Annotated in this window: 55 protein-coding genes and 1 tRNA gene (1 of these 56 cut by a window edge); 30 read left to right on the forward strand and 26 right to left on the reverse strand. The window is 67.1% G+C overall.

The genetic code is table 11. The features are described from left to right. From RM532_RS09565 to RM532_RS09580, 4 genes are all read left to right on the forward strand, one after another. A partial coding sequence (locus tag RM532_RS09565) for an integrase core domain-containing protein (protein WP_311653099.1) occupies positions 1–250 on the forward strand: 250 nt, incomplete at its 5' end. 83 nt (positions 251–333) lie between these two features. Then, positions 334–1,509 carry a DegT/DnrJ/EryC1/StrS family aminotransferase gene (locus tag RM532_RS09570; protein ID WP_349255301.1) on the forward strand — a complete coding sequence of 392 codons (1,176 nt, stop codon included), beginning with the start codon at positions 334–336 and terminating at the stop codon, positions 1,507–1,509. 200 nt (positions 1,510–1,709) lie between these two features. After that, entirely contained in the window at positions 1,710–3,722 is a 2,013-nt protein-coding gene (locus RM532_RS09575; protein WP_423246890.1) for a polysaccharide biosynthesis protein, read from the forward strand. 157 nt (positions 3,723–3,879) lie between these two features. Then, the gene (locus RM532_RS09580; protein ID WP_311653102.1) at positions 3,880–5,130 is read left to right on the forward strand and encodes a Fic family protein; all 1,251 of its coding nucleotides are present in this window, start codon (positions 3,880–3,882) and stop codon (positions 5,128–5,130) included. Positions 5,131–6,035: 905 nt separating this feature from the next. Here the strand turns inward: RM532_RS09580 and RM532_RS09585 are convergent. Together RM532_RS09585 and RM532_RS09590 are read right to left on the reverse strand one after the other, a co-directional pair. Beyond that, positions 6,036–6,111: transfer RNA gene (locus RM532_RS09585), tRNA-Gly, on the reverse strand. A gap of 43 nt (positions 6,112–6,154) precedes the next feature. Continuing rightward, a complete protein-coding gene (locus RM532_RS09590) occupies positions 6,155–7,030 on the reverse strand; it encodes a metallophosphoesterase (RefSeq protein ID WP_311653103.1) in 876 nt (291 codons plus the stop codon). Between the two features lie 90 nt (positions 7,031–7,120). Here RM532_RS09590 and RM532_RS09595 point away from each other — a divergent pair, with 90 nt between their 5' ends. Genes RM532_RS09595 through RM532_RS09605 form a run of 3 tightly spaced genes read left to right on the forward strand, consistent with a single transcriptional unit; the run spans position 7,121 to position 10,121 of the window. Further along, entirely contained in the window at positions 7,121–8,032 is a 912-nt protein-coding gene (locus RM532_RS09595) for a TIGR01777 family oxidoreductase (RefSeq protein WP_349255302.1), read from the forward strand. Beyond that, a complete protein-coding gene (locus RM532_RS09600) occupies positions 8,032–9,453 on the forward strand; it encodes an FAD-binding oxidoreductase (protein ID WP_311653254.1) in 1,422 nt (473 codons plus the stop codon). The genes RM532_RS09595 and RM532_RS09600 overlap by 1 nt, the downstream gene beginning before the upstream one ends. Further along, positions 9,450–10,121, forward strand: a complete 672-nt coding sequence (locus RM532_RS09605; protein ID WP_311653105.1) for a class I SAM-dependent methyltransferase — start codon at positions 9,450–9,452, stop codon at positions 10,119–10,121. The genes RM532_RS09600 and RM532_RS09605 overlap by 4 nt, the downstream gene beginning before the upstream one ends. 5 nt (positions 10,122–10,126) lie before the next feature. Here RM532_RS09605 and RM532_RS09610 read toward each other — a convergent pair whose 3' ends face one another. Next, positions 10,127–11,134 carry an MBL fold metallo-hydrolase gene (locus RM532_RS09610; RefSeq protein ID WP_311653106.1) on the reverse strand — a complete coding sequence of 336 codons (1,008 nt, stop codon included), beginning with the start codon at positions 11,132–11,134 and terminating at the stop codon, positions 10,127–10,129. Positions 11,135–11,219: 85 nt separating this feature from the next. Here RM532_RS09610 and RM532_RS09615 point away from each other — a divergent pair, with 85 nt between their 5' ends. Further along, entirely contained in the window at positions 11,220–12,026 is an 807-nt protein-coding gene (locus RM532_RS09615; RefSeq protein ID WP_349255298.1) for an AraC family transcriptional regulator, read from the forward strand. Here the strand turns inward: RM532_RS09615 and RM532_RS09620 are convergent. Continuing rightward, complete coding sequence (locus RM532_RS09620) at positions 12,023–12,370, reverse strand: TraR/DksA family transcriptional regulator (protein ID WP_311653108.1); 348 nt, start codon at positions 12,368–12,370, stop codon at positions 12,023–12,025. The genes RM532_RS09615 and RM532_RS09620 overlap by 4 nt on opposite strands. Positions 12,371–12,456: 86 nt before the next feature. Between RM532_RS09620 and RM532_RS09625 the strand changes: the two genes are divergently transcribed. Genes RM532_RS09625 through RM532_RS09680 form a run of 12 tightly spaced genes read left to right on the forward strand, consistent with a single transcriptional unit; the run spans position 12,457 to position 24,994 of the window. Continuing rightward, positions 12,457–13,755, forward strand: a complete 1,299-nt coding sequence (locus tag RM532_RS09625) for a tetratricopeptide repeat protein (RefSeq protein ID WP_311653109.1) — start codon at positions 12,457–12,459, stop codon at positions 13,753–13,755. Positions 13,756–13,779: 24 nt separating this feature from the next. After that, positions 13,780–14,544, forward strand: a complete 765-nt coding sequence (locus RM532_RS09630; RefSeq protein ID WP_311653110.1) for a hypothetical protein — start codon at positions 13,780–13,782, stop codon at positions 14,542–14,544. After that, positions 14,541–15,770, forward strand: a complete 1,230-nt coding sequence (locus RM532_RS09635) for a hypothetical protein (protein WP_311653111.1) — start codon at positions 14,541–14,543, stop codon at positions 15,768–15,770. The genes RM532_RS09630 and RM532_RS09635 overlap by 4 nt, the downstream gene beginning before the upstream one ends. Positions 15,771–15,799: 29 nt before the next feature. Further along, positions 15,800–17,329, forward strand: coding sequence for a hypothetical protein (locus RM532_RS09640; protein ID WP_311653112.1), 1,530 nt, complete (start codon positions 15,800–15,802; stop codon positions 17,327–17,329). Continuing rightward, positions 17,326–19,353, forward strand: a complete 2,028-nt coding sequence (locus RM532_RS09645) for a PEGA domain-containing protein (protein ID WP_311653113.1) — start codon at positions 17,326–17,328, stop codon at positions 19,351–19,353. Before RM532_RS09640 ends, RM532_RS09645 begins: the two co-directional genes overlap by 4 nt. A 6-nt stretch (positions 19,354–19,359) precedes the next feature. Beyond that, positions 19,360–19,593 (forward strand): hypothetical protein, encoded by a 234-nt coding sequence (locus RM532_RS09650; RefSeq protein WP_311653114.1) that lies wholly within the window; start codon positions 19,360–19,362, stop codon positions 19,591–19,593. Further along, positions 19,593–20,390, forward strand: a complete 798-nt coding sequence (locus tag RM532_RS09655; protein WP_311653115.1) for a MotA/TolQ/ExbB proton channel family protein — start codon at positions 19,593–19,595, stop codon at positions 20,388–20,390. Before RM532_RS09650 ends, RM532_RS09655 begins: the two co-directional genes overlap by 1 nt. 2 nt (positions 20,391–20,392) lie before the next feature. Then, a complete protein-coding gene (locus RM532_RS09660) occupies positions 20,393–21,655 on the forward strand; it encodes an Hsp70 family protein (protein WP_311653116.1) in 1,263 nt (420 codons plus the stop codon). Then, the gene (locus tag RM532_RS09665) at positions 21,642–22,706 is read left to right on the forward strand and encodes a vWA domain-containing protein (RefSeq protein WP_311653117.1); all 1,065 of its coding nucleotides are present in this window, start codon (positions 21,642–21,644) and stop codon (positions 22,704–22,706) included. Before RM532_RS09660 ends, RM532_RS09665 begins: the two co-directional genes overlap by 14 nt. Then, positions 22,703–23,707, forward strand: coding sequence for a vWA domain-containing protein (locus RM532_RS09670; RefSeq protein WP_311653118.1), 1,005 nt, complete (start codon positions 22,703–22,705; stop codon positions 23,705–23,707). Before RM532_RS09665 ends, RM532_RS09670 begins: the two co-directional genes overlap by 4 nt. Next, a complete protein-coding gene (locus RM532_RS09675) occupies positions 23,673–24,338 on the forward strand; it encodes a hypothetical protein (protein WP_311653119.1) in 666 nt (221 codons plus the stop codon). Before RM532_RS09670 ends, RM532_RS09675 begins: the two co-directional genes overlap by 35 nt. Further along, positions 24,335–24,994, forward strand: a complete 660-nt coding sequence (locus RM532_RS09680) for a hypothetical protein (protein WP_311653120.1) — start codon at positions 24,335–24,337, stop codon at positions 24,992–24,994. The genes RM532_RS09675 and RM532_RS09680 overlap by 4 nt, the downstream gene beginning before the upstream one ends. Positions 24,995–25,045: 51 nt before the next feature. Here RM532_RS09680 and nuoN read toward each other — a convergent pair whose 3' ends face one another. The 14 genes from nuoN to ndhC form a co-directional block, all read right to left on the reverse strand. Then, positions 25,046–26,500, reverse strand: a complete 1,455-nt coding sequence (nuoN, locus tag RM532_RS09685) for an NADH-quinone oxidoreductase subunit NuoN (RefSeq protein WP_311653121.1) — start codon at positions 26,498–26,500, stop codon at positions 25,046–25,048. Positions 26,501–26,510: 10 nt separating this feature from the next. Beyond that, positions 26,511–28,043: an NADH-quinone oxidoreductase subunit M gene (gene nuoM, locus RM532_RS09690; protein WP_311653122.1), complete on the reverse strand. Its 1,533-nt coding sequence runs from the start codon at positions 28,041–28,043 to the stop codon at positions 26,511–26,513. Positions 28,044–28,059: 16 nt separating this feature from the next. Then, complete coding sequence (nuoL, locus tag RM532_RS09695) at positions 28,060–29,913, reverse strand: NADH-quinone oxidoreductase subunit L (RefSeq protein WP_311653123.1); 1,854 nt, start codon at positions 29,911–29,913, stop codon at positions 28,060–28,062. Then, on the reverse strand, positions 29,910–30,215 hold the full coding sequence (gene nuoK / locus RM532_RS09700) for an NADH-quinone oxidoreductase subunit NuoK (protein WP_311653255.1): 306 nt from the start codon (positions 30,213–30,215) through the stop codon (positions 29,910–29,912). The genes nuoL and nuoK overlap by 4 nt, the downstream gene beginning before the upstream one ends. A 35-nt stretch (positions 30,216–30,250) precedes the next feature. Next, complete coding sequence (gene nuoJ, locus RM532_RS09705; RefSeq protein ID WP_311653124.1) at positions 30,251–30,751, reverse strand: NADH-quinone oxidoreductase subunit J; 501 nt, start codon at positions 30,749–30,751, stop codon at positions 30,251–30,253. Between the two features lie 109 nt (positions 30,752–30,860). Further along, positions 30,861–31,376, reverse strand: coding sequence for an NADH-quinone oxidoreductase subunit NuoI (gene nuoI, locus RM532_RS09710; protein WP_311653125.1), 516 nt, complete (start codon positions 31,374–31,376; stop codon positions 30,861–30,863). 136 nt (positions 31,377–31,512) lie between these two features. Then, positions 31,513–32,469 carry an NADH-quinone oxidoreductase subunit NuoH gene (nuoH, locus tag RM532_RS09715; RefSeq protein WP_349255303.1) on the reverse strand — a complete coding sequence of 319 codons (957 nt, stop codon included), beginning with the start codon at positions 32,467–32,469 and terminating at the stop codon, positions 31,513–31,515. Between the two features lie 14 nt (positions 32,470–32,483). Next, positions 32,484–35,156, reverse strand: a complete 2,673-nt coding sequence (gene nuoG / locus RM532_RS09720; RefSeq protein ID WP_311653127.1) for an NADH-quinone oxidoreductase subunit NuoG — start codon at positions 35,154–35,156, stop codon at positions 32,484–32,486. A gap of 45 nt (positions 35,157–35,201) precedes the next feature. After that, positions 35,202–35,612 (reverse strand): GxxExxY protein, encoded by a 411-nt coding sequence (locus tag RM532_RS09725; RefSeq protein WP_311653128.1) that lies wholly within the window; start codon positions 35,610–35,612, stop codon positions 35,202–35,204. Beyond that, positions 35,609–36,889 (reverse strand): NADH-quinone oxidoreductase subunit NuoF, encoded by a 1,281-nt coding sequence (nuoF, locus tag RM532_RS09730; protein ID WP_311653129.1) that lies wholly within the window; start codon positions 36,887–36,889, stop codon positions 35,609–35,611. Before nuoF ends, RM532_RS09725 begins: the two co-directional genes overlap by 4 nt. 120 nt (positions 36,890–37,009) lie before the next feature. Then, complete coding sequence (nuoE, locus tag RM532_RS09735) at positions 37,010–37,477, reverse strand: NADH-quinone oxidoreductase subunit NuoE (protein WP_311653130.1); 468 nt, start codon at positions 37,475–37,477, stop codon at positions 37,010–37,012. A gap of 124 nt (positions 37,478–37,601) precedes the next feature. Beyond that, on the reverse strand, positions 37,602–39,350 hold the full coding sequence (gene nuoC / locus RM532_RS09740) for an NADH-quinone oxidoreductase subunit C/D (protein WP_311653131.1): 1,749 nt from the start codon (positions 39,348–39,350) through the stop codon (positions 37,602–37,604). A gap of 193 nt (positions 39,351–39,543) precedes the next feature. Further along, positions 39,544–40,182, reverse strand: a complete 639-nt coding sequence (locus tag RM532_RS09745) for a NuoB/complex I 20 kDa subunit family protein (protein ID WP_311653132.1) — start codon at positions 40,180–40,182, stop codon at positions 39,544–39,546. A gap of 115 nt (positions 40,183–40,297) precedes the next feature. Further along, positions 40,298–40,714: an NADH-quinone oxidoreductase subunit A gene (gene ndhC / locus RM532_RS09750; RefSeq protein ID WP_311653133.1), complete on the reverse strand. Its 417-nt coding sequence runs from the start codon at positions 40,712–40,714 to the stop codon at positions 40,298–40,300. A gap of 209 nt (positions 40,715–40,923) precedes the next feature. On the opposite strand from ndhC, the gene RM532_RS09755 reads away from it, so the two are divergent. The 3 genes from RM532_RS09755 to RM532_RS09765 all read left to right on the forward strand — a co-directional run bounded on the left by RM532_RS09755 (position 40,924) and on the right by RM532_RS09765 (position 42,836). Next, complete coding sequence (locus tag RM532_RS09755; RefSeq protein ID WP_311653134.1) at positions 40,924–41,535, forward strand: class I SAM-dependent methyltransferase; 612 nt, start codon at positions 40,924–40,926, stop codon at positions 41,533–41,535. A gap of 252 nt (positions 41,536–41,787) precedes the next feature. Next, on the forward strand, positions 41,788–42,327 hold the full coding sequence (locus RM532_RS09760) for a hypothetical protein (protein ID WP_311653135.1): 540 nt from the start codon (positions 41,788–41,790) through the stop codon (positions 42,325–42,327). Between the two features lie 218 nt (positions 42,328–42,545). After that, positions 42,546–42,836 (forward strand): hypothetical protein, encoded by a 291-nt coding sequence (locus tag RM532_RS09765; protein ID WP_311653136.1) that lies wholly within the window; start codon positions 42,546–42,548, stop codon positions 42,834–42,836. Here RM532_RS09765 and RM532_RS09770 read toward each other — a convergent pair. From RM532_RS09770 to RM532_RS09780, 3 genes are all read right to left on the reverse strand, one after another. After that, positions 42,812–43,153 (reverse strand): hypothetical protein, encoded by a 342-nt coding sequence (locus RM532_RS09770; protein ID WP_311653137.1) that lies wholly within the window; start codon positions 43,151–43,153, stop codon positions 42,812–42,814. The two genes, RM532_RS09765 and RM532_RS09770, sit on opposite strands and share 25 nt — an antisense overlap. A gap of 70 nt (positions 43,154–43,223) precedes the next feature. Next, the gene (locus RM532_RS09775) at positions 43,224–43,739 is read right to left on the reverse strand and encodes a response regulator transcription factor (protein ID WP_311653138.1); all 516 of its coding nucleotides are present in this window, start codon (positions 43,737–43,739) and stop codon (positions 43,224–43,226) included. Further along, the gene (locus RM532_RS09780) at positions 43,736–44,989 is read right to left on the reverse strand and encodes a sensor histidine kinase (RefSeq protein ID WP_311653139.1); all 1,254 of its coding nucleotides are present in this window, start codon (positions 44,987–44,989) and stop codon (positions 43,736–43,738) included. The genes RM532_RS09775 and RM532_RS09780 overlap by 4 nt, the downstream gene beginning before the upstream one ends. A 267-nt stretch (positions 44,990–45,256) precedes the next feature. On the opposite strand from RM532_RS09780, the gene RM532_RS09785 reads away from it, so the two are divergent. After that, positions 45,257–46,249 carry a hypothetical protein gene (locus RM532_RS09785; protein ID WP_311653140.1) on the forward strand — a complete coding sequence of 331 codons (993 nt, stop codon included), beginning with the start codon at positions 45,257–45,259 and terminating at the stop codon, positions 46,247–46,249. 522 nt (positions 46,250–46,771) lie between these two features. On the opposite strand, the gene RM532_RS09790 is transcribed toward RM532_RS09785, so the two are convergent. The 3 genes from RM532_RS09790 to RM532_RS09800 are packed head-to-tail and all read right to left on the reverse strand — an operon-like array spanning position 46,772 to position 50,089. Then, entirely contained in the window at positions 46,772–48,130 is a 1,359-nt protein-coding gene (locus RM532_RS09790) for a sigma 54-interacting transcriptional regulator (RefSeq protein WP_311653141.1), read from the reverse strand. A 10-nt stretch (positions 48,131–48,140) separates the two neighbouring features. Further along, a complete protein-coding gene (locus RM532_RS09795; protein WP_311653142.1) occupies positions 48,141–48,641 on the reverse strand; it encodes a hypothetical protein in 501 nt (166 codons plus the stop codon). Continuing rightward, a complete protein-coding gene (locus tag RM532_RS09800; protein WP_311653143.1) occupies positions 48,638–50,089 on the reverse strand; it encodes a HAMP domain-containing sensor histidine kinase in 1,452 nt (483 codons plus the stop codon). The genes RM532_RS09795 and RM532_RS09800 overlap by 4 nt, the downstream gene beginning before the upstream one ends. 54 nt (positions 50,090–50,143) lie before the next feature. On the opposite strand from RM532_RS09800, the gene pmbA reads away from it, so the two are divergent. Further along, positions 50,144–51,502, forward strand: coding sequence for a metalloprotease PmbA (gene pmbA, locus RM532_RS09805; RefSeq protein ID WP_311653144.1), 1,359 nt, complete (start codon positions 50,144–50,146; stop codon positions 51,500–51,502). 12 nt (positions 51,503–51,514) lie between these two features. Here the strand turns inward: pmbA and RM532_RS09810 are convergent, their stop codons facing one another. Both RM532_RS09810 and RM532_RS09815 read right to left on the reverse strand, forming a co-directional pair. Continuing rightward, entirely contained in the window at positions 51,515–52,129 is a 615-nt protein-coding gene (locus RM532_RS09810; protein WP_311653145.1) for an LON peptidase substrate-binding domain-containing protein, read from the reverse strand. Next, positions 52,126–52,935, reverse strand: a complete 810-nt coding sequence (locus tag RM532_RS09815) for a crotonase/enoyl-CoA hydratase family protein (protein WP_311653146.1) — start codon at positions 52,933–52,935, stop codon at positions 52,126–52,128. The genes RM532_RS09810 and RM532_RS09815 overlap by 4 nt, the downstream gene beginning before the upstream one ends. 135 nt (positions 52,936–53,070) lie before the next feature. On the opposite strand from RM532_RS09815, the gene RM532_RS09820 reads away from it, so the two are divergent. The 5 genes in view from RM532_RS09820 to RM532_RS09840 are tightly spaced (at most 41 nt apart) and all read left to right on the forward strand, a layout consistent with a single transcriptional unit that may run on beyond the window. After that, positions 53,071–53,544 (forward strand): PaaI family thioesterase, encoded by a 474-nt coding sequence (locus RM532_RS09820; protein ID WP_311653147.1) that lies wholly within the window; start codon positions 53,071–53,073, stop codon positions 53,542–53,544. Then, positions 53,541–53,978 (forward strand): PaaI family thioesterase, encoded by a 438-nt coding sequence (locus tag RM532_RS09825; protein WP_311653148.1) that lies wholly within the window; start codon positions 53,541–53,543, stop codon positions 53,976–53,978. Before RM532_RS09820 ends, RM532_RS09825 begins: the two co-directional genes overlap by 4 nt. Positions 53,979–54,019: 41 nt before the next feature. Then, positions 54,020–54,910 carry an acyl-CoA thioesterase II gene (tesB, locus tag RM532_RS09830; RefSeq protein WP_311653149.1) on the forward strand — a complete coding sequence of 297 codons (891 nt, stop codon included), beginning with the start codon at positions 54,020–54,022 and terminating at the stop codon, positions 54,908–54,910. Further along, on the forward strand, positions 54,894–56,084 hold the full coding sequence (locus RM532_RS09835; RefSeq protein WP_311653150.1) for an alanine racemase: 1,191 nt from the start codon (positions 54,894–54,896) through the stop codon (positions 56,082–56,084). The genes tesB and RM532_RS09835 overlap by 17 nt, the downstream gene beginning before the upstream one ends. Positions 56,085–56,099: 15 nt before the next feature. Continuing rightward, positions 56,100–56,152 carry the beginning of a D-arabinono-1,4-lactone oxidase gene (locus tag RM532_RS09840; RefSeq protein ID WP_311653151.1) on the forward strand. Its footprint extends 1,246 nt past the window's final position, so 53 of the gene's 1,299 nt are visible here — the first part of the coding sequence; the start codon lies at positions 56,100–56,102; its stop codon lies off the right edge, out of view.

A 56,152-nucleotide genomic window follows, 5' to 3' on the forward strand; every position in this document is an offset into this window, starting at 1 on the left:
CGAGCTGGTGACCTGGATGAAACAGCAGGGTATCCGCCTGGAGTACATCCAGCCCGGCAAGCCGCAGCAGAACGCCTATGTCGAACGCTACAACCGGACCGTGCGCTATGACTGGCTGAGCCAGTACCTTTTCGACTCCATCAGCCAGGTGCAGGACGCCGCCACCCGGTGGCTATGGACCTACAACCACGAACGACCCAATATGGCCCTCGGCGGCATCACCCCAATGCAGAAACTGATGGCCGCTTAGCTCCACTTTTGAGCAGCGCTAAGAATGGGGGGATTACCCCCTTTTGAGTGGCCGTGGCCGCCTTTGTTGCAGGAGATTCTGGAATGAGCCAGCCGGTATTCTCGCCGTGGCCATCGTTTACGCAGGAAGAAGCCGACGCCGTCTCTACCGTGCTGTTGTCCAACCGCGTGAACTACTGGACCGGGCAGCAGGGGCGCGATTTCGAGTGCGCCTTTGCCGGCTTTGCGGGCACCGAGTATGCAGTGGCGCTGGCCAATGGCACGGTAGCGCTGGATGTTGCGCTGAAGGTGCTGGACGTGGGGCCGGGTGATGAAGTCATCGTTACGCCACGGACCTTCCTGGCGTCCGTGTCCTGCGTGGTAACGGCGGGGGCGGTGCCGGTGTTCGCTGACGTGGATCGCGACACGCAGAATCTTACCGCCGACAGTATTGCGGCCAAGCTGAGCCCCCGCACGAAGGCGGTCATCTGCGTGCATCTGGCCGGCATGCCCTGCGATATGGACCCGATCATGACGTTGGCGCGTGAGCATGGGCTGGCCGTTATTGAGGATTGCGCGCAGGCGCATGGGGCGCGATACAAGGGGCGCTCGGTGGGCAGCATCGGCGATGTGGGCTGCTGGTCGTTCTGCCAGGACAAGATCATCACTACGGGCGGCGAGGGTGGCATGGTGACCACCAATGACCGCGGACTATGGTCGCGCATGTGGAGCTACAAGGACCATGGCAAGAGTTGGGACGCCGTTTATCAGCGTGAGCATCCGCCGGGTTTCCGCTGGTTGCATGAAAGCTTCGGCACCAATTGGCGGATGACCGAGATGCAGGCCGCCATCGGTCGGGTTCAGCTCGGGCGGATGCCGGCCTGGCACGCGGCGCGGCTGACGAACGCAAATCGCATCTGGGACTGCGCGCGGGAGTTGCCTGGCCTGCGCGTGCCGGGAATGCCGGACTGGGCCGAACACGGGGCCTATAAGTGCTATGTGTTCGTGGAACCGGAGCAGTTGGCCGAGGGATGGGATCGGGACCGAATCATGGCGGAAGTCAACGCCCTGGGTGTGCCCTGTATGTCCGGCTCATGTTCGGAGGTATACCGCGAAAAGGCCTTCGACGGTACCGGCTGGCGGCCCGCGGAGCGTCTGCCCGTTGCCCGGGAATTGGGGGAAACCAGCCTGATGTTTCTGGTGCATCCCACGTTGACGGCCGAAGCAATGGATGCAACCTTTTCGGCGCTTGTCCGCATTATGGAACGGGCGCGCGGATAACCGCGCATGACTGCTCGCTAATTCGCCATCTTGCCGAGGTCCGGTGCACTGTCAGCCATGACTCATGGCCGTGGCGCAAAGTCAGAGCAGCCTTTTTCAATTATACTGGCCTGGACCATGGGGGGGGGGAGGAAGCTCTGCCGGCTACCCTGGAGACAATCCAGGGTATGGCTGGGTGGGGTTAATGCGCCGTTTTGCCGATGACGACGGGGTGGCATTTAGTGAGAAAGTCGGCAGCCGCTTTGCGAGAACGGCTGGTTGGTTGGTCGCGATGGCAGAAGCGCCTGTTCCTTATGGCTGCGGATGCTGGCGCGGCATCAGCGGCCATGGTGCTGGCGGTGGCGCTCTATGGCGGCCAGGCCTTTGCGGTTGACGTAGTTCTGCCGCTTGCGCTGCTTGCGGCTGCCCTGACGCCCGCGCTGGGGTGGGGGGGGTGCATCTACCGGACCGTCGTGCGGCATATTGCCGCCCAGATTGCGCTGCGCATCGCGTTGGTTTCGGTGGCAACTGCCGGGTCTCTCGCGATACTGGTGGCATTGGCACCATTCATGGCGCTGCCATGGCAAGTCTTCGTTGGTTTTGCCATGACCCTGACGCTTGCATTGGGCGGCATGCGCCTGGCTGCGCGTACCTTCCTGAGTCCCGTCAGTGATCGGCACGCCTCCAATGTTCTGATTTACGGCGCCGGGTCTGCTGGTGTGCAGGCGGCTCAGGGGTTGTCGTCCGATCCGACCTGTCGGGTGGTGGGTTTTGTTGACGACGCCGAGGGCCGCGTGGGAACGCGCTTGGCGGAGTGGGCGGTATATGGCGTGACGGATCTCCCGCGCCTGGTCGAGCGGCTGCGGGTGGAAATCGTGCTTCTTGCGCTGCCCTCGGCGACGCGGCGCCGAAAGCAGGCGATTATTGCGGCGCTGGAACCACTCCCGGTGGCTGTGAAGACGGTGCCTTCGTTGCCGGAAATCCTGTCCGGAACCGCGCCAATCGGTCAGATGCGCGATATGCGTGTCGAGGACTTGCTGGGCCGGGATCCCGTGCCCGCGCAGCCGGCATTGCTGCGTGCATCGATTCAGGGCCGGGTCGTGATGGTGACCGGCGCCGGCGGCTCGATTGGCAGCGAGCTCTGCCGCCAGATTGTGGCGCTACACCCCGCCGGCCTGATCCTGTTCGAGATCAACGAGGCGGCGCTCTTTCACATTGAGCAAGATGTGCGCGGCCTGCAGTCGGAGCACGGGGCGTTCCCGGTGACCTCGGTTCTGGGTGACGTGCTCGACGAATCGCTGGTTGAAGCCTGCCTGCGTCAGCATGGGGTTCACACGCTGTATCACGCGGCCGCGTACAAGCATGTTCCGTTGGTGGAGCACAATGTCCGCGGGGGCATACGCAACAATGTGCTGGGTACGTGGATCGCCGCGAACGCGGCGCTGGAAGCAGGGGTCGAGCGCTTCGTTCTGATTTCCACCGACAAGGCGGTTCGCCCAACCAATGTCATGGGGGCGACCAAGCGTGCCGCGGAGATGATCATCCAGGATTTCGCGCGCCGAACGGCGCCTGAGGGGGCGGGGCGCAGTGGTCCGGGGGCTGTTTTTTCGATGGTGCGTTTCGGCAACGTGCTGGGGTCGTCCGGATCCGTGGTGCCGCATTTTCGTGAACAGATCGAGAACGGCGGCCCCGTGACCGTCACGCATCCGGAGATCACGCGGTATTTCATGACCATTCCGGAGGCGGTTCAGCTCGTGCTGCAGGCCGGCAGCATGGCGCGGGGCGGCGAGGTCTTTCTGCTTGATATGGGAGAGCCGATCAAGATCGTGGATCTGGCCACTCGTATGATTCGACTTGCTGGCTTTCGGGTGAAGTGGGATGCTCAGGTGCCGGGCGATATCGAGATCGTGTACTCCGGGCTGCGCCCGGGCGAGAAGCTGTATGAAGAGCTGCTGATCGGCGAAAAGAAGCGGGATACCGAGCACCCGAAAATCGGATGCGCCGACGAATCCTGTGTGGACTCGGAACAGCTTCATCGCTGGTTGGACGCCGTGCAATCCGGGGTGGAAAGGCTTGATATCTCGGGGCTCAGATATCTGCTGGCTGAGCTGATACCGGAGTACGTGCCGGATGAGGCGGATTGGGATTCGATGAGCAACGGCTGGGAAGTTGAACCGGTCGCTACCGAGGCTACTTTGGCCGAGCTTCGGCCGGCGAATCGCGATGTGCTGTAAGCCGGTTGATCCGGCCGCCCAGGTTGCACGTCGCTGAGGCAGACTCCGCCTCGCTCGCCAAACTCGTAGCCTCCCGGCTGTGGCCAGTGAACCGGCCGTTAAACCGGCCTTTCATACCCGGTTATTTTTCCAAGTTGATGATATTGTTGGCCCTGCCATGAGCGATAAACCGGCCACCAATGCGGACATGAACGCGGCCAATGACCGTGGGGAGTCTGTCTCATTGATGGAGCCGCTGCTCATCGCGGAGGGCTCGCGACACCGGCCCGATCTGGTTGATCAGGTCATGGGGCTGACGGCGCGCTCCTCCAGGCTGCGCCATCGTTTGCCCGGCGGGCTGGTGCGCGCGCTGGCCGGGTTGGTCCGCTCGATGAACTGCTATTACAGCAACCTTATCGAGGGCCACGATACCCACCCGGTAGCGATCGAGCGCGCTCTGAACGATGATTTCAGCGTTGATCCGCGTCAGCGTGATCTTCAGCTCGAGGCCAAGTCGCATATCGCGGCCCAGCAATGGATCGATAACGGTGGTCTGGCGGATCGTGCCGCATGCGTTGAGGGGCTGCGTGAGTTGCACCGGCGATTTTGCGAGCATCTTCCGAAGAGCCTGCTGGTGGTGGAACACCCCCAGACCGGCAAGCCCCTGCCCGTTGTCCCGGGTAATCTGCGGCAACACGATGTGCAGGTAGGCCGTCACGTTCCCATTAGCCCCGGTTCGTTGCCCCGGTTCCTGACGCGTTTCGAACAGGTCTACGGGCAAGTCGGACGTACTGAGGGAGTGTTGGCTGCGGCCTGCGCCCACCATCGGCTGTTGTGGCTCCATCCCTTCTTGGACGGCAACGGGCGGGTGGCCCATCTCATGTCCTACGCGCTACTGCTGGATCGGCTGGAAACTGGTGCGATATGGTCGGTTGCTCGTGGCCTTGCCCGCAACGAGGGCGAATACAAGGCCAGACTGATGGCGTGCGATCTCGAACGGCGCAACGATCTCGACGGCCGCGGCCACCTGAGCGAGGAGGCATTGGCCGAATTCGTTGGATTCTTCCTGAACGTGTGCCTCGATCAGGTGGATTTCATGGAGAGACTGGTTGAGCCTGCCGCGCTTACTGATCGAGTGGTGCGCTGGGCCAGGGATGAAATCGAGCGTGGTCGTTTGGCGCCGCGCTCGGATCGAGTGCTCGAGGCCGCGCTCTATCGCGGCGAGCTTCCCCGTGGCGAGGTCGTGGACATTGCCGGCGTGAGCGAGCGTCAGGCGCGGCGGGTCAGTAGGGGCCTGCTCGATACCGGTATCGTGACTGCAGAAAGCACCCGCGCACCATTAAGGCTCACCTTCCCGGCGCACCTGGCCTCGCGGTTGATGCCGGGGCTATTTCCCGAACCGTCAGAATCAGTCCGCGGAGGAGCCTGACAACCGGCGACCTCAACCTTGGGGCTGGATGCCGGCTTCGGAGGGTATTTGGAGCGGCGAACCGGGTTCGACCGATTTGTCGGGAACAAATCGGGACCGCCGGAGGCGGGCCCGTCAGGGTCAGGCCCATGGATGGACTGAGCACCGATTTGTCCGGAACAAATCGGGACCACCGGAGGTGGGCCCGAAGGGCTGGGTCCATGGATGGACCCAGCAACCGGCGACCTCAACCTTGGGGCTGGATTCCGGCTTCGGAGCGTAATTGGAGCGGCGAACCGGGTTCGACCGATTTGTCGGGAACAAATCGGGACCGCCGAAAGGCGGGCCCGTCAGGGTCAGGTCCATGGATGGACCTGACAACCGGCGACCTCAACCTTGGGGGCTGGATTCCGGCTGCGGAGAGTAATTGGAGCGGCGAACCGGGTTCGACCGATTTGTCGGGAACAAATCGGGACCGCCGCAGGCGGGCCCGTCAGGGTCAGGCCCATGGATGGACTGAGCACCGATTTGTCCGGAACAAATCGGGACCACCGGAGGTGGGCCCGAAGGGCTGGGTCCATGGATGGACCCAGCAACCGGCGACCTCAACCTTGGGGGCTGGATTCCGGCTTCGGAGGGTATTTGGAGCGGCGAACCGGGTTCGACCGATTTGTCGGGAACAAATCGGGACCGCCGCAGGCGGGCCCGTCAGGGTCAGGTCCATGGATGGACCTGACAACCGGCGACCTCAACCTTGGGGCTGGATTCCGGCTGCGGAGAGTAATTGGAGCGGCGAACCGGGTTCGACCGATTTGTCCGGAACAAATCGGGACCACCGGAGGTGGGCCCGAAGGGCTGGGTCCATGGATGGACCCAGCAACCGGCGACCTCAACCTTGGGGTTGAATTCCGGCAGCGGAGAGTAATTGGAGCGGCGAACCGGGTTCGAACCGGCGACCTCAACCTTGGGAGGGTTGCGCTCTACCAACTGAGCTACCGCCGCACTGGCCATAGGATTGGCCAGACTGGCCAACAATGCAAGGGGGTCACCGCAGCGGTGTTTCGGCGACACGGTTGCCCGATTCATCCACGTCGACGAACGCCGCTTCCACTGGCCCGTCGCCAATCTCGAGCGCGACATGCCGGCGCCGCGCGCCGTCCTCCCGAATCCGCGGCACGGCCGCGGCATTCACATACAGAACGTTGTCCTGTCTCGCCCAGGCCTGTCGCTGAGCGCCGGTGGTCTTGTGGGTCAGATGCATATGCCCGGCCGCCACCGCCAGCACCTGCCGGCCGCTGGCGCCCGCATGATCAATCGCCTCACGCAGGTCGGGGTCGCCGAAGTCGCCGTGGGCCGGGGAGAAATCGCAGCCCCAGGGCGAATCCGGCTGGTCGCCGAGCCCGGCCGGCCCGTTGTGCGCCAGCACGATCAGGCGGCGCGGGGCCATGTCCACCAGCGATTTCAGGGTCGCCGCGCTGCCCCGGAAGTCATTGATGCCGTAGCGTTTCCGCAGGAAGGCGCGGTAGTAGAACCGGTCCGGGCCCATGGCATGCGGCCGTGCGACCAGCAGGCCCAGGTCGTCGGCCAGGGTAATCATTTCGTAACCGCATAGCCGCACCGGGCCCAGGCGCCGGCGCAGGCGCCGCATCCGGCCCCGCATGCCAACGGCCCCCAGACGGGCCAGCCATCGCCAGCCCTTGAGTTCGGCCAGCAACTGGGGGGCGGTTACGCCGTCATGATTGCCGGGAATCAGCCAGGCCGGTTTGTCCAGCTCCGCCAGCATGCGGGCGACCGGGCTACTGCCGGTCAGGCGGGGCAGATCCCCCACGAACAGCAGGCCGTCGTAATCCGAGCGGTTGAAGTACGCGGTGTCCCGGTTGTCCCAGAAGCCGTGAATATCGCCGATGACTGCCAGTTTCATGGCCACGTTGTACGGTTGGCGCCCGCCGGGGTCAATGCCCGCCGGATGAGCGGCGGCGACCGGACCGTGGGCGCTGCTATCCTCGGCGTCATGAATGAATCCGACCCGAAAACCGCGCTGGTGACCGGCGGCACCGGCTTTGTGGGCCGCGCCGTGGTGGATGAACTCCTCGCCGATGGCTGGCAGGTGGCGGTGTTGACCCGCGACGGCGCGGCCGCCGGGCAGACGCTGCCCGAGGCGGTGACCTGCCACGAGTCGATGGACGACTGCCCACTAACTGCGGCGGTGATCAACCTGGCCGGCGAAAACCTGGGCGCGAAGCGCTGGAACGCGGCGCGCAAGCAGGCCTTCGTCGACAGCCGGGTCGGGATGACCCGTGCACTGGTTGATGCAATGGCCGGCTGTGAGTATCGGCCCGAGGTACTGGTGAACGGCTCGGCGGTGGGTTTTTACGGCGCCTGCGGCGACGAGGCGATCGACGAGCAGAGTCCGGCCGGGGATGAATACCAGTCACGTCTCTGCCAGGCGTGGGAGGCCGAGGCCCGGCGTGCCTCGGATCTGGGTGTGCGTGTCGCCGTGGTGCGCATCGGTGCAGTGCTGGGTGTCCGCCAGGGTGCGTTGAGCGAACTGGTGCCACCGTTCCGCTTCGGGCTCGGCGGGCCGCAGGGCAGCGGCCGCCAGTGGCTGTCGTGGATTCACCGGCAGGATCTGGCCCGCGCCATCGTCTTTCTGGTCAACAACCCGGATTGCGACGGCGTCTATAACGCCACCGCACCGCATCCGGTTCGCAATCGCGAGTTCGCCCGCGCCCTCGGCCGGGTGCTGCGGCGCCCGGCGCTGTTGCCGCTGCCGGGCCCGGTTCTGCGGCTGATCGCCGGGGAAATGGCCCATCTGGTGTTGACCGGCCAGAAGGTTCTGCCGTCGCGCCTGCTGGCCGCCGGGTTCGAGTTCCGCTATCCCGATCTGGAGCCGGCACTGCGCGAGATTCTGGCGCGCTGGTGATGCTGCCCGAGGGTCTGATCGATGCACTGATCGAGCACCTCGGCGCGGATGCGGTGCTGACCGGCCGGGATGCAATGGCCCCCTATGAGCGCGATTGGCGCGGCCAGTTCCGCTCGCAGGCCGCCGCGGTGCTGCGGCCGCGCACCACCGGGCAGGTGGCCGATGCCGTTTCCCTGTGTACGCAAGCCGGTGTCGCGGTCATTCCCCAGGCCGGCAATACCGGCCTGGTAGGCGGGTCGGTGGCGCGCCCCGACCAGGTGATTGTCAGTCTGGACCGGATGACCGCGGTGCGGTCGCTGGATGCCGACAACGACACCATTACCGTCGAGGCCGGCTGCATCCTCGCCGACGTGCAGCGGGCGGCGGCGGACGCCGGGCGTCTGTTTCCGCTGTCGCTGGCCGCCGAGGGGTCATGCCGCATCGGCGGCAACCTGGCCACCAACGCCGGCGGCGTCAACGTGTTGCGTTACGGCAATGCCCGCGAGCTGACCCTGGGTCTGGAAGTGGTGCTGGCCGACGGCCGCATCTGGGATGGCCTGACCGGCCTGCGCAAGGACAACAGCGGGTTTGATCTCAAGCAGTGGTTCATCGGCAGCGAAGGCACGCTGGGCATCATTACCGCCGCCACCCTCAGGTTGTTTCCGGCCCTGGCCCAGCGCGAGACCGCTTTCATCGCCGTGCCCGATCCCGCCGCGGCGGTGCGGCTGCTGGGCGAGTTCCGACAGGCCTCCGGCGACAACTGCATCGCCTGCGAACTGCTGCCGCGTCTGGCGCTGGAACTGGTCTGTCGGCATATCCCCGGTTGTCGCGATCCGCTGGACCGGCCCGCTCCCTGGTACCTGCTGGTGGAACTGGCCAGCCCGGCCGCCGGCGACTGGCTGGCGGATGCCCTTCAGGCGGTGCTGGCCACCGGCCTGGACGACGGCAGCGTCAGCGATGCCGTGATTGCCGGCAGTCTAGATCAGGCGGCCGCGTTGTGGCGGCTGCGCGAATCCATCCCCGAGGCCCAGACCCGCGAGGGGGGCTCGCTCAAGCACGATATCTCGGTGCCGGTGTCGCGGCTGCCGGCATTCGTTTCCGAGGCCGGTGCGGCAGTGGCAAGGGCAATCCCCGGCGTGCGGGTGTGCGCCTTCGGCCACGTCGGCGACGGCAATCTGCACTTCAATCTGTCGCAACCACCGGGCGACGATGGCGACGCCTTTCTTGCCCGCGCGGACGAGGCCGGCCGCATCATCCACGATGTCGTTGCGGCCATGGATGGCTCGGTGGCGGCCGAGCACGGCATCGGCCGGCTCAAGCCGGCGGCCCTGCAACGCTACCGCTCACCGGTGGCGGTGGACCTGATGCGGGCGATCAAGCAGGCGCTGGACCCGGACAACCGGCTCAACCCCGGGGCCGTGCTCGAATACCGGGAGCCATGAGCGGGCCACCCGGCGAGGCCGACTGGTCGGCCGGCATTACCTGCGGCCTGTGCGACCATCCCGCCACCCGTGGTCTGGCACGGGTGGCCAGCGGCCGATACGGGTGCTGCCCCGGCTGTGGTCTGATCTTCCAGCATCCGGACGAACGGCCCGACGCGCTGACCGAACACCGTCTGTACAGCGCTCATGACAACCGCATCGATGACCCCGGCTATCGCGCGTTTCTGCAAAGGCTGACCAACCGGCTGATTCCGCAGTTGTCGCCCGGCGCCTGCGGCCTGGATTACGGCGCCGGTCCCGGCCCGGCGCTGGCGGCGATGCTGACCGAGGCGGGCTTTCCCACAGCCGTCTACGATCCCTTCTTCGCCCCCGATACGGCCGTGCTGGCGCGCCGCTACGACTTCGTTGTCTGCACCGAGACCGCCGAGCACTTCCACCATCCCGGCGCCGCCTTCGATCAGATTGCCGGGCTGCTGCGACCGGGTGGCCACCTGGGCCTGATGACCCGGCTGTTCGACGCCGGCACCGATTTCGCCGCCTGGCACTACCATCGCGATCCCACCCACGTCAGCTTCTACACCGAGTCCACCCTGGACTGGCTGGCGACCCGCCACGGCTGGCGCTGGCGGCGGTACGGCGCGGACGTGGTGATCCTGCAGCACGCGTAGACGGCTCACGAATCCTGGAACTGGTAGGTCAGGGGAATCCAGCGGTAGCCGTGGCGGCCGCGGCGCTGGACGAAGCCGATCGATGGAAAGCTGGTGTGGTAGCCGACCACCGCCAGGCGTTCGGTGGCCGCCATGTCGTAGATTCGTTTCCGGGTGGCGGCGCCCTGGGTCTTGTCCTGATCGAACAGCGCGTGCCATTCGGGATGGGCCAGCGAGGCGACCTCGTGATGGGCGCAATCACCCCACAGCAACAGACGCTGGCCGCGACTTTCGACGTGAAAGGCCAGGTGACCCGGGGTATGACCATGGGCGGCCACGGCATGGATACCGGGCGCGACTTCGTCGCCCGGTCCAATGCGGGTCATGTCGTCGGCCAGCGGGGCGAGGTGACTGGAAAACAGCCGCGCCGACTGGTGTTCGATGCTCTCCTCGGGCGCGCGCAGACGGTCGTCGGTGGCGGCCCAGAAATCGAACTCCCGCCCGCCCATGATGTAAGCGGCCCGCGGAAACGCCGGTTTGCCCTGATGCATCAGGCCGCCGATGTGGTCCGGGTGGCCGTGGGTCAGGACCACCAGGTCGATCTGTTCCGGTGCGTAGCCGGCCTGTTGCAGGCTGGGCGCCAGCCGGCCGCCGCGTGGCGGGGGCACGAAACCGTGGTCGCCGTTGCCGGTATCGAACAGGATGCGTTGCGTACCGGTGTCCACCAGGGTGGGGGTGAAGCCGGGCTGGAAACGATCACGTGGCAGTAGATGTTCGTGCATCAGTGCCTGCACCTCGGATTCCGGGCGGTCCTCGCCCACCACCGGCCAGGGGCCGTCCAGCATGGCGTCGGCATCGCGCAGGGTGGTTACCTCGAATGCCCCGAGCGAAAAGCGGTGGTAGCCGACCAGCGACGGGCAGGGTGCAGCGGCGCGGGTCCGCATCGACAGCCCCGCTGTTGCAGGCAAGGCCAGTCCGGCTGCGGTTGCGGCCAGCAGCCGCCGGCGGGTGATGTCGGTTGGTTTCCGGGTCATGACGGATGGCTCCTCGACAGGTTGATTCGTGCTGTAATCCACAGGCGGCCGTCGCAGGCGGGGCCGCCGGGAGGAACGCTAGCCGATGACCGGATGCGGCCAATTGTATGAACGTGCTGCGAAAGCCGACGGCCTGGGGCCGTTCTGGCATCTGGACCAGGCGCGCACGCTGTTCGTCGGGCCACTGCAGCACAACGGCCTGCATCAGCACGGCGCGCCGGTCTATCTGGCGGGCCTGTACGAGGCCTTCGAGCTGCGTCTGGAAGGGGCCGACTGGCGCCAGTGCCGGGGCGCGGTCATCCCCGCCGGGTGTCGTCACGAACTCAGGGTTCACGGCCAGCCGATCGCGGTGTTCTACATCGAGCCGGGCGCCGATGGCATCGGCAGTCTGACGACGTTGCTGGGTGATGTTCGTGAGGTCGGCGGCGCCCTGGCCGGACGCCCTCACGGGCGCAATCTACTGCGCGAACTGTGGGAGGACCGCCACGGTCCGCAGTGGACCGGCCAGGCCCTGGATGACCTGCTGACGTTTGCCCGGCCGCGGGCTTGCCGGCAGCCGGACGCCCGCGTCGCCCGGATCATGGCGGATCTGGGCCACCAGTCCGGCACGCCGATGCCGGCGGCGCGACTTGCCGCCAGCGTGGGTCTGTCGGCGTCGCGCCTGCAACATCTGTTCACCCGCGAGGCCGGCGTGCCGCTGCGGCGTTACCGGGCCTGGCAGCGCATGCGGGTGGCAATCGACGCAATCATCGGCGGTGACAACTTCACCACCGCCGCTCACCTGGCAGGATTCAGCGACCAGGCCCATTTCAATCATGATTTCCGCCGCACCTTTGGTGCGCCGCCGTCGGTGAGCCTGGCCCGGCTTCGGCCCGGTATCGGAGACGCTTAACCCTGGCGGGCTTCGGCGCAATCCAGGCAGAAGGGATTGGCGGGATCGGCCTCCAGCCGGGCCTCGGCAATGGGTTCTTCGCAGGCGGCACAGTCGCCGAAGGTGCCGGCTTCGATGCGGGCCAGCGCAGCGGTGATGCGGCGTGCCTGGTTGGCGGCGCGCTGGGCGCCGGCCCTGGCCATGGCCTGGGCCTGCAGGGCATCCATGCGCGACAGCCGCCCGGTTCGGGTCTGGTCGAGTTCTACCGTCTTGCCCATGTCGTCGCGACTTTCGGCGCCGGCCTGCAGGGTTTCCTGCATGGCGAGCAGCATCTGTCGAAAGTGTTCGAGCTGGGCTTTGGTCATCGAATTGATGGTTACTGACGTAATAATGCGAGTGTGTATCCAATCCAGCGTAATCGGGTCCGATGAGGCGGTCCAATATGGGTTCGATGGCGAGCCGACAATGCCGCTGGTTACTGATCGGCGCGGCCTTAGGCACCACCGCGGCAGTGGCGCAGCCGCCCGACGCGCCCCTGAATCCGGTGTTCATGGAGGCCGAGGCATATCCCGGGTTTGCGGCCGCGCTGGCCGAGGGCCGTTCTGACCAGGCGATCGACCGGGCGCGCGGGATGCTGCGCGCCCTGGAAACCGGTTACGGACCGCGGCATCCGGCGCTGGTGCCGGCGCTGGTCAACCTGGGTACCGCGCGACATGGCGCCGGGCAGCCGGTGGCGGCCATGGGTGATTTCCAGCGGGCGGTCGATATTCTGGCCAGCCGGGGGGACAACCGGAATCCGGCCCTGATCCGCCCCCTGCGCGGCCTGGGCCGGGCGGCGCTGAGCGCGGGGGATTATCCGGCCGCGATCCGGGCGTTGTCCCGGGCGGCCTTCATCGGCCGGGTTGTCCACGGCCTGCACGATCCCGCCCAGCTGGCGCCCTATGACGGCCTGATTGCGGCGCAGATGGCGATCGGACGCGAGGAGGAGGCGGCCCGGCTGCAGCGGGCGCGGCTGGCGGTGATCGAACGCAGTGCCGCCGACCGCCCCGGGGAACAGGCCGCGGCGCTGGCCCGCGCGGGGCGCTGGTTTACCGAGGTCGGACGTTACGGGGATGCCCGGGACATGCAGCGTCAGCGTCTGCGTGTGCTGCGCGAGGCCCGTGGGGAGGACGATCCCGCCCTGATTCCGGCTCTAATGGACCTGTCGCGAACGTATCAGCCCACGCTTCAGGAGCCGGCCTTCGCCGGCCTGGACGCACTGCATGAGGCGCTGGGCATTCAGCAGAACCGGGAATCGCGCGATCCCGCGACGCTGGCGGATATCCGCCTGGCGATCGGGGATTTCTACATGCGGTTCGACCGGCCGCGGGAGGCCGTGAATGAGTACGTGAAGGCCAGAAATCTCTATGGCGAGGCTGGTGATGCCGAGGCACTCGATCGCCTGAACCAGCCGGCGGTGGCCTACCTGCCGCCGATCCGGGGCCTGCGGGACAGGCCGGATGCGGGTCTTGGCCCCCGGGTGCTCGTCAAGCTGCTGCTGGATGTGGATGCCCGGGGCAACCCGCGGGATGTCGAGGCGGTATCGATTGATCCGCCGGGTCTGACCGAACTGCAGGAAAATGTGCGGCGGGCCCACGCGCGGGCACGTTTCCGGCCGCGGTTGACCGCGGACGGGGCGGTCGACGCCGAGCGCGTATCGGTGGATCATGAATTCCACTATCTTGCGGCTCCGGGCCGGGACGGAAACTAGGGTGGGGCCGACAGGGTCGAAGCAATGATGATGCAACCCAGGATTCGACAATTCGCGCTTTTGCCCTGGCTGCTGCTGGCAGCGAGTTGCACCAGCACGCCGCCTCCCCCGTCCTCGCCGAGCCAGCCGCCGCCGGAATCGGCCGCTTCGTCTCCACCGCCGGCGTCGGGTGAAACCGGTGCGGCCGGGCAGCAGTCACCGGAGCAGTCGCGCGAGGCTGCCGGCGATGCCGACAGGGCCGATACCAGCCCGCCGCCGGCGGCAGCCGCGATGGATACGACCGAATCCACCCCGCCGAACGAGGCCGGCACGACGGCGCGCGGGCCCGGATTCCCGGCCGGCGGCCAGACCGACGGCGAACGCACGGGAGAACTGGATACGGCTCTGGATCGGTCACTCGGCGAATTCGACGAGCGGTTGCGTCGCGAGCAGGCGGAGCTGGAATCCCTGAATGAACAGGCCCGCGAGGCCCGCGAGCAACGCGAGGCGATGCAGGGCGCGGGCAGCGACGGGTCGGATGGCGAGCGGTCCGGCGACCGCGCGGGCGCGCCCCCGCCGCCCCCAGTGGCCGCCGGGGGCGAGCCGCCTGAGGGCGACACCCGCACCGGTCGTGATCGCGTCGGCGGCAACCAGCCCGATATTGCCACCAACACGCCGGATGACATCGGCAGCGGTGCGGACGATGACGTGGTTGCCCGCCAGTTGCGGGAAGCCGCCGAGAACGAGTCCGACCCCGAGCTGCGCGAGCGGCTGTGGGAGGAATACCGCGCCTACAAGGAAAGCCAATGAGCACCGCGGTGCGAACCCGGCCGAGTCTGTTTGCCCTGCTGGGCCTGGCGCTGCTGGTCAGCGGCTGCGTGAACAAGACGGTGAAGACGGTCAACGCCGCGCCGGCGGCGCATGCGCAGGAGGAGTTGTCCAGCGAGGAGCTGGTCAACGTCAACATCGCGGTATTCGAGCCGGGCATCCCGGAAGACCCGAGCGAGGCCGAGGAGGCCGGCATCTGGCCCGAGGTGCGGGAAGCCGAAAGCCGCTACATGGCCGTGGCCCTGCGCCAGACCCTGGAGAACACCGGCTACTGGGGCGCGGTGCGGGTGGTGCCCGAACGGGTCGAGTATTCCGAACTGCTGGTAACCGGCGAGATCGTCGAATCCAGCGGCTACGAAATGGCGCTGGCCGTGCGCGCGGTGGATGCCAGTGGCCGGGTGTGGCTGGACCAGACCTACAACGCCGAGGCCGCTGAACTCAGCTACAGCCAGGGGGATGAGCCGGCCGACCCGTTCCAGGCGGTATACAACCGCATTGCCGATGACCTGCTGGCCGCGCGCCGGGCGCGCAGCGCGGCGGAACTGCAGACCCTGCGTCATCTGTCCGACATGCGCTTTGCCGAACAGCTGGCTCCCGAGGCCTTTTCGCGCTACGTGGAATCCGGGGACGGCCGGTATCGCCTGAACGGCCTGCCCGCCGAGGGTGACCCGCTGATGGCCCGGGTCGAGCGTATCCGGGAGCGCGACTACGCCCTGATCGATGCCCTGGATCAGCACTACCGCGTGTTTCACGACCAGATCGATCTGGCCTATGCCGACTGGCGCGCCGCCAGTTATCGGGAGACCGAGAATCTCCGGGAACTGGAAAGCCAGTCGCTGACGCGCAAGCTCCTGGGCGCGGCGGCGGTGATTGCCGGCATCGTGGGTGCGGCCAACGCCAACAACAGTGTCGAGGGTGCGGCTTCGCAGGTCGCCATTATCGGGGGTATCGGCGTATTTGCCAGCGGTCTCGAGAAAGGGCGCGAATCGAAGATTCACGCCGAAGCCCTGGAGGAACTGGGCCGGTCGCTGGAAAGCGATGTCGAACCGCGCAACGTCCAGCTGGCCAACCAGACCGTGACGCTCAGCGGTTCCGCGGAAGCCCAGTTCGAGGAATGGCAGCAGTTGATGCGCGACATTTACGCCGCTGAGACCGGCCTGATCCGCGACAGCGGGCAGACGCCGGCCAGTGGCGACGATGATCGCTGAAGCCGCCCCGGTCGTGGTCCGGACGCACGATGGCGGATAACCGCAAGCAATCCGACGAGTTCGAGCGCATCGCCCCGGCCGCCTGGCAGCCGGGACACGAGCCCGCATCGACGCCGGCCGCCGGCCGGGGGGTGCCCGTGGGCGCGGTGGTGCTGGCGGTACTCGTGGTGCTCGCCCTGGCCGGCGGCTGGTGGCTGCTGCCCGGTGTAATCGGAGACGACGAACGGATGACCGAGACGCCCGCGGAATCGCCTGTGACAGGGCGTCCCGCCGAGCCCGAAGCATCCGACGAGGCGGCGGCGACCCCGCCGCCTGACGCCGACGCGCTGCTGGCCCGCCGCCAGTCGGCGCAATCGCTGGGTGAAGAGCTGGCCGCCGCGCGCGAGTCGCTGGCCGGACAGGGGCTGGATCGCTGGGCCCCCGAGGAACAACAGCGCATGGCGGACCTGGCCGGGCAGGGGCAGGAGAGTTTCGAACAACGTGAATATGCGGCGGCCGAGGAGGCGTTCCGTGCCGGCCTGTCGCTTGCGACGGATCTCGACTCGCGGGTCGACACCGAGCTGGCGGCGGCGCTCGAACGGGGTGACGAGGCGCTGGCCGACAATCGCATCGACGAGGCCGCCGCGGCCTTCGATCTGGCGCTGGCCATCGACGGGGACAATGCCGATGCCCGCCGGGGTGCGGATCGCGCCGCCCGCCGCGAGGAGGTTCTGACCGCCATGCGCCAGGGGCGGGCCAGCGAGCAGGCCGGTGAGCTGGACGCGGCGCGGGACGCCTATCGGCAGGCCCGATCGCTGGACGAGGCGTACCAGCCGGCCGGCGAGGCCGTGCAGCGGGTCGAGAACGCTCTGGCGGATCGGCGGTTCCGGTCCCGCATGTCCGCCGGTCTGGCGGCCCTGGATCAGGGCGATTTTGCGGTGGCCCGGTCGGCGTTCGCCAAGGCCGCGCAAATCCGCCCCGACGCGGCCGAGGCGACCGACGGGCTGGCCGAGGCCGAAGCCGGGCTGGAACGGGCGGCCATCGAGCGGCTGCGCCAGCAGGCGCGTGCGGCGGAACAGGCCGAACAGTGGTCGGAGGCGGTGGCGGCCTACGAGGCCATGCTGGCGCGCGACGCCAGCCTCACCGAGCCCCGTGAACGGCTCGCACAGGCCCGGGAGATGGCTCAGTTGAACACACGCCTGAACGCGCATCTGGAACAGCCGGACAGATTGTCCGATGCCGGAGTGCGGGAGGTCGTGAACCAGCTGCTCACCCGCGCCCGAGCCGTTTCCGACCCGGGGCCGCGGCTGCAGGCCCGCATTACGCGGCTGCAGACGGCGCTGGCGCAGGCCAGCCAGCCCGTCACCGTTCGGCTGCAGTCGGACAATCGCACCCGGGTGGCGGTCTATCACGTGGGCGAACTGGGCACCTTCGAAACGCATCAGCTCACCCTCACACCCGGTCGTTACACCGCCGTGGGACGGTGCGAGGGCTATCGCGACGTGCGGCGGGAATTCACTGTCGCCGCCGACCAGGCCCCGGTCGGGCCGATCGAGATTCGCTGCGAGGAACGCCTGTGACCGAGCCGACCCGGGTGCAGGCCGCTGCTTATCGGCCGCCGGACGGTGGCGGTCCCCCGCGATCCCGCCGCCCCCGTCTGTGGCTGCTGGCCACCGGCGCCGGTCTGGCCATCCTGGCACTGGGGGCCTGGTTCGTTTTCACCGCCCTGGCCGTGGCCATCGACGTTCGCCCGGCCCCGGATCGTCTGGCCATCGAGGGCGGCTGGTCGCTACCGGTGGGCGAGCGCCACCTGCTGCGGCCCGGCGAGTATCGCGTGGTGGCGGAAAAGACCGGCTATCGGCAGCTCACCGAAACCTTCACCGTGGCCCGGGGTGGCGACGACAGCTTCCGCTTCGAGATGCGCAAGAAGCCCGGGCGGCTGCAACTGGAAACGGAACCGGCCGAAACCACGGTACTGATCGACGGCAAGGCCGTGGGGCAGACACCGCTGGAACCGATCGAACTGGAACCTGGCGAACACCGGCTCACGTTCCGGGCGCCGCGGCACGAATCCGCCGAACAGACGGTGTCGATCGAGGGCATGGACAAACTGCAGACGCTGAACGTCACCCTCACCCCGGCCTGGGCGCCGGTAACGATCGATTCGGTGCCGGTGGGGGCCATGCTGAGCGTCGACGGCGAAACGCGCGGCCCGACCCCGCAGACGGTGGAGCTGGGCGCCGGCGAGCACGAATTGCAGCTGGCGCAGGCCGGTTACCAGACCTGGACCCGGCGCATCGAGGTGGTGGCGGATGAGCCGCAGTCGCTCGGGCCGATCGAACTGGCCCCGGCGCCCGGCCGCCTGGATGTTTCCAGCCGGCCGGCCGGCGCCAGCGTGACGGTGGCCGGGGAGTTCCGTGGCCGCACCCCGGTCGAGGTCGCCCTGGCACCAGACACCGATGTGTCGGTGCGGGTTGCCCGGGCCGGCCACCAGTCGGTAACCCGCGAATTCCGGCTGGCCGCCGGTCAGCGGGAATCGCTGGCGGTCGATCTCGAACCGATTCTGGGTACGGTCCAGGTCGCGGTTTCCCCCGAGGACGCGGTGGTCCACGTGGATGGCGAAGCCCGCGGTCCCGGCAGCCGGGAACTGCGCCTGACCGCAGTGGCTCACGATATCCGGGTGACCCGGTCGGGCTATGCGCCGTTCGAAACCGAGGTGACCCCCAAACCCGGCGAAACCCAGCGCATCGAGGCGAAGCTGCTGACCGAGGAAGCGGCCGCGCTGGCGAAGTTCCCCGACACGGAACGCACCCCGGCTGGCGGCACCATGCGGCTGATGCCCACGGGGCAGTTCACCATGGGGGCGCCGCGGCGCGAACAGGGGGCCCGCAGCAACGAGGTCCGCCGCGAGGTCAAGCTGACCCGGCCTTTCTACATCGGCGTGCACGAAGTCAGCAACGAACGGTTCCGCCGGTTCCGGTCCGGCCATTCGTCGGGCATCGTTGCACGCAAGACGCTGGACAACGATGACCAGCCGGTGGCGCGGGTTAGCTGGGAGGATGCGGTGGCCTACTGCAACTGGCTCAGCGATCAGGCCGGGTTGCCCAGGGCCTACTCGGGCGGGGAACTGATCACGCCGGTGACCACGGGTTATCGCCTGCCCACGGAAGCCGAATGGGCCTGGGCCGCGCGTTTCGCCGGCGGCCGTTCGCTGAAGTACCCCTGGGGTAACGCCATGCCGCCCACCGGTCGGGCAGGCAATTACGCGGATGCCTCGGCCGCCGATCTGCTGGACGAGCGGCTGCAGGACTATGACGACGGTCATGCGGCGGCAGCGCCGGTAGGCCGGTTTGCCGCCAACGCCCTGGGTCTGTTCGACCTGGGTGGCAATGTGGCCGAATGGATCCACGACCGTTACAGCGCCAACCCCGGCAGCGGCGGGGTGGAGGCCGATCCGCTGGGGCCGTCCAGCGGCAGCGCGCGGGTGGTGCGGGGTTCGAGCTGGCGGCACGGGCGCATCACCCCGTTGCGTCTGTCCTACCGGGAGGCGGGCAGCAGCCCGCGGGATGATCTGGGCTTCCGGGTGGCCCGCTACGCGGAGTAAGCTGGAATGATGCGAACGATACCGATTGCCGTGCTTGCGCTGGCGGTTCTCGCGCTCCCGGCGGGGGCACAGGAACCGGCGCCCGATCAGGCCCGGGACGACGCCGCCGAGACCGAAGCAGCCAACGACGCGGACAATGGCGAGCCCGCCGACCGCAGCCGGTCGGCGTCCCCGCAGGACTTCCGGCCCTCGGAACGCATCGGGGCGGATGAGGCAGTCGCCTTTCCGGCAGATATCTGATGCGCGGGCGGCTGTCGGTTGAGTTCGTCTACCAGCTGTTTGCGCTGCTGCTGGCGGTAATCATCGTGCATGCCGCCTATGTGGGCATGGTACGGCCACAGGCCCGGGCGGCCGAAGCCGAGCGGGCCGCGGTGGTGGCGGACAATCCGGATGCCGCGCCGGATCGCTCGCTGTGGGTGATCGTGCGCGATTACGAGCAGGAGGTCTGTTTCATTCTCATGCTCTGGGCGCTGGCGCTGCTGGCCTACAAGGCGGTGGCGGTTCAGCGCGAGCGGCGACTGCTGCAGCGGGGCCTGATCGCGGTGGGGCCGGGCGAGAGCATCCTGCCCGAGGATGCCCGCGAACACACCCGGGCGATCGAGGCGTTGCCGGCCATGGAGCGGGAGTTTCTCTATCCGCGGGCGCTGCTCACCGCGCTGCATCGGTTCCGCGCCACCCGCAACGTGCAGGATGTGTCCGATGCCATCGGGCAGGTCTGCGAGGCGGAAACCGATCGGCTGGATTCGGAACTGTCGATGGTGCGCTACATCGCCTGGGCGATTCCCTCCATCGGCTTCATCGGCACCGTACGTGGCATCGGCGAGGCGCTGGGCCTGGCCCACAAGGCGGTGGAGGGGGACATCAGCGGCGTCACTGCGGCCCTCGGCCTGGCATTCAACTCCACCTTCGTGGCCCTGGTGCTGTCGATCATCCTGATGTTCTTCCTGCATCAGTTGCAGCTGGTGCAGGAGCGGCTGGTGCTGGATACCCAGACCGCCTGTGACCGGGGACTGATCCAGAACCTGCAGGCGGGCTGACCGTGCATCTGCTCGAGATCAACGATCTCGCCGTCACCCTGTCCGGCCCGTCAGGTCGGCTCGCGGCCAGCCCCGGGGTGGCGGTGGCCGACCGCGACGGTCTGCACTTCGGGGCCGACGCCCGGGCCCGGGCCCGGCGCAACCCCCGCCGCACGTTCGATCGTTTCTGGGAACACCTGGACCAGCAGCCGCTGGCCGAGCCCGCCGGGCCGGCCCGCAGCCACGCCGATCTGGCCTATTACCATCTGCGGGCGGTGATCGAGGCGGCCGGCGAGCCGGTCCAGGCCGTGTGCCTGGCCGTGCCCGCCGAATATGACAAGCCGCGGCTGGCGCTGACCCTGGGCGTGGTCCAGGCATGCGGACTGGAAGTGACCGGGCTGGTGTGTGCGCCGGTGGCGGCCGCCGTCGGCCTCGGTCTGGAGCCGGGCCACTGGCGGCTGCTTGGCTTGCGCCTGCACGATCTGATCGCGGCAGACATCGAGGTCGGCCCGGACACGGTGGCGCTGACCGGCAGCCGCACCCTGTTGCGGCGTGGACTGGTGGATCTGGAAAGCCGCTGGGCCGGGCGCATCGCCGAACGCTTCGTGCGCGACACCCGATTCGACCCCCTGCATGACGCCGATACCGAGCAGCGCCTCCACGACACGCTGGACGAGTGGCTGACGGCACTGGCGGAGGTCACCACCGTGCGTGCCGCCATGCGCGTGGGGGATCGTGAATACCATGTCCCGCTGGACCGGAGGTTCCTGGCCGCGGGAGCCGAGGAGTTCTACCGGGCGGTTGCCGCCGAATTCACCGACGATGCCCGCGTGGTGCTGGATGCCCGGCTGGCCACGTTGCCGGGGTTGCTGGAGCAGCTCCCGAGCGCACCCGTGATCTGCCCTGCAGAGGCCCTGGCGGCCGGGATCGACGCGGCCGGGGATGCCATCCAGGCGGATGATCCGCAGGCCCCGCCCCATGTCACCCGTTTGCCCCGGTCTCGTGGCCGGCCGTTGCCGGCCGGCGGACCGACCAGCCGCCCGGCGCCCACCCATCTGCTGCGTGACGGGATGGCCACGCCGCTCGACCCGGCCGGCCAGGCACTCGGCGCGGCCCGGCTCGAGCCGGGCGATGACGGCTGGCACCTGCGTGGCGACGTCGACGCGGTGCGGATCAACGGCCGGCCGCCGACCGCGGATGCGCCGCTCGCAACCGGTGACTGCCTGCAGGCGGATGGTGCGGAGCTGTGGCTGATCGCGGTGTCGTCCGACCATGGCCCGGAATAAGCGCCCGCCTGCCACCTTCAGCCTGTCGTTCATCGATGCGATGTCCTGTGGTCTGGGCGCGGTCATCCTGCTGTTCATGATCATCAACCACGCCAGCGAAGTGCGCGCGGTCGACGCCAACCGGGATGTCGCCAACGAGGTCAGCGCCCTGGAAGCCGAGGTGATCGAGCGCCAGCAGCGGGTGGCGTCGCTGCAGGCCTCGCTCGACGAAACCCGCAAGCAGAGCCAGGCGGCGCGCGAGCGGGCCGAGCGGCTGGCCGCGGCGGCAGAGGAGCCGACGCCCGAGGACGATGCGGGGTCGGGCGAGCGTATCGCGGCGCTGAAACAGGAACTGCAGTCGCTGGAAAGCCGCGTGGAACAGCTGCGGGAACAGACCGATCCCGGCGACGCCACCCGTGCCCGGGCGGGCGACGGTGACCGCCAGTACCTGACCGGCATGAAGGTTGGTGGCAAGCATGTCCTGATCCTGCTGGACGCCTCCGCGAGCATGCTGGACGACGACATTGTCAACGTGATTCGGCGCCGCAACATGGACGAGTCCGCCCGTCGGGATGCGCCCAAGTGGCGGCGGGCGCGTGCTGCGGTGGACTGGCTGACCACCCAGGTGCCGCCGCAGTCGCGTTTCCAGCTCTATACCTTTGGCGAGCAGACCCGGGCGGCACTGTCGGGCACCGATGGGCAGTGGCTGAGCACCGACGGCGGCGCCCGGCTGACCGCTGCGGTGCGCGCGCTCGACCGGGTGGTTCCCGGCGGCGGCACCAGCCTGCAGAACGCCGCGGCCGCGGCGGCGCAGTTGTCGCCGCGGCCCGACAACATCTATCTGATCACCGACGGTCTGCCGACACAGGGCCGCGAGCCCCGCCGTGGCACCGTGTCCGGTAGCCAGCGGCTGAACCTGTTCCGGGACGCGGTCGCGGCCCTGCCCTCCGGGGTGCCGGTCAACATCCTGTTGCTGCCGATGGAGGGTGACCCGCTGGCGCCCAGCGCCTTCTGGCAGCTGGCCCAGGCCCGGGGCGGTGCCTTCATCACGCCCTCGGTGGACTGGCCATGAGCCGCCGGCGCCGCCGCCGGGAGGGCGAGGCCTTCGGGCTGTCGTTTCTGGATGCCATCTCCTGCGGCTTCGGCGCGATCGTGCTGTTGCTGGTGATCACCAAGACCGCGGAGCCCACCATCCAGCGCGAGCGCGGCCAGGGGCTGGAAGCGCTGGCTGCGGAACTGTCCCAGCGGCTGCCCGATCTGGCGTCGCGGGCGCAGGCCCTGGAAGCCGAGTTGAGCGAGGCCAAGACCTCGCTGGTCGAGACGCAGGACCGGGTGGCCGCGTTGGCCCCGCAGGCGGCCCGGGCTGAGCAGGAGCGGGCATCGCAGGCACTGGATTCACGCGCGTCGGCGGCCATCGAGCAGCAACTGGCCGAGGCCCGGCAATCGCTGACCGAGGAGATGCAGCGCCTGTATTCCCAGGGTATCCGCGCGCCCGACAGCCGGGTCGCCGGCATTCCGGTGGACAGCGAGTACATCATCTTCATCATCGATACCTCCGGCAGCATGCAGAGTTTTGCCTGGCCCGCGGTGCTGGCCAAGCTGCGGGAAACGCTGGCGGTTTACCCGCAGGTGAAGGGACTGCAGGTGATGAACGACATGGGGGACTACATGTTCTCCCAGTACGCCGGGCAATGGATTCCGGACACGCCCGGTCGACGCCGGGTGATCATGGATACGCTGGCCGGCTGGCAGCCGTTTTCCAACAGCAGCCCGGTGGAGGGGATCACCCGTGCGATCCGCACCTTCGCGGCGCCGGACAAGCGCATCAGCATCTATGTGTTCGGCGATGAATTCAGCGGCAACTCCATGCAGTCGGTGCTGGACACCGTGGCGCGACTGAATCCCCGCGACGCGCAGGGCCGGCCGCGTGTGCGTATCCACGCGGTGGGGTTCCCCACCCAGTTCGACCGCCAGGGCCGGGCCGGCGCCACCGGCATCCGTTTTGCCACGCTGATGCGTAAACTCACCGAGGAAAACGGTGGCACGTTCGTGGGACTGCGGGACACTCGATGAGCGGCATCGTCGCCACACCGGCAAGCACATGAACCCCAGGCACGGCGGCCGTTCCGGGATGCTCGCGGCCGGCGTTGCCGCCATGCTTTCCGCCGGCTGCGGCACCACGCCCGTGGCCCCCGAGGCTGCCCTGCCGGCACCGGTGGTGGCCGAACAGCCGGGCCGTGTTGCGCTGGTGATCACCCCCGAGTTCCGCCAGCGACGCTACACCGACGACGACTGGGACATTGCCCTGGGCGAACCGGTCGAATCCACGTTTCGCCGGACCCTGGACGCCCTTTATCGCGAGGTACGGGTCACGCAGACGCGGGACGCGGCCGGGGTCGACCTGCTGGTGATGCCGGTCTGGGAGGACGCGCAGATCAGCGGCCCCGGCGGCAGCCATACCGAGTTTCACGAGGCCTGGCTTCATTTTGACGTGCAGCTGTTCGATGACCAGGGCAAACGCGTCGATCGCTGGCCGATCCGCGCCTATGGCCGCAGCCACGACCGTCTGCTGGGTGACGACAAGGCGGTGACCGAGGCGCTCGATCGGGCCCTTCGTGACACCGCCACCGCGCTGATCCTCAAGCTGCGCGGACAGGCAATACCGGGCGGGGCGAACACGGCGCCCCCGGAGCCACAGCCATGAGCGGCGCCCGCGCGTGGTTGGCCGGCATGGCGATTCTCTGGCTCGCCGGGTGCGTGAACACCTCGATCGAACAGCTGCGCCAGAGTCCGTCGGGTGCGGCGCTGTCCACCGGCGAATCGGTGGTGGTGCTGGGGCGCAGCCAGCAGGGGGAGTACCGCACCGAGGACGGTTTCACCCAGTGCGTGGCGGACCGGGTCGGCGGCGCCGATCTTCCGGTGACGCCGGCGCAGGCGTTCAGCGATCGGCTGTTTCCCTGGTTCGAACCGCGGACTGCCCCGCAGAACGTGGACGACCTGCGGCGGTTGCTCGATGACCCGCTGATTGCCGAGCGTCTGCAGCAGAACCCGGTGCGTTACCTGGTCTGGATCGACGGCACCACCCGCGACACCGACAGCGGCGGCAGCATGGGCTGTGCCGTGGGTCCGGGCGGGGGCGGCTGTCTGGGCTTCGCCTGGTGGGAGAAGAGCGCCGCCTTCGAAGCCTCGGTGTGGGATGTCACCCGGGCCGCCGAGGTAGGGCGGGTAACCGTCGATGCCAGCGGTACGTCGTACATGCCGGCGGTCATCGTGCCGTTGCCGTTGCTGGCACGTACCGAAGCCGCGGCCTGCAGCGGCCTGGGCGATCAGTTACGCGAATTGCTGGCGCCGGATTCCTGACGCCGATATTGCGCCAGGATGATTGGCGCGGTTTCGCCGGTGGAAACCGGTTCAGCCGCTGCCCAGTCCCGCCGCCTGCACCAGCCCGATCAGTGGCTGCGGGAACAGTCCCACGCCCATCACCGCCAGCGCGATCAGCAGCACCATGATGCCGCCGGAGCGCTGGCCCCAGTCGTTGGCGGCATCCCGCCGCCTCTCGCCGGGCTCGAATAGGTACATCACCACCATCACCCGCAGGTAGTAGTAAAGGCCGATGGCGCTGCCCAGCACGATGCCGCCCACCAGCCACCACAGTTCCGACTGCACGCCCAGCGCAATCACGTAGAACTTGCCGATGAAGCCGGCGGTTGAGGGGATACCGGCCAGCGACAGCATCATCACCGTCAACACCGCGGCGAGATAGGGCCGGCGCCAGAACAAGCCGCGGAAGTTGTGAACGGCTCCGGCATCGGTACCGTCGTAGGGGCTGGATACCAGCGTCAGCACCCCGAACGCCCCCAGAGTGGCCAGCACGTAGGTGATCAGGTACATCCCGGCGGCCTCCACCGCCAGGCTGCCGGTGGCCACGATCGCGACCGTGATGTAGCCCATATGGGCGATGGAGGAATAGCCCAGCAGCCGCTTCAGATTGTTCTGCCGCAGGGCGAGCAGGTTGCCCACGATCATCGAGATCAACGCGATCGCCGCGATCATCTGGTGCAGAACGGCGTCTGCCGTGGCCGGGGCCGACTGGAACAGCCGTACCAGCACCGCGAACACCGCCACCTTGCTGACCGTGGCCAGGAAGGCGGCGGCGGGCGCCGGGGCGCCCTCGTAGACGTCCGGCGTCCACAGGTGGAAGGGCACCAGCGACAGCTTGAAGGCGATGGCGATCACCATCATGCCCACGCCGATCACCAGCCAGCTGCGGTGGATCACCCCATCGTCGATGGCGGCGCCCAGCTCGTTGATCTGCAGCGTGCCGGTGGCCGCGTACAGCAGCGCCATGCCGAACAGCAGGAACGCCGACGCCGCGGCCGACAGCACCATGTACTTCAGCCCCGCCTCCAGCGAGCGGTGGTCGCGATAGGTATAGGCGGCCATGCCGTAGAGCGGCACCGACAGCAGTTCCAGCCCGATGAACAGCGCCGCCAGATGCTGGCTGGCCGCCAGGATGATGCCCCCGGCCACCGCCGTGAGCAGCAGCATGTAGAACTCTTCCCGCCGCCCGGGGTAACCGTCCAGATAGGCATGGGCCAGCGTCGAGCAGGCCAGCGCTGCCACCAGGATGACGGCCGTGTAGAGCACCGTGTAGTCGTCGATGACGACCAGGTCGGTGACCGAGACCGGAGTGACACCCACCACCAGCAGCAGGGACACCAGCGCGGCATTCAGGCCCACCACGGTGATGGTGGCGTTAACGAAATGCTGGCGGGTCACGGCAATGCTGATGAGCACGGCCAGCGCCGTGCCGCAGACCAGCAGAACGGGCAGCAGGGCGAACAGGTCGGTACCGGTGAGGGTCATGGCCGGGACCTCAGGGCGTGGCCGGCCGCGGCCGGACGTCGGTGAACCAGTGCTGCACTTCGGTCATGGCGGTCTGCGATATATCCAGGACCGGCTGCGGATAGACGCCGATGCCGATGATCAGCGCCAGCAGCATGAGCAGCGTCAGGTATTCGCGGCCATTGAGGCCGGCCAGTTCCGCTTTTCCCTGGGCGGGGCCCCAGTACACCCGGTGCATGAGTACCAGGGCGTAGACCGCAGCCAGCACCAGCCCGCCGCCGGCCAGCACCACGACCACCGGGGCCACGCCGAAGGTCCCCACCAGAATCAGGAATTCGCCGATGAAATTGGCCGTGCCCGGCAGCCCCAGCGAGGCCAGCACGAACACCAGCGCAAAGCCCGGCAGCGAACCCAGGCGCGGAAACAGCCCGCCCATGCGGCGCATGTCGCGGGTGTGGATGCGTTCGTAGATCTGGCCGCTGAGGATGAACAGCCCCGCCGCGGAAAATGCGTGCGCCACCATCTGGATGATCACCCCCTGCAGGGCCAGCAGGGTGCCGGCGTAGATGCCGATCAGCACGAAGCCCATGTGGGAGATGCTGCTGCAGGCGATCAGCCGCTTGACGTCGTTCTGGGCCATCGCCAGCACCGCGCCGTAGTAGATGCCCACCAGGCCCAGGACCATGGCGACCGGTGCGAAGTGGGCGGAGGCGTCCGGGAACAATGGAATCGCGAAGCGCAGCATCCCGTAGGCGGCGGTCTTGAGCAGGATGCCGGCCAGGTCCACGCTGCCGGCAGTGGGGGCCTGGGCATGGGCGTCGGGCAGCCAGCCATGCAGCGGCACGGTGGGTAGTTTCACCGCGAAGGCGATGAAGAAGCCCAGCATCAGTACATAGCCAAGGGCGCCGCTGATGGGGGTCTCGCGCAGCACGTTGTAGTCGAAGGTGAACTCGCCGGTGTGGTTGTAGTGGACAAACACCAGCCCGAGGATCGACACCAGCATCAGCAGCCCGCTGGCCTGGGTATAGATGAAGAACTTGGTGGCGGCGGTGATGCGGGTGGCGCCACGGGAGCCGCTGTGGCCCCACAGCGCGATCAGGAAGTACATCGGCACCAGCATCATTTCCCAGAAGAAGAAGAACAGGAAAAGATCGATGGCCAGGAATACCCCGACCACGCCGCCGATGATCCACAGCAGGTTGAGGTGGAAGAAGCCGATGCGTCGGTCGATTTCCTGCCAGGAGCAGAGCACCGCCAGCAACCCGAGAAAGCAGGTCAGCATCAGCATGATCAGCGACAGGCCATCCACCGCCAGATGGAAGCTGATGCCGAAACGCTCGATCCAGTCGACACGGAACTCGGTGCCCCAGTCGGGCTGGTCACCGATCACCCCGGCCAGATGATAGTTGCCGGTCAGCCATAGCCAGACGGTCAGCCCCAGCACCGCCAGCATGGTGGCGGTGGCGATCCAGCGCGGCATGTCGGAGCCCGCGTGGGCGCGCTCGAGCAGCCAGCACAGCATGCCGCCAATGAAGGGAATCAGTAGCAACCAGACCAGGATCATGACGCGGGCATTCTCCTCAGGGCACCAGCAACAGCAGCAGGAAGGCGGTCGCCGCGGCGAACAGCACCAGCGCGTACCAGCGCAGCTGGCCGGTCTGGGTGATGGCCAGGCGGGCGTTGAGCTTCAGCGCCAGGGCCGGGATCAGATTCACCGTATCGTTGACCCAGTCCATGCGGTGGAAGCGAACCAGGGCCAGATAGGGCCGCACGAACACCCGGTCGTACAGCGCATCGAAGCCCCAGGCGTGGTGCCAGAATCGCCACAGCCGCGCCCCGTGGCCGCCGGCCACGAGCCGGGCCGCCCGTTGCCGCGAGCCCAGGAACAGCCCGGCGGCGATGCCCACACCGACAATGGCCACGACGCTGGACAGGATCTCGATTGTGAGTTTCAGGGCGTGGCTGTGGTCCCCGCCATGCCCGGTGCCGAAAAGATCGGCCACCGGCGGATGAATCCAGGCGCCCAGGAAGGTGGACAGCAGCGCCAGCACGATCAGCGGCAGGTGATGGGACATGCCGTGGCCGGGGTGGGCCTCGGTCTGTAGCGGTCCGTGGAAGACGATGAAGATCATCCGGAAGGTATAGATCGAGGTGAGCAGGGCACCGGTCAGCCCCGCCAGCCACAGCACCGGATAGCCGTTGGCAAACGCCAGCCAGAGAATCTCGTCCTTGGAATAGAAGCCGGCCGTGACCAGCGGCAGGGCGGCCAGCGCGGCGCCGCCGATCAGGAACAGCGCGTAGTCGAACTTCAGCGTGCGGGCGAGGCCGCCCATGCGGAAGATGTTCTGTTCGTGATGACAGGCGATGATCACCGAGCCCGAGGCCAGGAATAGCAGCGCCTTGAAAAAGGCATGGGTCATCAGGTGAAAGATGGCCGCCTCCCAGGCCCCGGCACCCAGCGCCAGGAACATGTAGCCGATCTGGCTCATGGTGGAGTAGGCCAGCACCCGCTTGATGTCGGTCTGGGCCAGGGCCGCGAACCCGGCCATCAGCAGGGTGAGTGCGCCCACGATGCCGACCGCGTAGAGCGCCGTCGGCGCCAGTTCGAACAGCCCGTGCATCCGGGCGATCAGGTAGACGCCCGCAGTCACCATGGTGGCGGCATGGATCAGCGCGGAGACCGGGGTGGGGCCGGCCATGGCATCGGCCAGCCAGGTCTGCAGCGGCAGCTGGGCGGACTTGCCCACGGCGCCACCCAGCAGCAGAAAGGCCGCCAGCGTGGCCATGGCATCGCCCTCGGCCCAGACTTCCGGCGCCTGCGCCAGCAGGGTCGGAATGTGCAGCGTGCCGAATGCGGCGAACAGCACGAACAGGCCCAGAACCAGAAAGACGTCGCCCACCCGGGTGACGATGAAGGCCTTGAACGCCGCCCAGGCATTGGCCGGCTCCTTGTAATAGAACCCGATCAGCAGATAGCTGCACAGGCCGACCCCTTCCCAGCCCAGGAACAGCAGCAGCAGGTTGTCGGCCAGTACCAGCACCAGCATGCTGAACACGAACAGGTTCATGTACGCGAAGAAGCGCGTCATGCCCGGCCCGCCCTCGAGATCGTGACGCATGTACCAGCCGGCGAACACGTGGATCAGAAACCCCACTCCCACGATCACGCCGATCATGGTGGCCGTGAGCCCGTCCAGGTGAAGGGTGATGCCGGGTGCCAGATCGCCCACCGTGAACCAGGTCCACAGCGGCTGGCTGACGGTACCGCCGTCGCCGTTGGCAAATCCCAGCAGCGTCTGCCCGGTCGCTGCCAGGGCCAGTGCCATCGAGCCGACCCCGATGGTTACCGCCGCGCGGTCACCCAGACGGTAGCCGAACGACAGCAGCACCGCGCCGAGCAGAGGGAACAGCGGGATCAGTGCCAGACTGGTCATCCCTTCATCCCCGCCACTGCGTCGATGTCCAGGGTGCGATAGGTGCGCCGCATCTGCAGCAGCAGGCCCAGGCCGATGCTGACCTCGGCGGCCGCCAGCGTCAGCACGAAGATGTACATGATCTGGCCGTCAGGCTGCTGCCAGGCCTGGCCGGCCACCACGAAGGCCAGGCCGGCGGCATTCATCATGATCTCCAGGCTGATCAGGATGAACAGCAGGTTGCGCCGGACCACGAGGCCGACCAGGCCCAGGGCGAACAGGATGCCCGCCAGTGCCATGCCGTGTTCCACCGGCAATGCCATGTCCATCGTGTTATCCCCTCTCCCTCACGATGCGGTCAGCGACCATCGACTTCCCGTCCCACATGAGCGGCAATCACCAGCGCGGCGAGCAGCAGGAACGCCGCCAGTTCCACCAGCAGCAGATAGGGACCGAACATCGCGGCGCCGATCGCCTTGGGCGCCAGCTCCGTACCGCTGACCGCACCAACCGAGGCGCCGCCCCACAGCAGTCTGGTCATCACCGCCAGCAGCACCGCCGCGGCAATGCCGGGCCCCACCCAGAGACCCGGCGCCAGCCACTGCCTCTCCTGGTCGATGCTGGCCTGGTCGACGTTGAGCATCATCACCACGAACACGAACAGCACCACGATCGCCCCGGCGTAGACGATGACCTCCAGCGCCGCCGCGAAGGGCGCACCCAGGGTAAAGAACACCACCGCAATCGACAGCAGCGACGCGATCAGATACAGCAGCGCGTGTACCGGGTTGCTGTGAGTGACCACTCGAAGCGTGGTCAGCACGGCAATCGTGGCGGCGATGTAAAAGGTCAGTTCCACTGTTTCAGGTCCATTGTCTTGAACCGCAAAGGGCGCGAAGGTCGCAAAGTTCCTGCTTGTACCTTTTTTACCCTTTGCGTCCCTTGGCGCTCTTTGCGGTTAATGTTCCTCACGGCATCAGCGATTTCACGTCAATCGGCTTTTCCTCGTTCTGCGCTTCGCCCTTGTCCTTGCCGCCCACCGCCATGCCGGCGACGCGATAGAAGTTGTACCCGGGCTGCTTGCCCACGCCGGAGATCAGCAAGTCATCCTTTTCGTAGACCATCTGCTGGCGGTCGAACTCGCCCATCTCGAAATCGGGCGTGAGCTGGATGGCATAGGTGGGGCAGGCCTCTTCGCAGAACCCGCAGTAGATGCAGCGCGAGAAGTTGATCCGGAAGGTATCCGGTTTCCAGCGGCCGGTGTCGTCCTCGGTCTTGGTCAGGGCGATGCAGTCCACCGGGCAGGCCACCGCGCAGAGGTTGCAGGCCACGCAGCGTTCCTCGCCGTCCGGGTCGCGCGTCAGCACGATGCGACCGCGGTAGCGTGGCGGCAGGTAGGGCCGCTCCTCGGGGTACTGCACCGTGTCGCGCTTGCGGAAACTGTGTAGGAAGACCATCCAGATTGTGCGCAGGTGGCTCAGCATGGCTTCGCTCCGCGAAGCAGTTTCGTGTTTCGTGTTTCAAGTTCCGAGTGAGCAGCGATAGCTGCAAGGCCTGACGTGTCGACCTTGAAATCCGAAACTCGAAACTTGAAACGGGAGGTTTCCATATGCAGGTCGCTCATGACGCCCCCAGTGCCAGAACCATGGCGCCGGTCACCGCCACATTCAGCAATGCCAGGGGCAGCATTACCTTCCAGCCGAAGCTCATCAACTGGTCATAGCGTGGCCGCGGCAGCGAGGCTCGCAGCAGGATGAAGAACACCACCACCGCGCTGGTCTTCAACGCGAACCAGACCAGTGGTGGCAGCCAGGGGCCCAGCCAGCCGCCGAGAAACAGCACGACGGTCATGGCCGATACCAGGATTACGCCGACGTATTCGCCCACGAAGAACATGCCGAACTTCATGCCCGAATATTCGGTATGGAAGCCGGCGGTCAGCTCGTGCTCGGCCTCGGGCAGATCGAACGGCATGCGGTGGGTTTCGGCCACCCCGGCGATGAAGAAGATCACGAAGCCCAGGAACTGCGGCACCACGTACCACAATCCGGCCTGGGCCTCGACGATGGTGCGCAGGTTGAAGCTGCCGGCCTGCATCACCACGCCCAGCAGCGCCAGCCCCATGAACACCTCGTAGGACACCATCTGGGCTGCAGTACGCATACCGCCGAGCAGGGCATACTTGTTGTTCGAAGCCCAGGCCGCGAATACCACGGCGTAAACCCCCAGCGAGGTCATGGCCAGGAAGAACAGCAGCCCGATGTTCATGTCGATGATGCCGATACCCGGCGCGAACGGCACCACTGCAAAGGCCATCAGCCCGGTGAACATGGCCAGTGCCGGGGCCAGGACGAAAACGAACTTGTCGGCGAACGGCGGGATCCAGTCCTCCTTGAAGAAGATCTTGATCATGTCCGCCACGACCTGCAGCACCCCGAACGGGCCGACGCGGTTGGGACCATAGCGGTCCTGCCAGAGACCCAGCAGGCGGCGCTCGATCCAGGTCAGGAAGGCAGCCGATCCGACCAGCACGCCGAGAATGGCGCCGATCTGCGCGCCGGTGCCGATCACGGCGATGGCGGTGTCGTCGATCACGGGGTCACCACCGCGGGCAGTGTCAGCCCGGTCAACCCCGGCAGTCCCACCGGCAGACCGATGCTGCGATCGGCGAGGCTGTCCAGGACACGGACCGGCAGGCTCAGGTGCTCACCGCTGACGGTCAGGGTCAGGGTGTCGCCGTCGGCCAGGTGCAGTTCCCGCGCCGCCGCGGCGTTGAGGGCGGCATAGGGCGTCGGGATGCGCCCGGCCATCGCCGGGGCCAGGGCGGACTGCGGCTCGCCGCCGAACAGATGATGCACCGGTACGGCTAGCCAGTCGTCGGCGGCCGGTGCGCCGTCCTCGAGCGGACCCGGTTCACCCGCGCCGTCCAGCGGCAGGCGTACGCCCGGATCGCCGCCACCCAGCGCACCACCGACCTCGTCCTGGAACTTGGTGATGGCCTGCTGGTTGGAATCCCAGCCCGGTGCCCAGGCGAAGGGCAGCAGCGCCCCGGGCCGGCGGCCGGGCCAGCCCTCCATGCTGAAGGCCAGCGGTGAATCCGGATCCCGTGGTGGTGTGGGCTCATGCACGCTGACATTGGCATGCAGGGCGGTGCGGCCCGAATAGCGATGCGTGGCGCGGGGCAGCCGCATGCCGGCGATGCGGAAATCCGCGCCGGGCGCGGCGTCGGCCACGCCGGCCAGATGTGGCCGGGCGGTGGTCATATGGGTGATCACGTCGTCGAGACCGTCCCAGTCCATAGGCCGATCCAGCCGGCGCAGCAGGGCGGCGCACCAGCGCCAGCTCTCGCGCACCGGTTCCTCGGCGGCGTAGACCTGAAAGAAGCGTTGGGCACGTCCTTCATTGTTGATCAGCGTGCCGTCGGACTCGGCGAAACTGCCGGCCGGCAGGGCCGCGTGGGCACGGGTGAGAGTGGCGTGCAGACTGTGATCGATCACGATGACGTGGGTGGCAGCCTCCAGGGCGGCATCCACCCGGGCCGCCGGGGCACGCTGATAGAGGTCGTTTTCCACCACCATCACCGTGTCCGCGCTGCCGTCCACCAGGCGGTCCAGCGCATGCTCGACGCTGATACCGTCGAGCAGGTCCACCCCCAGGCTGTTGCACTCGGGCAGGGTCAGGAACAGATGGCCCTTGTCGCCCAGCGCGCCGGCTACCGCGCCGGCGGCGTTCAGGATGCCGGCGTCGCCGGCACCGGTGCCGGCGACGACCAGCGGCCGTTCGGCGCCGGCCAGGGCGTTCGCGATGGTGGCGGCCTGTTGCTGCAGGGCCGGATCAAGCCCGTCGGGCGCCGGCTGGCTGGCGTCCAGGGCATGGGCCACGGCCCGGCCCAGCGCCGCGACGTCCGCCGGCCGGGCGCGGCAGGTCGCGGCAGCCACGTCATCCAGCGCGGTTGCGGCCGGGCTGGCGATGAACAGGGGGTGGCGGCGATCGCCGGCGATGTCGCGCACCGCGCGGTCATGCCAGCGGGGGATGCCGTGGGCCTCCGCATGATCCCGGGCCGCCCCGCGTACCGACTGGCGCAGCGACAGGGCCAGCCGCGCGGCGGTGTTAGTGACGTCCTCGCCGAGAATCAGCACGGCATCACATTGCTCGGTTTGCCGCAGGCTGGGGCGTTCTCCCGGGTGTTGCGCCAGCAACTGGCGTGCGCGGTGAACCAGCGCCTGCTCGCCGGCAGCCATGCCGGTGCTGAAATGAGCCGCCCCCACCAGTTCCCGCAGGGCGTGATTGGTTTCCAGTGATGCCCGGGGGGAGCCGATGCCGACAACGCCCCTGGCGGCACGCAACTGTTCGGCAATGGTCTGCAGCGCGGCGTCGGTCTCGGCGGGTTGCAGGCCGTTGCCCGGGCTGCGCAGTTGCGCCTGCCGCGGTCGGTCGTCGCGATTGACGAAACCGGCGCCGAAACGGCCGCGGTCACACAGGAAGTAGCCGTTGATCTCGCCGTGGTAGCGGTTCTGGATGCGCTTGAGCACGCCGTCCCGGGCGCCGGGCGAGGTATTGCAGCCCAGCGAACAGTGCTGGCAGATGCCGGGGGCTGCCTGCATGTCCCACTTGCGGGTATAGCTTGCCCCCAGGGTCTTGTCGGTGAACACACCGGTGGGGCACACCTCCACCAGATTGCCGGAGAAGGGGTTCTCCAGCGCGCCGTCCTCGTGGCGGCCGAAATAGACGTTGTCGTGGGCGGCGAAGGCCTCCAGATCGTCGCCCCCGGCGTAGTCGCGGTAGTAGCGTACGCAGCGATAACAGGCGATGCAGCGGTTCATCTCGTGGTTGATGAACGGGCCCAGGTCCTGATTGCGGTGGGTGCGCTTGGTGCCGCGATAGCGCCGGCGGGTGTGCCCGGTCATCAGGGTCATGTCCTGCAGGTGGCATTCGCCGCCTTCCTCGCACACCGGGCAGTCGTGCGGGTGGTTGATCATCAGCCATTCGATGATGCGGGCACGGAAATTGACCGCATCGGCATCATTGAGGGCAATGCGGGTACCGTCGGCGGCCGGCGTCATGCAGGCCATGACGATGTTGCCCTGTTCGTCGTCGGCGTCGCGGAACTGCTTGACCGCACACTGGCGGCAGGCACCCACCGAATCGAGACAGGGATGCCAGCAGAAATAGGGCAGGTCGTAACCCAGCGACAGCGCGGCGTCGAGCAGATTCTTGCGCCCGTCGACGTCGTGTGGCCTTCCATCAATCGTGAGTCTTGCCATATCCGTCAGCCTGCCAACCGCAAAGAGCGCAAAGGACGCAAAGGGTTAAAGGTCTCTCGCCACGCGTTTGATGCCGTTGCGCATGCTGGTCACATTGAAGTTCAGCAAGAGCGCCAGTCGGCAATCGCTCAGGCGCAAGTAGGTCAATACCTGTGCCTCATGGATGGGTGCGAACTTGTCGACTGATTTCAGTTCGGTCACGAGACAATCGTCGACAAGCATATCCAGTCGAAACCCACAGTCGAGCTGGATTTTCTTGTAAGCCACGGGCATCGCGACCTGCCGCTGGAACGGGACGCCGCGTGTGTGGAGCTCATGCGCAAGTGCCTGTTCGTAGGCCGATTCCAGCAAGCCGGGCCCGAGTTCCCGGTGCACTTCGATGGCTGCACCAATAACTTCGTGGGAGCGCGCATTAACATCCTTCGCGCTCTTTGCGTCCTTTGCGGTTAGTGTCATGCGCCCTCCACCTCCACCGGCACCAACGCGTCCAGCTCATCGCGGAAGTACTTCAACGCACTTTCCAGTGGCCCCATCGCGCCTGGGGCATGGGCGCAGAAGGTCATGCCCGGCCCCAGCAGCTTGGTGTGCATGACCAGGTTCTGGATATCGCCCGGTTGACCGCGGCCCTGTTCCAGGTCGAGCAGCAGTTTTTCCACCCAGGGCAGACCGTCGCGGCAGGGGGTGCACCAGCCGCAGGATTCCTGGGCATAGAAATGCTCGAGATTGCGCAGTACGCCGACGATCGGCGTGTCCTCGTCCACCACGATCATGGTGCCCGTACCCAGACGGCTGCCGGCGGCGCCGACGCCCTCGTAGTCCATGGGCACGTCCCGGTGCTCGTCGGTGAGGAACAGGGTGGAGCCGCCCCCAGGCAGCAGGCCCTTGAGCCGTTTGCCGCCGCGTACGCCGCCGAAGTGTTCGTCGAGCAGCTCGCCCATGGGCACGCCCATTGGCAGCTCGACCAGGCCCGGTCTTTCGACATGCCCTGATGCGCCGAAAAGCTTGGTACCGCCATCCTTGTGCCGGCCCAGCCCCTGATACCAGTCGGCACCGTTGGCCACGATGTGTGGCACGTTGCAAAGGGTCTCCACGTTATTGACCGTGGTGGGGCGCCCGAACAGGCCGCTGGCGGCGGGGAAGGGCGGCTTGGAGCGGGGGATGGCCCGCTTGCCTTCCAGGGCCGAGAGAAGCGCGCTTTCCTCGCCGCAGATGTAGCGGCCGGCGCTCATGTGCAGATGGATATGCAGGGAGAAATCGGTATCCAGTATGTGCTCGCCCAGCAGGCCGGCATCGGCGGCTTCGTCGATGGCCCGCTGTAGCCGGCGCTGTGATTCCACATACTCGCCGCGGATGAAGACATAGCAGAGGTCTGCGCCAATCGCATAACTGCCGATAATCAGCGCCTCGATGAACTGGTGCGGATCGCCCTCCATGAGCAGCCGGTCCTTGAAGGTGCCCGGTTCCATCTCGTCCGCATTGGCCACCAGGTACATATGCGGCGGCCGTTCCGGATCGCCTCGTTCAAAGCGCGGCATGAAGCCCCACTTCATGCCGGTGGCAAAACCCGCACCGCCGCGCCCGCGCAGCCCGGACTGCTTCACGAGATCGGTGACCGATTGCGGGGTCATCTCCTGCAGGGCCTTGCGCAACGCCTGATAGCCGCCGGCGGCTTCGTATTCAGCCAGGGTGGGTGGCGTGCGATCCGGACGGATGTTGCGAGTCAGGACCTTCATGGCTTCGCCCCGGCGGATGGTTTCGTGAGTCGTGTGTCGTGTGTCGTGCAGGTAATCCCCGGCGCGCGGCTTGCCGAACCCAAAATGAAACACGACACCGGAAACTTGAAAACGTAACCGCTACTCATAACGCGCCAGCACCTCATCGATCCGTTCCGATGTCAGCCTGCCGTGGTAGTCCTCACCCACCCGCATCGACGGGGCGTTGTCGCAGTCGCCCAGGCAGCAGATGGGCAGCAGGGTGAAACGCTCGTCCGGGGTGGTCTCCCCGTAGTCGATACCCAGCGATTCGGTCAGATGCGCCTTGACCCCGTCATAGCCGCACAGGTAGCAGGACACCGAGTCGCAGACCATGATCACGTGCCGGCCCACCGGGCGGCGGAATATCAGGTTGTAGAAGGTGGCGACCGACTCCATCGCCGCCACGGAAACCCCGACCACCTCGGCGGCGGCGGCCAGCGCCTCGTCCGATACCCAGCCGCGGTGTTGCTGCACCACTTTCAATGCCTCGATGGAGGCGGCCTGGGGGTTCTCGTACAGCCCCATCTCGTGCCGGATCTCGGCAATTTCCTCGTCACTCAGCGTCATGTCGCCATCCTGCGAAAACCGCGGAGGTCGCAAAGCACGCAAAGCGTTTCTCGCTGTAGCGCAATCGCTGTATCCATCCCTTCGCGCACTTTGCGTCCTTTGCGGTTCGGGTAGTTGATGTTCCTCATCGATCCACATCCGCCATCACGAAATCGATCGACGCGATGATCGCGATCAGGTCCGGCACCATGTGGCCGCGGCTCAGGAACGGGATCATCTGCAGGTGGGCGAAGCTGGGCGTGCGGATGCGCGTGCGGTAGCTCATGGTCCCGCCATCGGAGGTGATGTAGTAGCTGTTGAGCCCCTTGGTGCCCTCGACCATGCCCTCGCATTCCCCCGGTGGAACCACCGGACCCCAGCTTACGGTCAGGAAATGGGCGATGAGCGTCTCGATGTCCTGCATCGTGCGCTCCTTGGGCGGCGGGGTGGTCATGCGGTGATCAGACTTGTACTCACCGCCGGGCATGTTGGCCAGGCACTGGCGCACGATGCGCACGCTCTGGCGCATTTCCTCCAGTCGCACCATGGCGCGGTCGTAGCAGTCGCCGCGCGTACCCACTGGCACGTCGAACTCGAATTCGTCATAGCCGGCGTAGGGGCGCTCCTTGCGCAGGTCCCATCGATATCCGGTGGCCCGAAGCATGGGGCCGGTGGCGCCCCAGTCGATGGCCTCCTCGGGCGTCATCGCGCCGATGCCGCGGGTGCGCCGGATGGTCAGGTCGTTGCGCATGGCCATGCGCTCGTACTCATCCAGCCGTTCGGGGAACCAGTCAAGGAATTCGCGCACCTTGCGGTCCCAGCCCTCGGGCAGGTCCATGGCCATGCCGCCGATGCGGAAGTAGGCCGGATGCATGCGAAAGCCGCAGATGGCCTCGATGATGTCGTAGACCTTCTGCCGGTCGGTGAACATGTAGAAGATCGGGCTCATGCCCCCGATGTCCTGGATGAACGTACCCAGGAACAGCAGGTGGGACATGATGCGGAACAGTTCGCAGAGCATCACGCGGGACACCCGTGCCCGCGGCGGCACCTCGATGCCCAGCATCTGCTCCATCGCCATCACGTAGGGCAGTTCGTTCATCACCCCGCCCAGGTAGTCCACCCGGTCGGTGTAGGGGATATAGGTGTGCCAGGACTGGCGCTCGCCCATCTTCTCGGCGCCGCGATGGTGATAGCCGATGTCGGGCACCGCGCCCAGGATTTCCTCGCCATCGAGCTGGACTACCACCCGGAACACACCATGCACGCTGGGGTGGTTGGGGCCCAGGTTCAGGAACATGAACTCGCTGTCGGCGGACTCGCGCGCCATGCCCCATTCCTCGGGCTTGAAATGCAGCGCGTCTTCCTCGACCTGCATGCGTTCCGGCGGCAGGGAGAACGGGTCGACCTCGGTGGCGCGGGCGTAGTGATCCTTGCGCAGCGGGTGCCCTTCCCAGGTGGGCGGCATCAGGATCCGCCGCAGGTTGGGGTGGCCCTCGAAGGTCACCCCGAACATGTCCCAGGCCTCGCGCTCGTACCAGTTGGCGTTGGACCACAGGTCGGCAATGCTCGGCACACTCGGAGGCTCGCCGGTGAGCGCCACCTTGAGACGAATCTCGCGCACCGGCTCCAGCGCCAGCAGGTGGTAGACCACGGTGAAATTGCTCGCCGGCAGACCGTCGCGATGCTCGCGCGCCCGCTCGTCGATCACGGTGATGTCGTAGAGCATGAGATAGGCGACGCTGGCCTCGCGCTTGAGATAAGCCAGCACGTCGCGCAACAGGTCCGCCCCGGTCCACAGTGTAGGGAGGCCGTCCGCGGTGGCCTGGGTCAGGAACGCTGATTCGCCGAAACGCGTGATCAGCTCGGCGCGGATGTCGGTGGGGGTCAGCATCGCGCGGGCTCCGCGTGATGCGGTTTCGTGTTTAGTGTTTCGTGTTTCGTGTCGGGACTATCGAGCCATATGCCCATGGCCGTCAGTCGGGACGATTGCCTGGCGAGGGCCTTAATACAATGCGGAGACGGCGTGCGCGCCGGAACGCCCCGCCTTTCAACACGAAACCTGAAACACGAAACCTCAAACACCATCACACCCCGTCCGGCGTGCGCAGATCGGATTCGGCCATGCGGCCGCTGCGCTTGCGTTCGCGGTTGGACAGTTTCGGCGCCTTGGTCACGCCCTGCGGGCCGATTGCCCAGGACAGCGGCCGGGTTTCCGAGCCGATCGACTCCTGCAATAACATCAGGCCCTCAAGAAAGGCCTCGGGCCGCGGCGGGCAGCCCGACACGTAGACATCCACCGGCAGGAACTTGTCCACCCCCTGGACCACGGAGTAGATGTCGTACATGCCCCCGGAATTGGCGCAGGAGCCCATGGAGATCACCCAGCGTGGCTCCATCATCTGCTCGTAGAGGCGCTGGATTACTGGCGCCATCTTCATGAAAACGGTGCCGGAAATGACGATGACGTCCGCCTGGCGGGGGGTGGCACGAATCACTTCGGACCCGAACCGGGCCAGATCGTGGGGTGTGGTGAAGGCGCTGGCCATCTCGACGTAGCAGCAGGACAGGCCGAAATTGAACGGCCAGACGGAGTTCTTGCGCCCCCAGGCGACCAGGTCATCCAGTTTCGCCAGCACGACGTTCTTGCGCACGGCATCATCGAAGCCACCGTCGCCCGCCGGCTGCTCGGCGGGTTGGTGGGGCCTGGTCCACGACCAGCGCATCTGGTTAACCTCCTTGCCGCAGATCGAATCGGTTGCGGCTGCACCGTTCTGGCTGTTGCGGTCGAGCCTGGCGGACCCCCACGTCCGTCGCCCGACCACCGTTATAAACCCTTACTTAAGGCGTCAACCGCCCCGTTGCCCGCTTGCGGTCGGGCCGCGCGCCCCAGTCGAGCGCGCCCAGCCGCCACTCGTAGACGAGAGCGACGGTCAGTATGAACAGGAACACCATGGCACCAGCGTAGCCGGGCCAGCCCACCTCGGTGGCGGCAATGCCCCAGGCGAACAGGAACACCACTTCGAGATCGAACAGCACGAAGAAGATGGCTACCAGGTAGAACTTGGCGGAGTAGCGCATGCGAGCGTTGCCCACCGGCTTCACGCCGGATTCGTATGGCTCGCCGGTCACGCGGTCCTGATGGCGGCCGCCCAGCACATGCGACAGGCCCAGCATCAGGCCGATCATTCCCAGCACCGCTACCGTATAGGCAAGCAATGGCCAGATTGCGCTGGCGCTCTCGGTCAACGGACTCATCGCGTTACACCGCCCTTATACCCGCTGGGGTATTGGATTGATAATCGGCGCTACACGGCAAACCATGACGGAAATAATCACGCTTGACTAGAGGTGCATCGTGTCGGCGGCCATCCAGTAGAGTGTCGTTGCGCGAATCGGTATCATTGCCGGCTGGACAGGCGCCCGGGTCAGGCGCTCGTACTCCCCACGAAATGAGGATTGTCGGCATGGAACAGCAGGCCGTAACCACCGCGTACAAGCGGCTCGCCAGCACCTATGACCGGTTCTTCGGGCCCGTTTTCGAGCAGGGTCGCCAGCGGGCGCTGCGGAAGATGGGCTGCCAGGCAGGCCAGCATATTCTTGAAGTCGGCGTGGGCACCGGGCTGTCCCTGCCGCAGTATCCGGATGGCGTCCGGGTCACCGGCATCGACGTGTCCGAGCCGATGCTCGAGCGTGCCCGTCGCCGGCTGAACGGCCATGCCGACCGCATCGACCTCGCGGTCATGGATGCGCAGGATCTCGAGTACGAAGATGACAGCTTCGACAAGGTCGTGGCCATGTACGTGGCCTCGGTCGTGCCCGACCCGGACGCGATGATCCGCGAGATGAAACGGGTGTGCCGCCCGGGCGGTGAACTCTACATCGTCAATCACTTCAGCCGTGATCGGGGCATGATGGCGAAGCTGGAGCGTGTCGCTGCGCCCCTGTCCGAACTTGTAGGGTTCCGCCCGCTGTTCCCGCTGCAGGACTTCCTGTCCATGGCACAGCTCGAGGAGGTGGAGATCGAACCCGTCAACGCCTTCGGATACTGGTCGCTGATTCGCGCGGTCAACCGCTAGCCCGATACCGCGCCGACATGGGCATTGCCGGGGAATTGTGACGCGCGCTGGGCGTTGTGCCCGGATTCCCGCTGACCCGAGTGCCGTGCGCTCTTAAGATCTGGCTTTTCCGACTTCCTGTGGAAAAATGACGCCTCCGCCGAAGGGGGTTGACACCCTGCGACACCCGGCCTATGATGCAGCGCAGCATTGTTGCAATGCAACAATGCTGCATTCCACTATCGCAAAACGGCAACCGGAGGAAGGGACACCATGGCGATTCAGGACATGATCAAGGACGTTGCGGCGCGCGTCGATCGCGCGCGCAAACCGTATCAGGATGCGCTCAACACCTATGTGGACGTGCAGAAGAAGGCGTTCAAGGTGGTTACTGGCGGCGCCCGTACGCTAGCCCGCACCGAGATTCAGGCAGCGAAGGACGTTTTCTCCGCCGCCCGGTCGAGCTTCGAAAAGGCCCGTACCGACGGCGTGCGCCAGGTGGCGAATCAGCCCCAGGCCTACCTGCCGGAAGGTCGTGACCGTCTGGTCAGCGCCTACAAGGACACACTCGACCTGATCGTGAAGACCAGCAACGAGCTCACCGACGTGATGGCCGATGGCTACAAGAAGGTGCTCAAGTCGCTCAACGGCAAGCCCGCGGCCAAGAAGAAGGCGCCGGCCAAGAAGCCGGCCCGCAAGACGGCTGCCAAGCGTGCCAGCAGCACCGGCACCAAGACGTCGACCGCGCGCAAGACCACCACAAGCAAGGCCAAGTCCACCGGCAACGGTTCGGCGGCGACTTCCGCCTCCTAGGATCTGTCGGCCAATGATGGCCCCGGCCCGGCAGGTCCTTTCGGATCTGACCGGGCCTTTTTTGGTTATGTACCGAGAAAAGCAGCTGAAAAGACAGGCCGGCTAATGCCGGTCCTGCTGATTTTGACCCTGCAGCAGCAGGCACCCTGTAGGGTGGACTTTAGTACGCTGTTGCTGCCTATCTCTGAGCGTTATTTTCAGCACGGAGGCTGATTGTAATGAAGACATTGTCACGCTATGTACGCGCCGGGGCGGGCGCGGTTCTGGCAGCCCTGCAGCAACTGGTCACGGCCGAACAGGTTCACGTGCAGGTGCAGTGGCAGCGTCTTCAGGCCCGCGCCAATGTGGCGCTGCAGGCCGGTGACGTCGGAACCCTGCTGCGGGATCAGCGGCGGCTGCGAACCCCCTCTGTCGATGGAGTGAAGGCGGTCTCCGTCTGGCGCAGCGCATTGGTCGCGGCCCGGCAGCACTGGCAATCCCGGGTTCAGTCCTTGCCGCTGGAGGACTGACCGCCGGACTTGCGCCGCGAACCGGTACGGCGTGTGCCTGACCCGCTGGCCTTGCTCTGGCTCTTTCCGGTCTCCGCGTCGCCCTCTTCCTCGGTATACAGGCGGCTGGCGGCCATGCCCAGGATTCGCTGCAGCGTCTTGTTGCCCCAGTCGGTGGTTTCCCGCAGCAGTTCCGCCGGATCAAAATTGTCGGCGCCACGCGACACGCGCGTGCGCACGTAATCAATCATGTCTTCCTGCAGGCCGGCCACATCCGGCAGGCCCAGGAAGTGCCGCAGCTCGGCGGGCGTGACGTCGATTTCGATATTTATCTTCATGGATTCATCCGGCCGCTGAAATCTTCACGGGCATTAAAGCACGGCGGGCGGCGGTGGCAAACGGCAGGCGTCAGCGCGGCTTGTTGGGCCGCTTGGCCAGCTTGCGCTGGAGGGTACGGCGGTGCAGGCCCAGCGCCCGGGCGGTGGCGGAGATGTTGCCGCCATGGGCATCGAGCACCCGTTCGATGTGATCGCGCTCCAGCCGCTGCAGCGAGGGTGGCTCGATGTGCGTGGGTGCCGCGTCGTCGGACAGGGCGGCGAGAATCTCGGCGGCGGTGGCGGGCTTGGGCAGATAGTTGGCGGCGCCCAGCTTGATGGCGGCCACGGCTGTCTGAACGGTGGCAAAGCCGGTCAGCACCAGGATTCGCAGGTCGGGGCGGCAGGCCAGCAGGGGTTCGATCAGGGCCAGGCCCGAGTCCTCGCCGAGGTGCAGATCGAGAATCGCGGCGTCGGGTGCGAATTCCTGGGCCAGGGCGATGGCGTCGCCCGGAATGCTCGCCACTCGTGCATTCAGTCCCCGTCGTGACAGGCTTCGGGCGAGTGTGGCCGCGAACACGGCATCATCTTCGATAACTAGCACCTTCATGCCGGTCGCAACCGGCTTAGCGGCAGGCACACCTCGGTGCGCAGTCCCCGCGGCTGACGGTTGGACTGGCGGACTTCACCGCCCAGATACTCGATACTCGAATGGGTCAGCACCAGCCCCAGGCCGTGGCCGTCCGCGTGCGAGGTGAACACCTGGCGACCGGCCCGGTGCAGGTCGGCTGCGCTCAGGCCCGGTCCCTGATCCTCGATGATCACGATCAGCTGATTGTTCGCCACCGTGGCCCGGATGTGCACCGGCGAGCCCGGAGCCGATCGGGCGGCGTTGTCCAGCATGTTGGCCAGGGCCGGTTGCAGCACCGGCGACTCTTGAATGGACAGTTGGCTCGACAGTCCGGAAAAATCCGCCTCGATGGGGGTATCCGGATGTGCCATGCGCCACTGCTCCAGCAGCGCTGCCAGAACGGTACGGATTGGTCGCATCGACGGTACGGGGTCGGCATTGGCGGCGAGCAATGTGCGAAGCCGTTGCCGGCACTGGTCGATCTGATCGGCCAGGGTGTCGAGATCGGCGTGGACGTTCGGAGACAGTGCCGGTTCGTTGCGCAACTCATCCACCAGCAGCGTCATGGTGCTCAGCGGGGTGTTCAGCTGGTGTGCTGTGCTGGCGGCCAATGTGCCGGTGGCCACGATCTGTTCGTCCCGTAGCGCTTTCTCCCGCGCCTCGCCGAGATCCTGCTCGCGCTGGCGCAGCAGTCCGGCCAGCCGGACCAGCGCGATGGTGGTAAGCGTGGCGGCGATCATGAAGTTCAGCCACATGCCGGCCACATGCAGGAAGAAGAAGTCGCCGCCGCCGTGGTGGCCTGCCGGCATGGTCGCGTACACCGCAAACAGACCGGAGTAGGCCGCCGCGCACACGGCCCATACCACCCAGGCGCTGGCCATCGGCATGGCCGCGGCGGCAATGGCCACCGGCACCAGATAGAGGGAAACGAACGGATTGGCCGGGCCGCCGGACAGGGCCAGCAACAGCGTCAGCGCGAGAATGTCCGCCCCAAGATGAATGAAGACCGTGGTCTGGGTGACGGCCTGTCGATTGGCGCCGAGCCCGGTCAATACGTTGAACCCGACCAGCGCGACGGGTATTGCCAGCATTGGCGTGAGTGGCAGTGCAACGTCCGGCAGGGCACTCGCCAGCAGTGTGCCAGCCGCCTGCAGCGCCGCCGCCAGCCAGCGCAGGCGGCGAAGCAGGCCAATAACCTGGGGTGGCGTGAGGACGACTTGGTCGGTCATGCGGGTCTCGCGTGGGGCTGTCATGTTACCCGGATGCGCGGGCTGGGAAGTCTCGGATTGCGCCTGCCGGTACCGCGAATGGTCGCGTTGCACCGGCGTTTACGAGCTGCCCTAAAGTTTGTGTAGCCGCAGCCGTTACAAGGCCTGTAGGATAAATACCACAACTTCTGTGCGATGATTGCGTTTGGGTAGGGGTGGTGCTAGCTTACGTGTCCCAAAATTAACCGCCGTTTCCGTATTTTTCAGAATCCCTGCGAGGAGAGACAAATGATGAAGAAGCAACTGTTTGCCGGCGCCGCGGCGCTGGCGTTTGCTGGTGGTGCAACCGCCGCTGACCCAGTCGGTAACTTCCTGGCCGGCCTCGACGGTGCCGCCGTTAATCTCGACGCCACACTCGACGCACTGGTGGTGGGAAATTCCAGCGGTACCGCCGACAGCCTCACCGCCTTGGTCACAGAGTTCAGTGTGACGGTATCCAAGGACACCGCGGGTGAAGATCTGGCCGTCATGGGTGCCGATCTGGGCAATCAGCTCAACGACACCGGCCAGCAGTTCCTGTATCCGCTGCTCGATCAACTGACCATGCCCGGTGCCGAGCCGCTGGCGCCGTTCGCGCAGTTCTATCTGGCTTCGGGCGTCCTGGCCCAAGGGATTCCCTTCGTGACCCCGGCTGGTGACGTCACCTTCTTTAACCCCGGTGGGGCTTCCTCGCTGGAAGGTTTCGGACTGCCCGTGAGCACGCTCGCCGACCTTATCGGCCCGGGTGGCCAGCTATCGACTTTGCTCGGTGAGATCCTGGCCGGCGGTGCGCCGGGTGGTGGGGCTTTCGCCTTGCCGCTTCCGGGTCTGGGTGACGGTCCCGAAGGCGGTCTCCCCGGTGCGGACAGCCTGCTCGGGCTCCTGTCGGTTGGCAGTGACGGGTTAGGCCCGGAGGGGTTGCTGGCCCTGCTTCCGATTCCCGGTAGCGATGGTGCCGAAGGCGGCCTGCCCGGTCTGGATGCGCTGCTGGTACTCCTTCCGATCGGGGGTGGGGACGACTCGCCGTTGGGCGCGCTCCCGCTCGGTCCGGATGCACTGCTAGCCCTGCTGCCGATTCCCGGTGGTGATGGTGCCGAAGGCGGTCTGCCCGGTCTGGATGCGCTGCTGGTGCTGATCCCGATGGGCGGCGACGGCTCGCCGCTGGGTGCACTTCCGCTGGGTCCGGATGCGCTGCTCGGGCTGCTGAGCAGCTTTAGCCTGCCGGGTCTGAATGGTGCCTGAACCGCTTTCAGCCTGACCGGTTGAAGCGCATCGAGCCCCCGCCCCGGCGGGGGCTTTTTCATGGGCGGTCGGTTGATAAGAGCAGTTCGTCGGGTTACTGCGGTTGGCCGTGCCCGGAATGACACGGTTCTCTTGGTCGAGGCTGCACTACGATTCCGGCCGAGCGCCAGAACCGCAAACTGCTTGCTGCGCGGAAAGCGCAAGCAGGTCTTCAATAAATCGCCGGATCGAGCCGGTGCCACGCCGAGGTACGAGGGGGGACCGGGAGACGCCGACCCGATCCGGCGGACTCATCGACGGGTTTACCGCCGATGCGAGAGATAGAGCACTAGTCGTGCCAGGTCAAAAAATTGAAATAAAAACAGAAATATAGGGAGTTCTCGGCAATCTTTTCGTTGGCGAGGTAGCCGGATGACGCCCTCGCGCCCCGAAAACTGTTGCCTGCCGGCGACGGCGATCCTGGTCGTTATTTCAAGCTACTGATAAAAAAGAAAAAGAAGTGTCGTCGAGCGGCGACATACCTCACTTGAACGCGGCGGGATCGATGCCGTGGCGCGACAGCAGTTTGTAGAACTCGGTCCGATTGCGTCGTGCCAGCCGGGCGCTGCGGGAGACGTTGCCGCCGGTGATCTGCAACAGCCGGATCAGGTAGTGACGGGTGAAGCTCTCCCGCGCCTGTTTCAGCGGCGGCATAACCTCGCCGGGCACTGTCCCACCGTCGCGGACCAGCGCCTGTCGCACCTGGTCGGCGCCGATCACCCGGGCACGTGTGAGGGCGACGTTGTGTTCCACCATGTTGCGCAGCTGGCGGATGTTGCCCGGCCAGTCGGCGGCCGTTAACAGTTCCATGGCGTCGGGCGCGTACACCTTGGGCGGCCGCCCCTTGTCTTCGGTCAGCTGCTTGAGGAAATGATCCACCAGCAGTGGAATGTCCTCGCGGCGCTGCGCCAGCGGCGGCAGCGTCAGCGTCACGACGTTCAGCCGGTAGTAGAGATCCTCGCGGAAGTCGCCCGCGGCGATTGCCTCGCGCAGGTTGCGGTGGGTGGCCGAGATCACCCGGATATCCACTGCCACCGACTGGCTGCCGCCCACCGGCCGCACCTCGCCTTCCTGCAGGGCCCGCAGCAGTTTCACTTGCAGCGAGGGCGGCATGTCGCCGATCTCGTCCAGCAGCAGGCTGCCCCCGTGGGCGTCGCGGATCAGCCCGGGCTTGGCCGTCTTGGCATCGGTGAACGCTCCTTTCTCGTGGCCGAACAGTTCGGATTCCAGCAGGGCCTCCGGCATCGCCCCGCAATTGATCGCGACGAAGGGCTTATCCGCACGCGGGCTGGCACCGTGGATTGCGCGGGCCAGCAGTTCCTTGCCGGTACCCGAGGCGCCGTTGATCAGCACGGCGGCATCGCTTTCCGCCACCATGCGGGCTTCACCCAGCAGTGAATGCATCTCGGCGGAACGGGTAATCACCTGGGTCGCCCAGTCGTCGCCCTGATCGTGGTTCGTGCGGCCGGCACCGAGCGCGTGCTGAATGCGTTCGGACAGCGCCGCCCGGTCAACCGGCTTGGTAAGGAAATCCAGCGCCCCCTGCTGGGTGGCGGTGACTGCCTCCGGAATGGTGCCGTGGGCCGTGAGCACGATCACCGGCAGGCCCGGCCGTTCGCGGCCGATCTCGCCGAGTAGGGCCATGCCGTCCATGCCCGCCATTCGCAGGTCGGTAATCACCAGGTCCGCGGCAAAGCCGGTAAGGCGTGACAGCGCTTCCCGGGCCGATTCGGCAGTGACGACCTCATGGCCATCGCTTTCCAGCCGCAGGGACAGCAGCCGGCGCAGGCCGGGGTCGTCATCGACCAGCAGGATGCGTCCGGTGGCGGCGGCCCGGGTCATCGAGGGTCTCTCAAGGCGCTTCACCCAGGTTGCGTTCGATATTGGTAATGGCATCGAGTTTGTCGCGGGCCTCATTCAGAGCCCGGGCCAGTTCGTCTCGCTCACCCCGGGCCTCGCGCTGTGCCTGTTCCAGTGACGCGATGTGTCGCAGGGTGGCGGCCCGCACCGACAGGAAGCCGCGCACGGACGGTGTCCAGTCCGCCTCCGGATCGTTGAGCGCCTGTTCGATATGGTCGGCGGCCGCGGCTGCATCGGCGTCGGGGTGGCCCCACTGTCCCTCGGCCAGCCCCAGGCGCGCCGTCGCCATCGGATCCGGCTGGTCCTGCCATTGCTTTCGGGCTTCCGCCAGGGCGGTCTGGCGTCGGTCGGCGTCAGCGGCGGCCAGCTGTTCGGCGTAAGCCACCAGGTCCGGCGGCGGCGGTTCGTTGGTCCGGGGCTGCTGCAGCGCGGCGCAGCCGATCAGCGATGTGCCGACGATGACGGCAAGTAGCGGCCGGATTGTGCGCATCACGCCACACTCCCGCGCGGCAGACGGATGCGCATACAGGCCCCGCGATCGGCCTGGTCGACAATCTCGATCTCGCCGCCGTGCGCGCGCACTGCTTCGCGTACCACCGACAGTCCGATACCGGTGCCGCGCACGTGGCGGCCGGGGTCGGGGTGCGCCTGATAGAAAGGGGTGAACACCTGCTCGCGCTCCTCTGCCGGAATGCCTGGTCCGTCATCCGTAACTTCGATGATCATGCCCCGCCGTGTCCGTCGGCCGCCGATGTCGATGCGGCCGCCTTCGGGCGAGAACTTGATTGCGTTGGTCAGAAGGTTATCGAAAATCAGCCGCCAGCGGTCACGATCAGCGTTCAGCGTCAGACCGGGCTCGGGCAGTGTCATGGTCAGCCGGTGACTGTCCAGCGTCAGCCGATGCCGGTCGAGTACCTGTTCCACCAATTCCCGCAGACCGAATTCGGTGGCGTCGATCTGGGCATGCTGTTCGCGCCAGGCGGCGAAATCCAGCAGGTTGTCTATCAGCGAGGTCAGTTCCAGGCTGTTGCGCAGCAGGATGGCGACTACCTCCCGCTGCGGCGGCGCCAAGCCGCCGAGACTGTCGTCGTCGAGTAGTGAAACACCCTCGCGAATACTGGCCAGTGGTGTTTTCAGCTCATGTGACATGTGGCGGAGGAAGCGATTCTTCTCCCCCTCGAGCTCACCCAGGCGCTGGCGCATGCGGTCGAGCTGGTAGCCCAGTGCATCCAGTTCGGCCGACGGGGCGCTGATTGCCACCGGCTGGTCGAACCGACCGCTGCCCAGTCGCTGGATGGCGGCACGAATCTGGCGGATCGGGCGGGATATGACCACGGTGAACAGAATCACCAGCGCCACCGTCGCCGGTACCAGCGCCACCGTGCACAGCAGCAGGAACAGGCCTACCTCGCCGGCGGTGGATTCGATCCGGGCCACTTCCCGATCGATGAAGACGTTGCCCTGATCGGTGATGGCCTGGGCCAGGTCGCGCATGGTCTGGAAGCGCGACATCTCGGAATCGAGGGCGTCACCGTCGATCTGGCTGTCGAGCAGGGCGCGGCGGACCAGCTCGGCTTCATGTCGCAGATCGGTCAGGTTCCAGCCGGGCATCGTCTCCAGCTGTAGCCGGCCGAGGTCGTCCAGTGCGGCCGAGAAGGCGTCGTGGTGATCGTTGAAACGCTCCACCAGCACCGGATCCCCGAGCACAGCGAACTGCCGCGCGCTGCGCTCCATGGCGGTGATCCGTTCCTGCGCCTGGCGGCTGAGGCGGGTGACGGCCACCCCCTGGCGGACCAGGCGCTCGCTCTGGCCGGCCAGGCGGTCTACGTAGACCGCGCCCACCCCCAGCGCCAGCAGCAGGGGCAGGGCCACGATGCCGAACCCGGCCACCAGCAGGCCAGGCACGGAACGGGGGCGAAAGGGGCTGGATCGGCGCGGCATAAGGCGTCAGCATAACGGTTTATCCCGATCCATCCCGAGACCCAGGAGAGTTGCTTGAGCCACACCCCGCAAGCGGTGGCCGAACCGGCCCTGCCCGACACGGCCGATCTGGCCCGGCAACTGGAGCAGGCGCTGGATGCCCTGCGCGCGGCCGGCGCCGACAGCGCTGAGGCCCGCCTGGCCGTGGGCCGGGCGCTGAGCGTGGAAGTGCGCCAGGGTGATCTGGAATCGGTGGAATTCCAGGCCGACCGCGATCTGGCGGTCACCGCCTATCGCGGTCGCCGCAGCGCCACCGCGACCACCACCGACCTCAGCGACGAAGGCATCCGCTCGGTGACCGCCAGAGCGGCGGCGATGGCGGTGCATACGGGTGAGGATCCCTGGGCCGGTCTGGCCGATCCGGACACGCTGGCCCGCGAGTTCCCTGATCTCGATCTGGTACATCCCTGGGAGCCGGAGGTGGCCGACGCGCGGGACTTGGCCCTGGCCTGCGAGGCTGCCGCGCTGGCGGCGGATCCGCGCATCCACCAGTCCGACGGGGCGGCGGTGGAAACCAGCGATACCGTGTCGGCCTACGCCAACACGCACGGTTTCTTCGGCGCCGAGCGGGCTACCCGCCACGGCTGGGGCTGCACCGTCATCGCCCGCGCCGACGGGCAGATGCAGCGCGATGCCTGGAGCAGCAGTGCCCGCTGCCGCAATGACCTTGAGCCGGTAGCCGACGTCGGCCGGCTTGCCGGGGGGCGAGCCGCGGCGCGCCTGGGCGCCACCACGCCGAGCACCTGCCGGGCGCCGGTGTTGCTGCCGCCGGAACTGGCCCGATCGCTGTTCGGTCACCTGGTAGGTGCAATCAGCGGCGGCACCCTGTACCGGGACGCTTCGTTCGCCAAGGATCGGCTGGGTGACACCCTGTTTCCCGACTGGCTGTCAGTGATCCAGCGGCCGCATCTGCGCCGGGCGATGGCCAGCGCCGCCTTCGACGCCGAGGGCGTGGCGACCACAGAGCGGCCGATCGTCGACCGCGGCGTGCTTGCGGATTATCTATTGGGCAGCTACGCCGCGCGGCGGCTGGAACGCCGCACCACCGGGAATGCCGGTGGTGCGTTCAATCTCTGCATCGAGGGCGGCAGCGGCGACCGGGACGCGCTGCTGCGCACCATGGATACCGGTCTGCTGGTCACCCAGCTGATGGGACAGGGCGTCAACCTGATGACCGGCGACTACTCCCGCGGCGCGGCCGGTTTCTGGGTGGAACAGGGCCGGCTGGTGCATCCGGTGCAGAACGTCACCATCGCCGGCAATCTGCTGGACATGTTCGCGGGGATTGTCGCGGCCGGTGACGATCCCGACTGTCGCGGCGCGATCCGCGCCCCCAGTCTGCTGATCGGGGAACTGACCATTGCCGGCCAGTGAGGCCGGATGGATTCAGTCGGCCGAGCCGGCTTCATCCAGCCGCACCAGCGGCTGGATGTGTTTGAGGCGGTCGACCGGGTCTGGCGTCGACAGCAGGGCGTGCTTGGTGGCCGCGTCGAAGGGCAGCAACTCGGTCAGCCGCGACGACAGCCAGCCGGCGGAGTCGTATTCGCGCGGGCGGCTGGCGTAGGGCTCGCCGAGCCGGTCGTACAGGGCCTCGGCCACCCGCTTGAGACCGGCGAATTCCAGCGGGCAGGGCACGTCGCGACGCTCCTGCAGAAACCGCACGGTGCCCCACCAAAGGCCGTTGTCGGCCTGCCGGCGGTCGAGCACCTCGAAGCGGCGATCGCCTTCCACGGTGATGCCCAGGTAGCCGTCCTCGAGCCGGTCGAAATCCACGATCTCGACCAGCGTGCCCACCGAGCGCGGTGCGGTGGACTGGTTGCCCTCCGAGCCCGGCTCCAGCGCGCAGACCCCGAAGCCGGTCTTGCCCTTCATGCACAGGCTGACCATGTCCACGTAGCGGGGCTCGAAGATGCGCAACGGCATCACGCCGCCCGGGAATACCACGCTGGACAGGGGAAACAGCGGGAAATCGGGAAAGTCGTGCGGATCAATATCGCTCATGGAACAGAGGTTTCCGGCGGATCGGTGAATTCGGGCGTGCGCTTCTCCATTGCGGCGCGCACTGCCTCCTGCTGATTACGACTGGACAGCATGGTGCGTTGCAGGTCGGCTTCCAGCGACATGGCGCGCGTACGGTCGATCTGCCAGGCCTGCTCGAACAGGGTCTTGGCCCCGCGCACCGCGTCCGGCGACTGGCCGGCGATCTCTCCGGCCAGCGTGTGGGCGGCGGCCAGCGGGTCGGCGTCGGTGCGGGTCACCAGGCCCAGCCCGGCGGCTTCGCTGCCGTTGACGATGCGGCCGGTGAAGGTCAGCTCCTTGGCGCGGTCAATGCCGATCTGGTTGGCCAGGGTGAGGGTGGCGCCCATATCCGGTATCAGACCCCACTTGACCTCCATGATCGACAGCCGGGCATCGGGTGCGGCAATACGGATGTCCGCGCCCGCCGCAATCTGCAGGCCGCCGCCGAATGCCACGCCCTGAATTGCGCCGATCACCGGGACCGGGATCTTGCGCCAGATCAGCGCCGCCATCTGGGCGCGGTTGGCGCCGTTATCCTCGATGCCGAACAGGGCCTGCTGGATGTCGATACCGGCGGCGATGAAGCTGGGATAGTCGATGCCCGAACAGAAGCTCTTGCCTTCGCCGCGCAGGATCACCGCCCGCAGGTCCCGGCGTTCCACCAGCGCCTTGCCGGCAGCTAGCACGCTCTCGAACATGTCCATGTCCAGGGCATTGTGTCGGTCGGGACGGTTCAGGCAGACCTCGGCAATGCCGTTTTCCACGTGGGTGATCACGCGGTCGCTCATGTCGTTTCTCCGATGTAACAGGGATTGCGGCCCACCGTGGGCGGCTCGCAGCCTGATAGGGTGCCATATCCGGCCGGCCAGCCGTCCCCGGTGGCGACTGGACAGAGCCGCGGCGCGCGGCTAACGTCTGCGCCGGTGAACGATACCGACCCCCGACTGCAGCAGCGCCAGCGTATTGCGGATGGCTTCATGCGCGCGATTCCCCACAACACCGCCCTGGGGATGTCGGTGGTGGATACCGGGCCCGGCACTGCCCGGACCAGGCTGGACTACCGGCCCGAGTTTCTCGGCGACGTCGCCGCCGGTCTCTGGCACACCGGCCCGGCGATCTCGCTGGCCGATGCCACCGCCGGCCTCGCGGTGTTCCTGGGATTGCCGGAACCCGGCTCGATCGCCACGCTGGACCTGCGCATGGATTACCTGCGCCCGGCCCTGGCCGATCAGCCGCTGTTTGCCGACGGCGTGTGCGACCACATCACCCGGCGGATCGTGTTCGCCGGCGTGCGGATGCATCAGGGGAACCCGGCGCGTCCCACCGCCCGCTGCACCGCCACGTTCATGCGTACCGGTCGGGCGTCGGCGGTCGCCGCCGAGGCCGCGGAGGAATGAATACGCCGCCGCCGAATGCCGCCATCATGCCGGACGACCCGCGGGCGCTGGTGGCTGCGGTGCCTTACGCCGCCTACCTGGACCTGCGCATCGAGCAGGATGCCGACGGCGCCCGCATCTTCCGGTTGCCGTACCGCGAGGACCTGATCGGCAACGCCCGGCTGCCGGCCCTGCACGGCGGCGCAATCGCCGGTTTCGTGGAGAGCGCGGCCCTGTTCGAGGTGCTGATCTCGCAGGCCCAGCAACGCGTGCCGCGCGTGGTCGACATGACCGTGGATTATCTGCGTTCCGGCCGGGCCCGGGATACCTTCGCCGTCGGTCGGGTGGTACGCCAGGGCAGCCGCATCGCCCAGGTGCAGGTGGATGTCTGGCAGGACCAGCGCGAGCGGCTAATCGCATTCGCGCGGGCGGACTTTCTGCTCCAGGAAGACTAGCGCTTACAATTGGCGGCATCTGTCATCCATCCGCCGATTCCATGAGCGACACTCCCAGCCGCGTTCTCCAGGACCTGGTCGACCTGCTCGATCTGGAGAACATCGAAGTCAATCTCTTCCGCGGCGAATCCCGCGACCTGGGCGGCAAGAGCGTGTTCGGCGGGCAGGTGCTGGGCCAGGCGCTGGTGGCCGCCACCCGGACGGTGGATGAGGGCGTCGCCCACTCGCTGCACGCCTATTTCCTGCGCCCCGGCGCCATGGACGCGCCGATTGTCTACGAGGTGGACCGGGTGCGCGACGGCCGCAGTTTCGCTGCCCGACGCGTGCAGGCAATCCAGCACGGCCGGCCGATCTGTTCCGTGATTGCCTCGTTCCAGCAGCCGGAGGAGGGGGCCTCGCATCAGGCCGCCATGCCCGAGGTGCCGTCGCCGGAATCCCTGGCGCCCCAGTCCGAACTGCGCCGCAAGTGGATGGACGACGCGGGCCCGCTGCCCGAGCGGCTGCAGTGGGCCCTGACGCGCCCGCTGGCGCTGGAATTCCGGCCGGTCAATCCCTGGAACGGGCTGGATCCGGACGCGCGCGAACCGCAGCAGCAGATCTGGTTCAAGGCCGCCGGGCCGCTGCCGGCGGAACCGGTGCTGCATCGCTGCATGCTGGCCTATGCCTCTGACTACAATCTGCTGACCACCGCGCTGCTGCCGCACCGCATGTCGTTTCTGCAGCCGGACATGGTGGTGGCCAGCATCGACCACGCGCTGTGGTTCCACCGCACGCCGCGGGTGGACGACTGGCTGCTCTACGACATGGACAGCCCGGCTGCCAGCGGGGCACGCGGGCTGACTTTCGGGCGCATATTCAGTCGCGACGGCGATCTGGTGGCCTCCGTGGCGCAGGAAAATCTGATGCGCCGTATCGATGGCAAGCGCGAGTGAGCCCGATGATCTTCGCCGGGCGCTGACCGGACAGCGCCTGCCGGCCGCCTTTGTCGATCTTGACGCGTTTGACGCCAATGCGGCCGCCCTGCTGACCCGCGCCGGCAACCGCCCGATCCGGGTGGCCAGCAAGTCCGTGCGCTGCGAGTTGCTGCTGCGGCGCGTTCTGGACAGCCATCCCCGCTACCGGGGCCTGATGTGCTTCACCGCCGCGGAAGCCGCCTGGCTGGCCGGGCGGGGCTTCGACGATCTGCTGGTGGCCTATCCGACCACCGATGATGTCGCCATCGCCGCAGTCTGCGACCACCTCGCGGCGGGCAGGCGGCTCTGCCTGACGGTCGACGATGCCGCACATCTGGATCGTCTGGCAGCGATCGCGGCCCGCGTCGGGGTGGTGTTGCCGGTCTCGGTGGAATTCGACTGCTCGCTGCGGCTGCCCGGACTGAATTTCGGCGTTTGGCGCTCGCCGCTCCGTCAGCCGGCGGATCTGCTGGCGCTGGCACAGGCCGTCGCCGATCACCCGCATCTGCATCTGGCCGGCCTGATGGGTTACGAGGCGCAGCTGGCCGGGGTGCCGGATGCGGCTGCCGGGAGCCGGGCGAGAAATGTGGTTGTCCGCCGGCTCAAGCAGCTGTCGCGCCGGGTCATTGCACGGCGGCGCGGCGCCCTGCTGGCGGCCCTCGCGCGTGAAGACCTGCTGCCGGCGATGGTCAACGCCGGCGGCACCGGCTGCCTCGAGGCATCGTCCACGGCGGACGGGGTGACGGAAGTCACGGCCGGTTCCGGGTTGTTCAATCCGTGGTTGTTTGACGGCTACCGGGGGTTTCGTCATTGCCCGGCAGCCGGCTTCGCGCTTCCGGTGGTCCGTCATCCGGCACCGGGGGTCGCCACCTGCCTGGGCGGTGGCTATCCCGCCTCCGGCGGCGAACGGCCGGCGCCGCAGCCCTGGTGGCCGGCCGGCGGCCGATTGTCGCCGCTGGAAGGCGGCGGCGAGGTGCAGACGCCGGTGTTCTTCGCGCCGGATGCGGTGCCGGCCATCGGCGAACCGGTGCTGTTCCGACACGCCAAGGCCGGTGAGCTGTGCGAGCGTTTCGATCGCCTGCTGCTGATTCAGGGCGGCAGGGTGGTGGACGAGGTGCCGACCTATCGCGGGGCCGGGCAGTGTTTCCTGTGACGATGGCCGACTGACGTGTCGCGATGGCGCAATTGGTCCGGCGTCATTGTCTGCACCCCGCGCCGGCT

It is taken from the genome of Spectribacter hydrogenoxidans, assembly GCF_031846275.1.
GTDB lineage: Bacteria > Pseudomonadota > Gammaproteobacteria > Nevskiales > Salinisphaeraceae > Spectribacter > Spectribacter hydrogenoxidans.

Excerpts from the sequence above, each read along its gene's own strand:
- RM532_RS09570 (WP_349255301.1), top strand. The coding sequence starts at position 334 with ATGAGCCAGCCGGTATTCTCGCCGTGGCCATCGTTTACGCAGGAAGAA.
- RM532_RS09575 (WP_423246890.1), top strand. The coding sequence starts at position 1,710 with ATGACGACGGGGTGGCATTTAGTGAGAAAGTCGGCAGCCGCTTTGCGA.
- RM532_RS09580 (WP_311653102.1), top strand. The coding sequence starts at position 3,880 with ATGAGCGATAAACCGGCCACCAATGCGGACATGAACGCGGCCAATGAC.
- RM532_RS09590 (WP_311653103.1), bottom strand. The coding sequence starts at position 7,030 with ATGAAACTGGCAGTCATCGGCGATATTCACGGCTTCTGGGACAACCGG.
- RM532_RS09595 (WP_349255302.1), top strand. The coding sequence starts at position 7,121 with ATGAATGAATCCGACCCGAAAACCGCGCTGGTGACCGGCGGCACCGGC.
- RM532_RS09600 (WP_311653254.1), top strand. The coding sequence starts at position 8,032 with ATGCTGCCCGAGGGTCTGATCGATGCACTGATCGAGCACCTCGGCGCG.
- RM532_RS09605 (WP_311653105.1), top strand. The coding sequence starts at position 9,450 with ATGAGCGGGCCACCCGGCGAGGCCGACTGGTCGGCCGGCATTACCTGC.
- RM532_RS09610 (WP_311653106.1), bottom strand. The coding sequence starts at position 11,134 with ATGACCCGGAAACCAACCGACATCACCCGCCGGCGGCTGCTGGCCGCA.
- RM532_RS09615 (WP_349255298.1), top strand. The coding sequence starts at position 11,220 with ATGACCGGATGCGGCCAATTGTATGAACGTGCTGCGAAAGCCGACGGC.
- RM532_RS09620 (WP_311653108.1), bottom strand. The coding sequence starts at position 12,370 with ATGACCAAAGCCCAGCTCGAACACTTTCGACAGATGCTGCTCGCCATG.
- RM532_RS09625 (WP_311653109.1), top strand. The coding sequence starts at position 12,457 with ATGGCGAGCCGACAATGCCGCTGGTTACTGATCGGCGCGGCCTTAGGC.
- RM532_RS09630 (WP_311653110.1), top strand. The coding sequence starts at position 13,780 with ATGATGATGCAACCCAGGATTCGACAATTCGCGCTTTTGCCCTGGCTG.
- RM532_RS09635 (WP_311653111.1), top strand. The coding sequence starts at position 14,541 with ATGAGCACCGCGGTGCGAACCCGGCCGAGTCTGTTTGCCCTGCTGGGC.
- RM532_RS09640 (WP_311653112.1), top strand. The coding sequence starts at position 15,800 with ATGGCGGATAACCGCAAGCAATCCGACGAGTTCGAGCGCATCGCCCCG.
- RM532_RS09650 (WP_311653114.1), top strand. The coding sequence starts at position 19,360 with ATGATGCGAACGATACCGATTGCCGTGCTTGCGCTGGCGGTTCTCGCG.
- RM532_RS09655 (WP_311653115.1), top strand. The coding sequence starts at position 19,593 with ATGCGCGGGCGGCTGTCGGTTGAGTTCGTCTACCAGCTGTTTGCGCTG.
- RM532_RS09665 (WP_311653117.1), top strand. The coding sequence starts at position 21,642 with ATGGCCCGGAATAAGCGCCCGCCTGCCACCTTCAGCCTGTCGTTCATC.
- RM532_RS09670 (WP_311653118.1), top strand. The coding sequence starts at position 22,703 with ATGAGCCGCCGGCGCCGCCGCCGGGAGGGCGAGGCCTTCGGGCTGTCG.
- RM532_RS09680 (WP_311653120.1), top strand. The coding sequence starts at position 24,335 with ATGAGCGGCGCCCGCGCGTGGTTGGCCGGCATGGCGATTCTCTGGCTC.
- nuoN (WP_311653121.1), bottom strand. The coding sequence starts at position 26,500 with ATGACCCTCACCGGTACCGACCTGTTCGCCCTGCTGCCCGTTCTGCTG.
- nuoM (WP_311653122.1), bottom strand. The coding sequence starts at position 28,043 with ATGATCCTGGTCTGGTTGCTACTGATTCCCTTCATTGGCGGCATGCTG.
- nuoL (WP_311653123.1), bottom strand. The coding sequence starts at position 29,913 with ATGACCAGTCTGGCACTGATCCCGCTGTTCCCTCTGCTCGGCGCGGTG.
- nuoK (WP_311653255.1), bottom strand. The coding sequence starts at position 30,215 with ATGGCATTGCCGGTGGAACACGGCATGGCACTGGCGGGCATCCTGTTC.
- nuoI (WP_311653125.1), bottom strand. The coding sequence starts at position 31,376 with ATGCTGAGCCACCTGCGCACAATCTGGATGGTCTTCCTACACAGTTTC.
- nuoG (WP_311653127.1), bottom strand. The coding sequence starts at position 35,156 with ATGGCAAGACTCACGATTGATGGAAGGCCACACGACGTCGACGGGCGC.
- RM532_RS09725 (WP_311653128.1), bottom strand. The coding sequence starts at position 35,612 with ATGACACTAACCGCAAAGGACGCAAAGAGCGCGAAGGATGTTAATGCG.
- nuoF (WP_311653129.1), bottom strand. The coding sequence starts at position 36,889 with ATGAAGGTCCTGACTCGCAACATCCGTCCGGATCGCACGCCACCCACC.
- nuoE (WP_311653130.1), bottom strand. The coding sequence starts at position 37,477 with ATGACGCTGAGTGACGAGGAAATTGCCGAGATCCGGCACGAGATGGGG.
- nuoC (WP_311653131.1), bottom strand. The coding sequence starts at position 39,350 with ATGCTGACCCCCACCGACATCCGCGCCGAGCTGATCACGCGTTTCGGC.
- RM532_RS09745 (WP_311653132.1), bottom strand. The coding sequence starts at position 40,182 with ATGCGCTGGTCGTGGACCAGGCCCCACCAACCCGCCGAGCAGCCGGCG.
- ndhC (WP_311653133.1), bottom strand. The coding sequence starts at position 40,714 with ATGAGTCCGTTGACCGAGAGCGCCAGCGCAATCTGGCCATTGCTTGCC.
- RM532_RS09755 (WP_311653134.1), top strand. The coding sequence starts at position 40,924 with ATGGAACAGCAGGCCGTAACCACCGCGTACAAGCGGCTCGCCAGCACC.
- RM532_RS09760 (WP_311653135.1), top strand. The coding sequence starts at position 41,788 with ATGGCGATTCAGGACATGATCAAGGACGTTGCGGCGCGCGTCGATCGC.
- RM532_RS09765 (WP_311653136.1), top strand. The coding sequence starts at position 42,546 with ATGAAGACATTGTCACGCTATGTACGCGCCGGGGCGGGCGCGGTTCTG.
- RM532_RS09770 (WP_311653137.1), bottom strand. The coding sequence starts at position 43,153 with ATGAAGATAAATATCGAAATCGACGTCACGCCCGCCGAGCTGCGGCAC.
- RM532_RS09775 (WP_311653138.1), bottom strand. The coding sequence starts at position 43,739 with ATGAAGGTGCTAGTTATCGAAGATGATGCCGTGTTCGCGGCCACACTC.
- RM532_RS09780 (WP_311653139.1), bottom strand. The coding sequence starts at position 44,989 with ATGACCGACCAAGTCGTCCTCACGCCACCCCAGGTTATTGGCCTGCTT.
- RM532_RS09785 (WP_311653140.1), top strand. The coding sequence starts at position 45,257 with ATGATGAAGAAGCAACTGTTTGCCGGCGCCGCGGCGCTGGCGTTTGCT.
- RM532_RS09790 (WP_311653141.1), bottom strand. The coding sequence starts at position 48,130 with ATGACCCGGGCCGCCGCCACCGGACGCATCCTGCTGGTCGATGACGAC.
- RM532_RS09800 (WP_311653143.1), bottom strand. The coding sequence starts at position 50,089 with ATGCCGCGCCGATCCAGCCCCTTTCGCCCCCGTTCCGTGCCTGGCCTG.
- RM532_RS09810 (WP_311653145.1), bottom strand. The coding sequence starts at position 52,129 with ATGAGCGATATTGATCCGCACGACTTTCCCGATTTCCCGCTGTTTCCC.
- RM532_RS09815 (WP_311653146.1), bottom strand. The coding sequence starts at position 52,935 with ATGAGCGACCGCGTGATCACCCACGTGGAAAACGGCATTGCCGAGGTC.
- RM532_RS09825 (WP_311653148.1), top strand. The coding sequence starts at position 53,541 with ATGAATACGCCGCCGCCGAATGCCGCCATCATGCCGGACGACCCGCGG.
- tesB (WP_311653149.1), top strand. The coding sequence starts at position 54,020 with ATGAGCGACACTCCCAGCCGCGTTCTCCAGGACCTGGTCGACCTGCTC.
- RM532_RS09835 (WP_311653150.1), top strand. The coding sequence starts at position 54,894 with ATGGCAAGCGCGAGTGAGCCCGATGATCTTCGCCGGGCGCTGACCGGA.